Source organism: Halorhodospira sp. 9621, assembly GCF_022228055.1.
GTDB lineage: Bacteria > Pseudomonadota > Gammaproteobacteria > Nitrococcales > Halorhodospiraceae > Halorhodospira > Halorhodospira halophila_A.
In genome coordinates this window covers 168522-226192 of sequence record NZ_JAJNRD010000002.1, presented here as the reverse complement: position 1 = coordinate 226192, position 57671 = coordinate 168522, and the positions used below count along the sequence as shown (strand labels likewise).

The window sequence follows — 57671 nt, the reverse complement described above, 5'->3', positions numbered from 1 at the left end:
AGAGCGCATGGGGGGGCGCTTTGTGGACAGTGACTTCTTCTTCGAGGATCTGCGTGATCGTAAGGTTCATCAGGACGAGCATGAATACATGGGACGCGAGGAGTTCGAGGGGCTTCCGGTGTTTCGCCTGGAGAGCCGCCCCGTGGAGGGCGACAACTCCGTCTATACGTTGCGGGATCAGTGGATCCATGAAGATTCGCACGTGCCCCTGCGCATCGACTACTACCAGGGTGACGAGGAGCCGACCAAGCGTTTGACGGTGCAGGCCCTAGAGCAGCATCAGGGCTATTGGACGGTGGTCGAGAGCACCATGGAGGATCTTCAAAGCGGTCATCAGACACGGTTCCTGGTTGCGGAGGTGGTCTACGACCAGGGCCTGCCCCAAGACCTCTTCTCACGCTCGGCGCTGTCGGGTCCGGGGCGCGAACGTGCTTATCGTCCGTAAGCCGGGGGTCGAGTTCAATTCGGTCTTGTTAGGAGCCCTTCTTGGTGTTGCGGCATTGATCGCTGGGGTGCCGATTCCGGCAGCTGGGGCAGCGGGCGAAGGCATGCTTGACGCGGCAGAAGTGCAAGGGCTGGCCGAGGCCGGGGGCGGTGACGGGGGGGGCGGCATTCGCATTGGTGAGCCCTCGCCGGCGGATGCCGAGGAGGAGGAGCCCGACGCGGAGGCTTGGCTGCCGGAAGACTGGTCGTTTGGGCTTGAGCGTGCCCGCCTCGATGCGGGGTGGATGCCCCGGAACGCGTCCTACGCGGATCTTGTGTATCACGGTCATCTGCTGATGCGTGCGGCCTGGCAGCCCCTTGGGCCCTGGAGTGTCCGGGCCGAGGGTCGATTGAATGGTCACTACCAGCGTGGTGGGCCTCGTGTCGAAGAAATCGACGTGGATTACGGCGAGATCTACCTCCGCTACCGTGGTAATGGTTGGCGTGTCACCGGCGGGGCTCAACGGGTCAACTGGGGACGCATCGATGAGTTTCCGCCCACCGATCGACTGGGCGTCGAGGACCTATCGCGCTTTGTCCTGGATGATCTCAGCGAGCGCCGACGCGCTGCTCCGGCACTCCGCGGGCAGTTCTTTGCCGCCGAGTGGGCGTTCGACGCGCTGATTGTGCCGTGGTTCCGGGAGGCTGAAATGCCGGATCGTGACAGTGTCTGGCATCCTGTGGACCGTCAGCGGGGGCGCTTCCTGGGGCTGCCGGCGGCGCCTGAATTCGCGGGCCTGGTTCGCGACGGCCGGTTTATCGAAGAGAATGACGGTGAAGGCGGAGCCGGCTTACGCATAACGCGCACTGGGCGCGGCTGGGATGCAGGCGCAACGTTCCAGCGGTTTCGGCACTCGACGCCCTATTACGAGCTCAGTGACGAGGCGCGGGAGAACCTCGATAATCCGGAGGTGGCCGTAGAGGCGGGGGAGTACACGTTCCGTGCGGTTCATCCGCGGAGCTATCTTGTGGGCATCGACGGTGAGATCGATCATCGCGGAGTCACCTACCGCGCAGAGGCTGTGTGGCTTAGCGATAGGCCCGGCACCCGAGAGGAGGACTTCGCACGGGAAGACCTCGAATCGCTCGAGTGGGGCGTGGGCGCTGAAGTGTTTCCTGGCGATGGCGACCTGCGCGTCAACATCCAGGTGGTTGGTAGCCACTACCTCGATGCCCCTTCGCTTCTGGAGCGATCGAATGAGATGGCCCTCAATGGCGAGATCGAGGGGCGTCCCCTACAACGTCGTCTGAGGGCGCGAATGCGTTACGCGATCGGGCTGGATGAGCGGGATATCTATCTGAACCCGGAGGTCGCATGGGTGGATTGGGAGCCCCATGAACTCTATCTCGCGGCACACTATTTCGAGGGGGCAGAAAACACGGCCGGGGGGTTCCACCAGAAGAATGACGTCGTGATCGCTGGCTGGAGGGGGCGGTTTTGAAACCTTTCACCTTGCCACAATGGTTGGCAGGAGGCCTGTTCGCGCTGCTGCTTCTTGCGCCGGGCCCTTTTGTTCTCAATCTGACCTTCGATAACGCCCCGGAGTCCTACTTCCCGAAGCAGGCGCCCGCCGTTGTCTTTGACGCTTCTGTGCGTGAGGACTTCCCTGAGGAGCAGGTCCTCGTCGGTCTGTTCGGTGGTGAAGACATCCACAAACCAGAGAACCTCGCGGCGCTTCACGAGCTCGTGCAGCGGTTGGAGCAGGAGCGACACGTCGAGCGTGTCCTCGGGGTGACCTCCTTCGATCAGATTCGAGCCGTGGACGACGGTTTCACGGTTGAGAAGATTGTCCCCCCGGATGCCATTGACGAGCGCAGTGCAGCGCAGTGGCAGGAGCACGTTCTAGAGGACCGTTTCGCGCCGGGGTTGTTGGCGGCACGGGATGGTTCGGCGCTGGCGGTCGTCGTGCGTCCAACAGAACTCGAGGACAGCCTCCAGCGTCTGGAACTGGAACGGGCGTTCCGCGATGCAGTCAGCCATTCCGGTCTGGATGACCGGCTGGAGGCAGTCGCCGGGCATATCGCCCTCGACGTCTGGCAGTTGCGCTCGATGCTGCGCGACAGCGCGATCTTTATTCCGGCAACCACGGCCGTGGGGCTCGGGTTGCTGTTCGTGATGTTTCGTCGCTGGCTGGTGGTGGTTGCCGGGGGAGCGGCGATTGGGGCGGTGGTCTCGCCGGCATTGGCGCTGATGGTCCTGCTCGGCCATCCCTATACCCTGGTGACCTCCATCCTGCCGCCTCTGCTTGCTGCCTTGACGGTGGCGATGCTGATGCATCTGTTCAACGCGCTGAGCCATGCGCGCCGGCGGGGTCATACCGGCGAGAGGGCCTTGGCTTATGCGCTTGAGCGGGTGTCCAGGCCGGCTTTTTTCACCGCCTTGACCACGGCTGCCGGGCTTCTGTCGCTCACGCTGAGTCCGATCCGTCCCATTGAAAGCCTCGGTTACACCGCCGCGTTCGGTGTGCTGCTGGCGTACGTCGTGGTGATGTTGCTATTGCCGCCGCTGCTTTTGCGTTTCGACCGCGGCGAGTGGGTGGCGCCGCGCCGGGGCCTTGGGGGGTTGGACGCGATCCTAAAGGCAGCGCGTGGGTTCGCGCTGCGTCGGGCCGGTTGGATTGTTGCCGGCAGTGCGTTGGCGATCGCGGTGACAGCGCCGCTGATTACGAAGATCGAGGTGGAGAGTGATCTCTACGAGTTTTTCCCCTCCGATCACCCCATTACCGTGGATACACAACGGGTTGAGGAGGCGCTATCCGGCGTGATGGTCGTGGAGGCGGTGTTCGAAGCGGACGTCCTCGATGGGCTGCAGGATCCGGCCGCGTTGCGAGAGATTCGGGATTTCCAGCGCTGGGCTGAGGGGCGCGCAGAGGTGGACTATGCGCTGTCCATGGTGGATATGCTCGAGGAGATGCACTGGGCATTCCACGATGAGGACCCGGAATATCGGACGTTGCCTGACCGACAGGATTTGATCGCTCAGTACCTTTTCGTATACGACGGGCGTGATCTCTACGACTTGGTCAACCGTGACTTCACGCGTGCGGTGGTCCTGATGAACCTCAATGTCACCGGCGCCCGTGAAATCAACCGGACACTGGACAGCTTCCGGGAGCAACTCGACGCGAAAACCGAGACCCTCGACTGGGAACTCTCCGGCATGGGGCGTCTCTTTGCTGAGCAGGAGCAGCTGCTCATTGACGGGCAACTGCGAAGCCTGATCGCCGTGGCGGTCATGATCTCTGCGCTGATGCTGATCCTATGGCGCTCGGCCGTAGCGGCCTCGGTGACGATTCTGACCAATCTCTCGCCGCTTCTGGTCATCTTTATTGTCATGGGGGCATTCGGCGTCTGGCTGGACATGGCAACGGCCATGGTGGCCAGCGTGGCGATTGGAATCGCGGTGGACGACACCATTCATACGTACCACGGGTTTCTATACTACCGGCGCCGGGGGAGTCGTCTCGTTGCCGCCCTGGCCAGGGCTTTGCACCATACCGGCCGGGCCGTGACAGCCACCACGATCGTGCTTTGTGCGCAGTTCCTGGTGTTGGCGGCCTCTGACTTTCAGCCCACCGCGGCCTTTGGATTGCTTACGGCGATCGGATTGGTAGCGGCGTTGGTGTTCGATCTGTTGCTGATGCCGGCCATCGTTACGGTCTTGGCCCGATGGCTGCCGGAGCGACGTTTTGGACGGGTCCCAGCTTCAGCCGCTTAACATACGGCGTCTGGCAAGCCAAAGGGCAAGACGTTGAACCGGGTGGGAGTTCCCGCCCGGGCGCCAGGTGCGTCGCAGTTTCATGCGGTAGGCGTCAAACTGCACTGCCCACGGGGCCCAGTCGGTTTTCCCCCGCTGCAGGAGCCACTTGAGCACTTGAGTTCCGATAACCCCCGCGCATAGCTCACAGCCCATGGGGGTGGAGGGGCCGGATTGCTCCTTGAGGTTGATCGTCGAGGGATCCACCAGTGAAGGCCCGTGCAGTCCCGACGGGGCGAGGCCCAGCATGAATCGAAGGGCCTTTTCCGATTCGCTCAGATCCGGGTGGATTTGAAAATACTGATCGAAGGAAAGACCGTCGGGGTGGAAGGCCAAAAGCGCAGTGCTCATGCCGAGAGGGGCGGCAGTAAAGGCTGGTATGCCCGAAGCTGCTGCTTCCCGGAAAACAAGCTGTCGGGCGTCATACACAAAGAAGTCGAGGCCGTCGACGTAGACATCGGCCCCATCGAGGAACTGCGCAACGTTGCCTGCGCTTATCCCTTCCGGATAGGTTTGGATCTGGAGTTCTGGGTTGATGTCAAGCGCCATTTCTAGAAGGACATCGACCTTCGGCCGTCCCAATTGGCTCATCGATGCACCGGCCTGTCTGTTCATGTTGTGCAGCTCAAAGAGGTCGTAATCCGCTATAGAAAAACGCCCCACGCCAAGCCGCGCCAAAGTTAGCAGGTGGCTGCCGCCAACCCCTCCCAGTCCCGCAATCGCGACAGTGGCATTACGGAGTATTTCTTGCTCGTCTTCGGTGATCCATCCGATCGTCCTCTTGAAAGCGGTCTTATAGTTGAATATGGCCATGTTAAGGATCCTTTGTGCTCTGGCTCCCGCCGCCTGAATGGGGGGAGGGGGTGTTCGGTAGCTGCTTAAGCCAAGCCCCTAGACCCGGGGCAAGCTGGTCCTGGGCCATTTGATAGAGGGGGCGCAGCAGGGGCGAGGCAATCGTTTCAACCACGAACTTTTCTAAGGAGTTATAGTAGACTGCACGCTCCTCGCCATGGTAATCCATCACTGCGCCGATCTGTTCAAAGCGAATCCCTTCGCGGGTCAGCAAACGAGCGAGTCTCGGTTCCATGACCGCGTAGATATGGTCTCGGCCCAGTTGACTGCACGTGTAAGCGACGGCCGAAAAGAGACTGGAGCCAAGGAGTGGAAAGGTGCGCAGGTGCGCGTCGCGTTCTTGATCGGAAAGGTCTAGCCATTCGAGGGCACCCAGGCGGGTCTGGTGCTCCCCGAGGCGGCGCCGGAAATCCGAGTGGATGGCAAGTCGTGAGACCTCACAGATAGAGAGGCGACTGAGCCTGCGCGGATCGCGGTTCTGCGTTTTCTGATCGTGCGCGTAGAGGGTTTCGGCGCAGTCCTCTTCCAGTTGTAATACCCTGGGGGCAGAATCGGTTATCCTAGGTAAGATAATCCGAAAACATCCAGCCAAGCGGTTCGTGTGTGTGTGTCGCAGGGTGCATATGAGGGCGCCCTCGTCGAAAGCATCCCGCTCTTGGTGATTCGGATGGTCGGATGGATCCTCATATCCAAATTCTGTGCAATATACATCATAGCGGAGCCTGTAGCTCTCGGCTCGAGCCTCGGCGTTATGGGCGACGGAGTATTCGAAGTAGCCAGCGAAGGCTTTTGATAATTGGTTGCGGTCCATTGTGTTGTGCTCGCGTTACAGTCGGGTTGTACATAATTTTTTACGCTGTGCGTCCTAGCAGAAAAATGGCATACCGGTATGATAGACGGGATCGTGAGAGTCCGAGCCCAATCAGACCCAATGCGTAACCCCTAGCCTTGATAGGGTTACTACTCATGAGCGAGGATCCGGCGCGGTGGTGTTAGATATGGGTCCTAGTACCTCGCGTGGCGAAGGGCTGACGCCCTATAGATTATGCTTAGATTATTAATCAGACGCTAATTTTTTTGGTTTCGATCGTTTCACAGCATTTTTTTAGGGGGTTATTTGTGCTTGCCGAACCTCGTGCGCTTAGCCATTGGTTATCAAGTTTGTGTCTCCATTGATTTAGTCCCTTCGCAAAATCATAGACATCTAGGGAGTATGGTATGCGTTTACCTCGGTGATAACAGGGAGGGCCAGCTTGTTGCAGCGGGAGATGGTTTCGGGTCAGATGGCGCGCCAGCGCAGGGCGAGCGAGGAAGTAAAGCCGCGACATGCCACAGGCAGCAGCATGACGCTGTGCCGCGTGGCAAAGCACGAAAAGAGGCAGGCTATCGTGGCCTGCTGGGGCTCCATGAATAGCAAGTCGTGAGAGTTCACCGGTTGCGTCGGTTATCGATTCCTTGTGGTTTAAATCGGCCAAGTGTTCGATCGGAAGCGGTCTGTTTCCTCCTGGTATAAGGCGCAGTGCACCTACGTTGCGATGATTTTGGGAACCGGGCGGTTGGTATTTTAACAGCATGTGAAGTGAATGGGCGTCGTGCGCATCACGCTCATAACCGTCTGGGAAAAGGTTTGAGGGTTCGTATTTTTTCTTTTCGCAATAAACCATGTATCGGATCTGGAAATGAGCGCACCGCGTCTGATCTTCGCTAGCAATAACCACTTTATATGAAGGGTAGGGGGTCTGCATTGGTAGCTCCGGGATTTGACATGGTGCGGTGGGGTTTTTTCAGAAAACGCCGCATAAGTTGCGGTTAAATTAACGGGCAATTATAACAAAGCGCCGAGTGATATGTGTGCGTCACGAGGAGTGCATAAACCGCTTTGGTTATGTTGAATAAGGCTGCTCGCTCTGCGCGCAAAATCCCGTCTCGGATGCAGACCGATGGACTCCAAGGATCGGGACAGTCCGGCGACCCTGGGCCACGTGTCGGCTAGGGGGGTGATCTCTACTCTGTAGTGGGTGAGTTCTTCGCTGAGAGGGGGGCATACGAGTGGGGTCATGCCCGTTGCTTCATCTGCCTGCGGCCCGTTGGCCAGCACGGACCGACAGTAGGCGGCGGGTTCTTCTGCTACCTTGATCTGCAGCATCCCTTGAGTCCCCGACGGGAAAGGCGATGTCCGGAGACCCTCAGGGCACGGTTGCGGCTGATCAAAAGCGCTACGCAGACAGGCGGCTGCGCGCGTGGTCAGGCTGGGCAGGGCTTCTGCGGAAGGCTGTGCCCGAGGCAACCTGAAGATCACCGACACCGGAGTAGGGTGCGGTTCAGCAGGATGCGCATCCGGAACGGTAGTGAGCGCCAGCTGAGGCTGGCTGGAGCGGACGAACATGGAGCAGATCGTCCGGGAGATCCTGCATCAGCTGCGAGCGACTTGGCGTCGACGCTGGTGGATCCTCCCGATCGCATGGTTGGTCTGTGTACCGGGATGGGCCTACATACACACCATCCCGGATACCTATCAGGCCTCGAGCGAGGTCTACGTCGATACGGATTCGGCACTGGATCCGCTCCTCAGCGGCATGGCGGTGCGGCCGGATGCCGAGCAGCGGATGAGCATGATGACCAGCACCCTGCTCAGCCGGGATAACCTCCGCGAGATCGCCCGTGCGGCCGACCTCGACGTCTTGCTGGGCCGTGACGACCTGGATGCCGTGGTCGAGGGTCTGCAGGGGATCGATCTGCACGGCCGGGATGAGAATATCTACACCATCTCTTTCTCGCATCGGGATCCGGAGGTGGCCTACCGGGTGGTGCGCGCGACCGGCAACCTCTTCATGGAGCGGGGGCTGGGCGATCCGCGGGGGGATCTGGTCAGTTCTCGGGAGTTCATCGAGAACCAGCTCGGGCGGTACGCCGAGGAGTTGCGTGCCAAGGAGGCGGAGATCGAGCAGTTCCGGCGTCGGCACTCGGAGGTGCTGGTCGCCGGTGGGGACTTCTACAGCCGCCTGGAGGCGGAGCGGGAGAGCCTGGAAGAGGCGGAGATCGAGCTCGAGCAGGCACGGAGCCAGTACGAGCACCTTGTGGCGCAGCTCGAGGGGGATGGCGACCAGCCCGGGTTGATGCAGCCGCGCCAATACGAGAATCCGGAGCTGGATCGGCGGATTGCCGATCTGGAATCCGAGCTCGATGAGATGCGCCGGCAGTACACCGACGCCCACCCCGACGTCCGCCACACCCAGCGGATCCTGGACGATCTGCGCGAAGAGCGTGAGGAACAGGTCGCGGAATTGAGTGAGGAATTGCTGGCTTCACCGGTGGATCGGGTGGGCCTAGGGGATCCGAATCACCCCATGCAGATGGACCTGGCTGAGGCGGAGAGCCGGGTGGCCTCACTGGAGACCCGGGTCGAGGAACGCCGGGCGCGGCTTGACGAGCTGGAGGCGATGTCCGACGACGTCCCCCGGATTCAGTCCGATTACAGCCGGCTTCAGCGCGACTATGAGGCGCTGCAGAGCAGCTACGATCAACTCCGGGATCGCCTGGAGCAGGCGGTGCTAGCCGGCGAGGTGGAGACTGGCACCGACTCGGTGGACTTCCGGGTGCTGGAGCCTCCGCAGCAGCCGGGTAGCCCGGCGGCGCCCAATCGCCCGCTGCTCGCCAGTGCAGTGCTCTTCCTCGGGCTGGCGGCGGGGACCGGTTTTGCCTTCCTGCTGGCACAGGTCCGCGGGACTGTGGCCTCGCCGACCAAACTGGGTGAGCTTGCCAGCCGGCCGGTGGTCGGGCAGGTCAGGCGGGTGCGGACTCCGGCGCACCGGCGGCGCCGGCGGATGGAGATGGTGGTCTTCTCCTCGGCAACCAGCGCGCTCTTGGTGGCCTATGGTGTAGTGGTCGGGGTCGTTTTTACCTAGGAGGGGGGAACAGGCCGATGAGTATAATCGAGCGGGCGCTGGAGAAGCGGCGGGGCAAGCAGGCCCGGCGCGCGATGGGCGGGGAAGGGGCCGAGGGTCAGGAGCTGGAGGGGGTTGCGGAGCAGGTCTCGGATGTCCCCGGGCAGGAAGAGGCCGGTGCGGTTCCTGAGCGGCCGGCTGCATCGCGCCGCAGGGGCGCTTGTGAGTCGACGATTGAGCGGCCTGCGGATCGCACCATCGATTACGGCTGGCTGCGCCATCAGGGCATCCACGTCCCTGGCGATGGCCGCAGCGGGCTCGAGGAGGAGTTCCGGCTGATCAAGCGCCCGTTGCTGGATAACGCCTTCGGCCGGCACGGTACGCCGATGGTCGACGGCGGGCGGCTGATGATGGTCACCAGTGCCGTCCCCGGCGAGGGGAAGACCTTCACCACCATCAACCTGGCCTTGAGCATGGCGTTGGAGGTGGATCGGACAGTGTTGCTGGTTGACGCCGATGTGGCACGGCCCAGCATCCCGAAGGCGCTGGGGATCGAGGCCGACCGCGGCCTGATGGACGTGCTGACGGACCCCGATGTCAGCCTGCCCGACGTGCTCCTGCGCACGGATATCCCCGATCTGACCGTCCTCGGCGCCGGTCGGCCCCACGGCCGGTCCACGGAGTTGCTGGCCAGTCAAGCCATGTCCGACCTGCTAGCAGAGATCCACGCCCGCTACCCCGATCGGATCATCCTGTTCGATTCCCCGCCGCTGCTCTCGGCCAGTGAGCCCAGTGTGCTGGCCCGCCAGATGGGACAGGTGCTGCTGGTGGTCGAGGCCGAGAGCACGGCGCAGACGGCGGTGACCCGGGCTGCTGAACTGCTGGAAGGCTGTGACGTGGTGCTGACCATGCTCAACAAGGCGACGGGCTTCGGTGGGCTGGGTTACGGCGGCTACAGCTACGGCGGCTATGGCGGGTACGGCGCCTACGCCAGCGAGGTCCAACGGGGCGCTGCAACTGGATCCGGCGGCCGTGTCGCTGAGGGGGGCTAGGCCGCGGGCCTGGGCGGTCTCCGGGGTGGCCGCTGCCGGGTTCCTGCTGCTCCCCGGGGGCGCCGCGGCGAGCACGGAGTGGACGTTCACGCCGCGGGTGACCGTCGGCCAGGAGTGGACCGACAACGCCGATTTCGCGCCGCGCGGAGGGGAGGAGTCGGATTTCATCACCCTGGTGCGGCCGAGCTTTACGCTCACCGGCGAAGGTGCCCGGGCGCAGCTTAATCTCAACTACAGCTGGAACAATCGCTTCTACTGGGACGATAGCGACCGCGACAGCAGCACCCACAATCTGTCCGGCAGCGGCAACGCCGAACTGGTGCGGGAGTCGATCTTCGTGGACGGGTCGATCCGCCGCAGCGTTCGCGCCGAGTCCGCTTTTGACCCGGTGACCCCGCGGGATCAAGAGGAGACCACTCGTTATCGCATCAGCCCCTACTGGCTCTGGCGGATCGGCCGCTTCGCGGATCAGGAGGTGCGGTACGTCTTTGACGAGGCTCGCTATCACCGCTCGGAACGCGAGCCGCAGCAGGTCCACCGCGCGCGCTACCGCCTGGACAGCGGCCCCATGTTCGGCCGGACCTTCTGGCAGCTCAGCTCGGAGCGTACCTGGGACCGCTTCGATGACCCGGCGCGGGCCAAGGTGGATCGCTTCTTCAATGAAGCCACCCTGGGCTACCAGGTGACGCCCTCACTGCGCATGAGTGTCTCCGGCGGCGATGGCTGGAATCGGGTGGAGGATCAGCCGCGGGTGGACACCCAGAGCTGGCGGGTCAACGCCGATTGGGGGATCACCCGCAATACGCAGCTGCAGGGGAGTTACGGGCAGTTCAAGGATGAAATCGACTTCGAGGATGAGGTTAATCTCGAGTTGATCGAGCGGACCGATCGGCGGGAACAACGCTCGCTTAGTTTGGTTCATCAAGCGCCCCGCTCAACGTGGCGGCTTTCCTATGAGGAGGCACGCACCGACGGGCTGGATCGTTCTCTCGGCGCGGTCGGTGCAGAAGACTTCCCTTTTGATGTGTTGGAGTATGATTTTCGTGAAAACGAGCGCACCACATTTTCAGAGACTTGGCGCGGTAGTTGGGATTACGAAACTGGGCCCAATACGTTCCGTTTACAGATCTCTCGGCGCAAGACGGATCAGGACTTCGATTTAGAGAGTGAAGCACTTAGCACAAGGATTACCGAGGTCGGTGGGGGGGTGTCGGAGATTCAACAAGAATTCCTTGAAATTGAAGAGGCGGCAGATGTCGTTGATCGTGACTGGAGAGTGACGGGCAGTTGGGGTTGGGCCTTTGGTGCGCGGACGCAAGCCAATCTGCGTGCGACCCTGCGGCGGGTGGAGGGCAGTACGCGCCGGGTGCGGGTCGAGACTGAGGACGGCGAGGAGTCGCTTGAAGTGGATGAAGTCGAGGAGCAAACGGACGAGTGGCGGGTCTCGCTGGGACTCTCGCGCTCTATCGGGCGCCGGACCAGTGGTGATCTCGACTTCAGCCACCGACAAAGCCGCGAGCAGGAAGATGATGACAGCGATCGCCGCCGCGAGAACCGGATCAGCGCCCGTTTGACCATGGAGTTTTGAGCCCCTTATGTACGAGGACTTCTACGGCCTCAGAGATAAGCCCTTCGCCCTGAGCCCCGACCCGCGGTTCTTCTATGCCAGCAAGGGGCACCGCCGTGCCATGGCCTACCTTGAGTACGGGGTTCAGCAGGGCGAGGGCTTTATCGTCATCACCGGCGAGGTGGGGGCCGGCAAGACCACCCTGGCGCGCAGCCTGCTCGGCGGCATCGTGGACCGCCCCCTGGTTGCCGCCCATCTGGTGAGCACGCGCCTCAGCGCCGACAACCTGCTGCGCCTGGTCTGCCTGGCCTTCGGCATCGAGGACCCGCCGGAGAACAAGGCCGATCAGCTGCGCGCCCTGGAGGCGTACCTGGTCCGCATCCGCGGCCGCGGTCAGCGCGCGTTGCTGGTGGTTGATGAGGCGCAGAACCTGGGCGATGCGGCGGTGGAGGAGCTGCGCATGCTCTCCAACTTCCAGGGCGAGGAGGGCGGACCGCTGCTGCAGAGCTTCCTGCTCGGCCAGCCGGAGTTCCGCCGCCTGATGCGCAGCGAGAACATGCAGCAGCTGCGCCAGCGGGTCATCGCCACCTACCACCTGGGCCCCATGGACGAGGAGGATACCCGGGCCTACATTGAGCACCGCTTGGCTCAGGTGGGGTGGACCGATGACCCGAGCTTCTCGGAGGGCGCCTGGCAACGGATCTACGACTACACTCGAGGTATCCCCCGGCGGATTAATACGCTGTGCGACCGGCTTTTGCTGATGGGGTATCTCGAGGAGTGCCACGAGTTCTCGGTGCGCGAGGTCCAGTCGGTCATCGATGAAGTGGAGGCTGATCTTGGCGAAGCCCAGGCGGACGACACCGCCGCCGCGGACACGCCGGGTCAGGGCGAGGGCAACGGCGCCGCTGTCGAGTCGGCGACCCTGGATCAGCGGCTGCAGCGCCTGGAGCGCTACCTGGGCTTTACCTATCGACAAGTTCAGCAGGTCCTGACCGTTCACCGAGAGGATTACCAGCGGCTCGATCAGCGTCTGGAGCGCATGGAGCGCTATCTGGTCTCGAACTATCGGCTGGCCCGGCAGATCGGTAGCACCGTCAAGCGCATGCTGGGGGTCCGCAACGAGGCGGAGTGACGGGGTTCGCCGGGATGAAGCCCGGTGTGTCGGGCGAGGGAGCGAAGGAGAAGGGGGCAAAGCCCCCGGGGGGATCGTCGATGCAAGCCCGCGGACAAGTCCGGGCCAACGCCCTGACCGTGGATGTCGAGGACTATTTCCAGGTTCTGGCCATGGCGCCCTACGTCCGCCGCGACCAGTGGGACCGCTGGCCGTGCCGGGTCGAGGCGAGCATGGATCGGCTGCTGCAGCTCTGCGCCGATCACCGGGTCTATGGCACGTTCTTCACCCTCGGCTGGGTGGCGGAACGTTACCCCCACATCGTCCGACGCATCGTGGCCGCCGGGCACGAGCTGGCCAGCCATGGCCACGGCCATGAGCGCGTTTGGGAGATAGGTCCCCGGGCCTTTCGCGAGGACCTGCTGCGGGCCCGGCAGCTGCTTGAGGATATCGGCGGGGTGGCCGTGACCGGGTATCGGGCGCCGGCGTTCTCCATCGGGCCGCGGACCCCCTGGGCCCGGGAGATCCTGCTGGAGACCGGACACACTTACAGCTCCAGTGTCTACCCGATCCGCCACGATCACTACGGGGAGCCCGATGCGCCGCGCCAGGCCCACTGGCCGGATGGCCCCGGCGGGCTGATGGAGATCCCGCCGGCCACGCTGCGGGTTTTCGGTCGGCACCTGCCGGCGGGCGGTGGCGGCTATTTCCGCCTGCTCCCGTACCGCGCATCTCGCGGTGCGCTGCGCTGGATCAGCCAGGTGGAGGGCCAGCCGGCGGTCTTCTACATCCACCCCTGGGAGCTGGATGCCGAGCAGCCGCGCATCCCCGGGATCGATCTGCGCACCCGGTTCCGCCACTACCTGAACCTGGGGCGTACCGAGGAGCGGCTGCGTTGTCTCTTCAAGGATCTGCCCTGGGATCGCATCGATCGCGTGTTTGCCGCGGAGCTCGCCGGAGCTCGAGACTGGCCGGCGGGCCAGGAAGTCGCCGCGCAGGCGGTATGACCCTGCTGAGCATGGAGGAGCGTGTCGAATGGCAGTGCGCGTAGCAGCGCTGGAGGACGGGGACGAGGCCCGCTGGGATGCCTTCGTACTGCGCTCGTCCGAGGCCACCTTCTTCCATCGCAGCGGCTGGGCGCGGGTGCTCCGGGAGGTCTTTGGTCATGCCACGCAGTACCTCTTGGCCGAGCGCGACGGCGAGGTGGTAGGGGTCCTGCCGCTGGCCCGGGTGCGCAGCTGGCTGTTTGGGGACGCCCTGGTCTCCACCCCCTTCTGTGTTTACGGGGGCCTGGCCGCGGCCGACGAGGAGGCCCGCGCCGCGCTGGATGAGGAGGCGCAGCGGTGTGCGGAATCCCTCGGCGTCGAGCACTTGGAGTACCGCCACCGGACCCCGGTCCATACCGACTGGCCGCGCCGGGATGACCTCTACGCCACCTTCCGCAAGGCGATGGAGCCGGACGAGGACGCGAACTTTCAGGCCATCCCGCGCAAGCAGCGGCGTATGGTCCGCCAAGGCATCAAGGCTGGGCTGCAGGCAGAGTGGGAGACGGACCTGGATCGCTTCCATGCGATCTACGCGCGCAGCGTCCACCGCTTGGGGACCCCGGTCTTCCCGCGCCGCTACTTCCACGCCCTCGCCGAGGTTTTCGGCGACGACTGCCGGGTGCTAACCGTCAGCCGCGAGGGCCGCCCGGTGACCAGTGTGCTCAACTTCTACTTCCGCGACGAGGTGCTCCCCTACTACGGCGGCGGGCTTGCCGAGGCGCGGGAGGTGGCCGGCTACGACTTCCTTTACTGGGAGGTCATGCGGCGGGCCTGCGCCGAGGGGTATCAGCTTTTCGATTTTGGGCGCAGCAAACGCGATACCGGCGCCTATCATTTCAAGCGCAACTGGGGGTTCGAGCCCCAGGCGCTGAGCTACGAGTATCGGCTCTACAAACGACCGGATGTGCCGGATCACAATCCGCTCAACCCCCGCTATCAGCGGGCCATCCGGATCTGGCAGCGGCTGCCCCTGGCGGTGGCCAATCGACTCGGACCGCTGGTGGTCCGCAATCTCGGTTGAGGAGGGGGCGTGGGGGATATCCTCTTTCTGGTGCATCGGCTGCCGTGGCCGCCGAACAAGGGCGACAAGATCCGCTCTTACCATGTCCTGCACCACCTGGCCCGCCACCACCGGGTGCACCTGGGGACCTTCGTGGACGATCCGGCGGACTGGCCGTACCTGGAGCAGGTGCAGGCGTGTTGCGCGGATGTCTGCGCCCGCCCTTTGCCCCGCCGCTGGGCCCAGTTGCGGGCGCTGAGCGGTCTGCTCAGCGGCGAGCCGCTGACGCTGCCCTGGTACCGGGACCGGGGGCTGGCCCGCTGGGTTCGCCGGGTCCACGACGAGGTCCCGCTCACCGCGGTGGTGGTGTTTTCCTCGTCCATGGGGCAGTACTTGCCTGCGGGAGACGACGGGCCGGTGCGGGTGGTCGATTTTGTTGATATCGACTCGGACAAGTGGCGGCAGTACGCCCAGCGGCGGGCGTGGCCGATGGCTTCGGTCTTCGCGCGGGAGGCGAGGCGGTTGCTGGACTATGAGCGGCGTCTGGCCGCGGTCAGCGATGCCAGCGTCTTCGTCTCGCCGTCGGAGGCGGAGGCGTTTCGCGGCCTGGCCCCGGAGGCGGCAGCTGCCGTCGTGCCCATGGGCAACGGGGTGGATACGGGGTATTTCGATCCGGCGGCGGTCGGTCCGAGTCCATACCCCGAGGGCCAGCGGCCGCTGGTGCTCACCGGGGCCATGGACTACTGGCCCAACGTCGACGCCGCCTGCTGGTTTGCCCGGGAGGTCCTGCCGCGGGTGCGGGCGCAGGAGCCGGCGGCCCACTTCTATGTCGTTGGCAGCCGTCCGGCCCCCGCGCTGGCTGCCCTCAACGGGCAGCCCGGCGTCACGGTGACGGGCTTTGTCGATGACGTGCGGCCGTGGATCGGGCATGCGGCCGTGGCCGTGGCGCCGCTGCGGGTGGCGCGGGGTATCCAGAACAAGGTGCTCGAGGCCATGGCGCTGGCACGGCCGGTGATCGCTTCGCCGGAGGCGCTGGAGGGGCTGCAGGTGGATCTGGACGCCGAGGTGGTCCGCGCGGCCGCCGAGCCCGGGACGATGGCTGAGGCCGTCTGCCGCCAGTTGGCTGAAGCCGGTGAGGGGATCGGCGCGGCAGCGCGCCAGCGCATCCTGCATGACTATACCTGGGAGCGGCAGCTGACGCGCCTGGATCAGCTGCTGGCCGGCGGGAAGCGCGCCGGCGTGCCCATGGAGGAAGCGTCCGCCGTGGGGGTGAGCCATGGACGGTGAGACGGTCTCCACAGTCGTGGCGGGCCAGCGCTCGGCCTGGAAGGGGCACCTGGCGGCGCTGGCGGTGGCCGGGCTGGTCCTGGCGGTGGCGTTCTTCCCTACGTACCAGTCCATCGTCGGGATCTGGTCGCGCTCGGAGACGTTCGCCCACGGCTTTCTGATCGTGCCCATTGTGCTGTTCCTGGTCTTCCGGCTCCGTCACGAGCTGGCCCGGGTGGTGCCCCAGGTTCAGCCCGTGGCGCTGCTGCCGGTCCTGGGGCTGGTGCTCGGTTGGGTCCTCGGCGCCCTGGTGGATGTGGATACGGTCCGGCACTTCGCCGCCGTCCTGCTGGTCCCGGCACTGGTCTGGCTGTTTTTGGGCAATGGGGTGGCCTGGATCCTGGTCTTCCCTTTGGCCTACCTGTTCTTCGCGGTGCCCTTTGGGGACTTTCTGGTGCCGCCGCTGATGGATGTCACCGCCGATTTCACGGTCTGGGCGGTGCAGATGACTGGTATCCCCGTCTACCGGGAAGGGCTCAACTTCGAACTGCCCACCGGTCGCTGGTCAGTGGTTGAGGCGTGCAGTGGCGTGCGCTACCTGATCGCCACCCTGGCCCTGGGTACGCTCTACGCCTACCTGGTCTACCGCAGCTGGATGCGTCGCTTGCTGTTTGTCCTTGCCTCGGCGCTGGTGCCGATCATCGCCAACGGCCTGCGCGCCTACCTGATCGTGATGATTGGCCATCTCAGTGATATGGAGTTGGCTGCCGGGGTCGACCACCTTGTCTATGGCTGGATTTTCTTTGGCTTCGTCATCGCGCTGCTCTTCTGGATCGGTACCTTCTGGCGGGAGGACGGTCCGGGAGCCGCACAACGGCGGCGGAGTGCTCCGGCCGCCGACGATGTGGTGGCCGTTGAAGGCCCGGTGCCAGCCCGCGCCGGTGGCCGGCTGTGGCTGGTGGCCCTGACCGGCGTCGCCCTGGTGGGCGCCGGGCCCTTGTATGCGCACTGGATGCATGAGCGTGATCTGGGCGCTGTGAGCGGGCTGCAGGCCGACGGCTGGGCCGCCCCCGGTTGGGAACCGGTCGAGGTGAATGCCTGGGTACCAGGCTATCGCCACGCGCGGGAGACGGTGTCGGGGGGCTTCGTCGATGAGGAGGGGATCCCGGTGGGCATCCACGTGGGTTACTACCGAGAGCAGCACCGCCACGGCAGCATGGTCGGCTGGGAGAACACGCTGGATGGGCGCGATCGCGACGGCTGGAGCCGTCGGGCCAGCGGCCGCGGTGACGTGGACGGCTGGCCCCGGCCCGCTCGGTATGAGCTCTCCGGCCCGGGCGAGCGGCTGCTGGTCTGGCGCTGGTACTGGGTGGACGGGCATCTGACGCGCAGCGCCCACGAGGTCAAGTTCCGCGAGTCCCTGTCGAGGCTGTTCGGCGGTCGGGATGACGCCGCGCTGCTCATCCTCTACGCGCGGTATGACTCCGATCCCGCGGAGGTGGAGCCAGCCCTGCGGCGGTACGCCGAGCAGGCGCTGCCCCAGGTGCTGGATACCCTTGAGCAGGTGCAGCAGCATTGAGTGTTGAGGGCCAACACTTGGCGAGGGATGGGCGGGATCCGCGGCCGCTGGTGCTGCATATCCTCTATCGCCTGGATGTCGGAGGGCTGGAGAACATCCTCGTGGAACTGGTGCGCAACAGCGCCCCAGACTCATACCGGCACGCCCTGGTCTGTCTGGCCGACTACGATGAGGACTTCCGCCGCCGCCTGCCGCCGGAGGTCCCGGTGTACGCCCTGCACCGATCGCCGGGGTGGGGGCTCGGCACCCTGGCCCGGCTCTACCGCCTGCTGCGTCAGCTCCGCCCGGATGTCGTACACACCTCCAATCTCGCCGCCCTTGAGTGTCAGCCCGTTGCCGCGCTCAGCGGGGTCCCCGCCCGGGTGCACGCCGAACACGGCTGGAATATCACCGATCTCGACGGCACCCGTCGTCGCTACCGGTGGCTGCGCCGGGGTTTGAGCCCCTGGGTTCACCGACACGTGACGGTGTCCCACCATCTGGCGGAGTACCTGATCGAGCGGGTGGGTGTGCCTCGGCAGCGGGTCCGCCACATCTACAACGGGGTGGACACCCGTCGTTACCGGGTGAGCGATGCGCAAGCGGCTTCGGGATCGGAAGATGCGGCGCCTCTGGTTATTGGCACGGTGGGGCGTCTGTGCGCGGTCAAGGATCAGGCCACGTTGATCCGCGCTTTTGCGCGCTTACTGGAGCGTGCCCCGGCATCCCCGGCTACGTGCCTGGTGCTGATCGGCGCTGGCCCGGAGGCAGACGCCCTGCGGGCCCTGGCCGGCGAGCTCGGCATCGCCGCGCAGGTCGAGTTCGCCGGCAACTCTGCGGCAGTCGCCGAGCGCCTGGCGGGATTCGACGTCTTCGTGCTCCCGTCGCTGGCGGAAGGCATCCCGGTAACCGTCCTCGAGGCCATGGCCAGCGGCCTGCCGGTGGTTGCCTCGCGGGTGGGCGGGGTGCCGGAACTGGTTCGGGACGGCGTCACCGGTACCCTCATCCCCCCTCAGGATCCGGAGCGGCTCAGTGAGGTGCTCGAAGGGTATCTGATCGATGCGCAGCGCCGCCGCAACGAAGGGCGCGCTGGCCGGGAGCGGGCCGTGGCGCACTTCTCGCTGGAGACGATGGTGGCCGCCTACGAGGGACTCTACCGTGAGCTGCTGCCCGCCGCGCCGGAACGTCTCCCGTTGGCTGGAAAGGACTGATCTGCGGTGTGTGGGATTGCCGGCATTCTGGATCGTGGTCGCGACGGGGGAGATCCGGGGCAGGAGGCCCTGATCCGGCGCATGACCGATACCCTCAGCCACCGGGGGCCTGACGCCGCCGGGGTGCACTGTGAGCCCGGTATCGCCCTGGGGCACCGGCGGCTGTCGATCATCGACCGGGCCGACGGTCAGCAGCCGCTGACCAACGAGGACGGCCGGGTCTGGACCGTCTTTAACGGCGAGATCTACAACCACGCCTACCTGCGGGAGCGACTGCAGGGGCTGGGGCACCACTTCCGCACGCGCTGTGACACCGAGGTCATCGTCCACGCCTGGGAGGCTTGGGGGGAGGCGTGTGTCGAGCACTTCCGGGGCATGTTCAGCCTGGCGGTCTGGGATGGTCGGGAGCAGACGCTCTTCCTCGCGCGTGACCGACTGGGCAAGAAGCCGCTTTGCTACGCCGAACTGGCCGATGGGCGGGTGCTCTTCGGCTCGGAGATCAAGGCGCTGCTCGCCTGTCCCGATCTGCCGCGGGATCTCGACGCCTCTGCCGTAGAGGCGTACTTCGCCTACGGCTACGTGCCGGATCCGCAGAGTATCTTCGCGGCGGTGCGCAAGCTCCCGCCGGGGCACACGCTCACGTTCCGGCGTGGTGCTGGGTTTGCGCAGCCGCGCTGCTACTGGTCGCCGCGGTTTACAGGCGACTCCGAGCTGAGTCCCGATTCGGCCGTCGAGGAGATGCGTGATCGGCTGCGCGAGGCGGTGTCCGTGCGCCTCGAATCCGAGGTCCCCCTGGGCGCCTTCCTGTCGGGGGGGGTGGATTCATCCGCCGTGGTCGCCTCGATGAGTGAACTCGGCGGGCAGCCCGTGGATGCCTGCTCCATCGCCTTCGGGGACCCCCGCTACAACGAGGCGGATCACGCCCGCAGCGTGGCCACGCACCTGGGGCTGAACCACCACCTCTACGAGTTGAGCCCGGAACGTTTTGAACTCCTTGATGAACTGGCGCTGCTCTTCGATGAGCCTTTTGCTGACCCCTCGGCGCTGCCGACCTACGAGGTCAGCCGGGTGGCCCGGCAGCACGTCACGGTTGCGCTCTCCGGGGATGGCGGCGACGAGGTGCTGGCCGGATACCGACGTTACCGGGGGTACGCCCGCGAGGCGCGGGTCCGTGATCGGCTGCCGGGGCCACTGCGCCGCCGGCTCTTCGCGCCATTGGCGCGCTGGTATCCGAAGGCCGACTGGGCGCCTCAGGTCGTTCGGGCCAAGGCCACCTTCGAGGCCCTGGCTGCGGACCCGGTGGCAGGCTATCTGCGCAGCGTGGCAGTGGTGGACGATGCGCAGCGTCAACAGCTGTTCTCCGATCAACTGCACACCGAGCTGCAGGGGTACCACGCCGTGGAGGTGCTGCGCCGGCACGCCGCGGATGCCCCTGGCCACGATCCGGTGGCCTTCGTCCAGTACCTGGATCTAAAGACCTGGCTGCCCGGGGACATCCTGACCAAGGTGGATCGCGCGAGCATGGCCCATGGCCTGGAGGTCCGCGCGCCATTGCTCGATCACACCCTAGTGGAGTGGGCCGGTGGGCTGCCAACGGACTGGAAAATCCGCGAGGGGCAGGGGAAGTGGCTGCTCAAGCGGGCGGTGGAGGATCGCTTACCCAGAGAGATCCTCTACCGGCGTAAGCAGGGGTTCGATTTGCCGGTGGCGGAGTGGTTCCGCGGACCGCTGCGGGCCCCGCTGCGCCAGGCACTCCTTGGCGAGCGGCTGGCCGATAGCGGCTTCTTTGACGTTACCCGCCTCCAGGTGCTGCTCGATGAGCATCAATCGGGGCGGCGCAACCACGCCCGCCCCCTGTGGGCGCTGCTGATGTTCGAGTCGTTCCTGCGCAGGTCTCTGGAGCGCTGAGGTACGCAGGCATTCGGGCACATCGGGCTGCAGCCAACAAGGAATGTCGAGTGTGAGGATCCTCTACCACCACCGCACCCGGGCCGAGGATGCCCAGGGCGTCCACATCCAAGCCCTGATCGAGGCCTTCCGAACCCTTGGGCACCGGGTGGATGTGGTCGAGCCCGGTCCCGCCCGGCGCCGGCGAGCCCGGGATAGCCGGCCGGCGTCGGCGGCGAAGGGGCAGGCGACCGACGGTGCGAAGTCGGGTGTCGAGGACGCCGATGCCACCCCGACCCTGGCCGGCCGGCGGATCCCCCATTGGCTCTATGAGGTGCTCGCCCTGGCCTACAACGTGCCGGCAGCGCTCATGCTGCTCCTGCGCTGCCTGCCCCGACGTCCGGATCTGATCTATGAGCGTTACGCGCTCTTCTCTTGCGCCGGTTTGCTGGTGGCCCGGTGGATCCGGCGCCCGCTGGTGCTTGAGGTCAATGCCCCGCTGAGCCTGGAGTTGCAGGAGCACGGTGATCTTGTGCTGCGCGGCCCGGCGCAGCGGATGGAGGACTGGCTCTGTCGCGAAGCGACCCGAACCGTGGTGGTGAGCCATTCCATGGCGGAGATCTTCGCCAGCCGCGGGGTCCCGCGGGGGAAACTGCTGGTTATGCCCAACGGGGTCGACAGCCGGCGGTTCCATCCAGCGGTGGACGGTTCGTCCGTGCGCAGGCGGTATGGCTTGGAGGGGTGCCGGGTGGTGGGGTTCGTTGGCTGGGTGCGGCCCTGGCACGGGGTCGATGGCCTGCTCACGGCCATGGCCGATCGCCTGCGGGGTGGGGCCACCGAGCGCGTGCTGATCGTCGGCGACGGGCCGGCGGTCCCCGCCCTGCGGCGTCAGGCCCGGGCCCTGGGGATCGAAGAGGCGGTGATCTTTACCGGGGCGGTGGCTCAGGAGGAGGTCCCGGCGCACCTGGCGGCGCTGGACATCGCCGTGCAGCCGGATGTGACCAGCTACGCTTCCCCCATCAAGCTCTTCGAGTACCTGGCCATCGGACGGGCCGTCGTGGCGCCTGATCGGCCCAATATCCGCGAGGTGATCGAGGAGGGCGTCAGTGGTCGACTGTTCCCGCCGCAAGACTGGGAGGCGTTAGGGTCGGTCCTGGCGCAACTGCTTGACGATGCAGAGGCGCGGCACTCGCTGGGCGAGGGGGCTGCGGCGCGCATCGAGCAAGGGGGATATCGCTGGGTCGATAACGCGCGCCGGGTCCTGGAGGCGGTGGACGAAAGGAATCAGCGACATGTCGTGGCGGGGGCCTAGGTCTGTGCAGGAGCCTTCCGGCCCGGATGCGGTTGCGGGCCCGCGGATTGTCGTGCTCACCCGGGTCTACCCCAACGCGGCGCAGCCGACCTTCGGCGTATTCGTCCAGGAGCGGATGGCCCGCGTTGCCCGGCACCTGCCCCTGGTGGTGGTGGCGCCGGTGCCCTGGTTCCCCGGGGAGGGACTGATCCGCTACTGGCGGCCCTGGTTCCGGCCCCGGGTGCCGCGCCACGAGCAGCGCGAGGGGATCGACGTCCATCACCCCCGCTTTCTCTGCATCCCCGGGGTGTTCAAGAGCCTGGACGGGCTGTTTCAGGCGCTCGGGGTCTTGCCGACCCTGCGGCGGCTGCGTCGCGCCGGGCAGCTGGATCTGATCGATGCGCATTTTATCTACCCCGATGGCGTAGCGGCGTGGCTGGTTGCCCGGTGGCTCGGTTGCCCCTACACCATCACGCTGCGTGGGACCATCCTGCGTATCTCGCGCACCCGGCTGGCGCGGTATCAGGCCCGCCGAGCGCTGCGTGGGGCGGCTCGGGTCTTCTCGGTCTGCGACTCGCTGCGCCAGGTTGCGCTAAGCATGGAGCCTGATCGCATCTCGGTGGAAGTCGTGCCCAACGGGATCAACCTCGACCTCTTTTATCCGGAGGACCGGTGGGCTTCCCGTCAGGCGCTGGGTATCCCGCCCGATGCCCGGGTGCTGATCACGGTGGGGACGCTCAACGAGCGCAAGGGCTTCCACCGGGTCATCGAGCAGCTACCGCAGATGCTCCAGGAGCAGCCGGATCTCTACTACCTGGCGGTGGGCGGGGGCAGCCCGGATGGCAACGACGAGGGCCGTCTGCGGGCGCTGGCGGAGCAAAAAGGGGTGGCCGACCGGGTGGTGTTCACGGGCCCTGTTCCGCCCAAGCGGCTGCGCCACTGCTATTCCGCGGCCGATCTGTTCGTCCTGCCGACCCGTTTCGAGGGGTGGGCGAACGTCTTTCTGGAGGCCTTCGCCTGCGGCCTGCCGGTGGTCGCCACTGATGTCGGCGGGAATCGCGAGGTCGTCTCCAGCGACACCCTGGGCCAGCTGGTACCGTTTGGAGATGGTCCAGCCCTGCGCCGGGCCATCCTCGATGCGCTGAGCCGGGAGTGGGATCATGCGGCGATCCTGGCATATGCCCGGCGGAACAGCTGGGCCGAGCGCATCCCGGTGCTGGTGGCGCGGCTGCAGCAGGCCGCGACTAGCCGATCAGCCCGCCCAACCCCCCCCCGCTGTAGAGGCTGAGGGCACCGAAGAACGCGATCATCAGTCCGATAAGTGCCAGGGTGAAGACGGTGATCTCCCGGCGCTGACGGCGGTATCGGGTGGGGGTGCGGACGCGACTGACCACCCCGAGCACCGGGCGCCCGGTCAGCGCAGCTAGCTGTGCCGGTGAGGCCAACGTCCCGCGGATCTGCGAGATCAGGAAAGCGACGCCGGACCCTGCACCGAGGCCGAGCAGGAGAACTCCGCTGGCGAGCAGGGGGCGGTCCGGGGCCGCGGGGCTGCTGGGTCGTTGCGGGGGCTCCAGGACCCGGAAGTCCACCGCCGCGGTCTCGGTCTCCACGGTGCCGGTGAGCACCGCCCGTTCCCGGGTGCTGAGCAGTTGCCGGTAGCTCTGCTGCAGGACCTCGTGGTCCCGCGTCAGGGCGTTGTATCGGGACTCGATGGCGGGTACCTGGTCCACCAGCTCTTTCAGGTTGGCCACACGGCGCTCGTGCTCACGCACACGGGTGTCCATGGCGGCCGCCTGGCTCTCGGCCTCGGCCAGGGCCAGGCGCACCGGGGTGTCGATGCCGGAGAGCTCCAGGCCGCCCTCGCTCATGGCGAGCTCGACGCTATTGCGCCGCTCCTCCTCCAGGTCTTCGAGGATGCGCCGGGTCTGCACGACGTCCGGATGCGAGTCGGTAAAGTGCCGGCGCATCTCATCCAGTTGCGAATGCAGGCGGCTGATCCTTTCATCCAGGCGGGGGTCGCTCAAACTGCTGTCGGATGGCAGCGAGCTGCGCCCCTCGTCCAGGCGCGCCTGCAGGGTCTCCACCCGGCGCAGGTGCTCCTCGCGCTCCAGGCGGGTCTGCGCCAGCACCTCGCGGGCCCGTTCCAGCCGTGCGTAGTAGTTCCCGCCGGCGCTGAGCAGGGCGACATGCTCCCGCTTGAAGGCTTCGATCTCCTCCTCCTTGTCACGCAGTAGTTGGGCGTAGCGCCCTAGCTGCCGCTCGATGAAGCTCTGGGAGCTGAGCAAGTCGGTACGCGAGTCTCCCAGGCCCCGTTCCATGAAGAGGTTGGAGGTTTCGCGCACCACGCGGTAGGCGACCTCCGGGTCCCGGTGCGAGAAGGAGATGGTGTAGATGTTGTCACGCCCCTGGCTGCGCAGCTGGATCCCACCACGCAGTGTGTTGATCAGGGCCTGCTCGTTGTCCTGGCCGAGGAGGACGTCCAGATCCGATTGCCGGGCGATGTCACGAAGGTTGTCGTTGCTCAGCAGGGTTGCGGACATCATCCGCATGCGCTGATCGGTGTCCGGGCGGACGGTCATGCCGCGCAGCAGCGGGTCGAGCACGGATTGGGTGTTGACGTAGACGCGGCTGGAGGACTGGTAGACGTCGGGGAGGGTGTGGATGTAGGTCCAGCCGCTTAGGCAGATGACCCAGGCGAACGGAACGATCCACCAGCGGCGATGCCAGATCGCACGCAGGTACTGAATAAGGTCCTTATAAAGCTGCTCCAGCCCCACGGCCTGCTCCCCCACGTCAGTCCTCGGCCTGCGGGCCGAGTCGCGGCGGTCCCCGCAACCGCCTCAACGAAGGAGTATAGCCGCTCTTTAAGAAACGAGAGGGTCTAAAAACCTTCCGCCGGCCTGAGGCCGGCGGAAGGCGACCGGATGCCTTAAGACAGATGAGAGCGTTTTACTTGCCCTCGTCGTCCGGCGACACCTTGTCGGAGAGCTTCTGCGAGTACTCACCGAGCACTGGCACCTCCCAATCCTTGCTCTGGAAGGCGTTGAAGGCCATGAACAGCAGGCCGATCAGACCCACCCAGAACACCAGGGGCATGCCGGCGAAGGCGGCGTTGAGGATCGCCACGCAGATCCAGACCACGGCGATGACCGCGGAGATCGCCAGGGACTGTGCGGCATGGAAGCGCACGAACGGGTCCGCGCGATCGAGCAGCAGGAAGATCGCCCCCGTAACGGGACCGCCGACGTAGGAGAGGCCGGCAGCGAAGTGGCGCGGCAGCCCGGAGTTGCCGAGGAAGGCCTCGGCGCTATCGCTGCTGCTCTTGCCGGAATCGGAAGCCGCCGAGCTCGCCGTTGTGGAGCTGCTGGTGGTCGAGGCGGAGCTGCTCGCCTTGCTGCTGGCAGTGCTGCTCGTGCCCTTGCCGGCACTGCCCTGCTCGGCAGCGGTCTCCACCGTGCCGGACTTGGCAGCTTCGGACTTGGCGCTCTCGGACTTGGTGGTGCCGGCCTTGGCCGTGCTACCCGTGGATTTGGTGGTGCTGCTCTTGGTGCTCGTTTCCGAGGTTTTCTTGGTCGATTTGTCGTTCATGTCCTCGCTCATTCTGGACACCTCCATGAAAAAGCCCGATCAGGGCGAATCATACCCCCGGCCCGTCGTTACAATACCGAGGAGCGATAACCTCCGCAAACCGCAGTTCCGGGCCGCCCCCTGTTGATTCCCGCGGGTAACCACCATTGCGCGCGGCCCATCGGTTGCCTTTGTGCAACAGGATGTTAGGCGAAACCCGGGGGGTTCCACTGATCCATCATGCGCTCTCTTGCCACATCCAATCGTTTCGACATCAGCGCCGAAAAGCGTTTCAGAATCTGATATCCGAAAGCCGGATCCGCCTCGCAGCGCGCGATGATTGCAGCGCCGTCGAACTCCAGCAATTCGGTTTTATCCTCGGCGCGGGCGTTGAAATTCCAGCGGTACGGGGGAATCAGCCAGGACCAGCCAAGGATCTGATCGGCCCCCAGGTGCTGGACCTCCAGCGTGGGCCCGCTGATCGCCGGGACCTCGAGCACGACATCACCGGAGCGGATCAGGTAGAAGGCGCGCGCGGCGTCGCCGTGGCGGAACAGCACCTCATCCCGCTCCAGGGTGCGAGGGCTGGCGCATTCGGCCAGGAACTCCACGTGGGCGCGCTCCAGCCCCTCGAAGAACTCCTGATCGGACAGGATGTTGGCAATCGTTGCGGGCATGGTGCGTGCCTCCTGGGGCGGATGGTCCGCCGCCGCCGGCCCCGCGCCCGGCCGATCGACGGGAACGGCTCAGCTTGCAATCCGCGATGGCTCCGGCCATCGGCGCTCTTCGCGCTCCCCACTGTAAAGGTAATCGCGTGTCAAAGGCACTGCGTCTTGCTGCCGCGCCAGCTGCAGCTGCAGGACCATCATGCCGCGCCAGCGGAAGGCGGCTTCGCTGACCGCCAGGTAGAATTCCCACATGCGGCAGAACGACTCACTCTTGGCGGCGGCCACGCGTCCGCGGATGCGCTGGAAGCGTGCCTGCCAGTTGGCCAGGGTGTAGGCGTAGTGCAGCCGGAGGACCTCGATGTCCGTGGTGCGAATGCCCACGCGCTCCACCGAACTCATGACCTCGGAGGTGGCCGGGATATAGCCGCCGGGGAAGATGTAACGCCGGATCCATGGGTTGGTCACGCCGGGCGGATTGAAGCGCCCGATGCTGTGGACCAGTGCCACACCGTCTTCGGTGAGCAGTCGGCGGATGGTGTCGAAGTAGGTGTCGTAGAAGGGCGCCCCCACGTGCTCGAACATGCCGACACTGACGATGCGCTCGAACGGTCCGGTCACGTCGCGGTAGTCCTGCAGCCGGATCTCGACGCGGTCGGCCACGCCCGCCTGCCGGACGCGTTCCTGCGCCAGGCGCTGCTGCTCGCTCGACAGGGTCAGGCCCACCACTTCGACCTGTTCATGGCGGGCCAGGTGGATCGCCATCGAACCCCAGCCACAGCCGATATCGAGCACGCGGTCGCCGGGCCGCAGGCACAGCTTGCGGCGGATGTGGGCGGCCTTGGCGCGCTGCGCCGACTCGAGGTCCATGTCCGGATCCTCGAAGTAGGCGCAGGAGTAGTGCATATCGGCGTCCAGGAAGTTCTGGAACAGCCAGTCGTCCAGGTCGTAATGGGAGGCGATGTTCCGCCGCGCCGCGGCCGCTCGGTTCCACTGCTGCAGCGGGCGCGCGGCCCACAGCAGCCAGGCCTTGACGCCGCGGGCGCGTGGTGGCGGGAAGTTGTTCAGCAGCACCTCGAGGACGCCGAGCAGCCCGCCTTCACCGGGGCTCCAGTCGCCGTCCATGTAGGTCTGGCCGAGCATGAACTCCGGATCGAGGGCGATGCGCCGCAGGGTGCGCCGGCGATGGATGTGCATCACCCCGTGCGGCGGGCCGCCGTCCCCGTAGGCGCACTGCTCTCCGTCGTCATAGCGCAGCTCCAGGGTCCCGCGACGGATTCGTCGACCAAGTCGTTGTTCTACCCATTTCATCGACACGACTCCATGATGTCTGTCTGGGCGACCCGGTTCCGGAGGCCGGACACACGGCACTCCTCCCAGTTTGGCTCAGGAATTCAATGGTGTTGCAGGGGGTGGCCGGGACGCAGGCGCGCACCCCCGTGCGCCGTATCGCCGCGCCTAGCGGCGCAGTGCGCGTCGGGCGCGGACGAGGCTGCGGTACCAGTCGCGCCGGGGCAGCGGCACCGGCGTCGGGCGGCGGCTGAGCAGGCTCACCTGGCTGGCCTGCTCGCTGAGCTGCTGCCCGCGGGAGATGGTCGCCAGAACCCGCTCGCGGGCGCCGTAGGTCTCGGTCAGGAACCGCCTCCCGTCCTCGGTGAGTTCCACGTGGTAGTGGCGGACCAGGGCAAGTGCCAGCTGCTCAGCGGAGCGGCTCAGGTCCTCTTCGACGCTGGCGGCCATCGCCTCGCCGAGGTCGCGTTTCTCCCGGGCGCTCATGCCCGGCTCGAGGCCGCCAAGGTAGCTCGCGTTGGTGGCCCCCAGGCCGCGTTGGACCTCGGGCCGGGAGAGCTGGATGTGCGGTTCCAGGGCCAGCGCGGTCTCAACGGCCAGGTGCCGGGCTCGGTGGGGGGTCAGATCGCGCACCTGCTCGCGGGGGCGGCGGGGCTGCGCGTCGCTGCGCAACCACTCCAGCCCTTCGTCGCGCAGGTGACGCATGATCTGCTGGCAGACGGTCTGCCGGGCGTCCTCGTCCAGGGCGACCGTCCGCTCGACGATGCGCAGGCCCCGGCCGCCCCGGCTGGTGCGCAGTCGCTGCGGATCCCCGGGCAGGGTTCCGGCAAGGTCGTTCCAGCGCTCGGTGGCCTTAAGCAGTTCCGCGTGGGCAGTGCCTAGGGTGACCAGGGCCTCTCGGGCCGAGCGGTACAGCGACAGCGCCGTGCCCAGGGTGTCCGCGGTGCGTGCCAGGCGCTCGCGGCTGGCCCGGTCCAGGGCCCGGCGTTGCTCCAGGGCCTGCAGACGGTCGATGCGCATCTGCAGGTCGTCCATGGCGGCCATGACGCGTTCCAGCAGTTTATTGGAAGGCAACTCTTCGGGGACCAGCTCGTAGGGCAGGGCGTCGGCCTCGATCAGCCAGGCGGCGAGTGCGCGGATGCGGTTGTCGCTGGCGGCCTGGGCCAGGCGATAGCGGCTGCGTGCGGTCTCCAGGGTCTCCAGGGCGCGGGCAAGCTGCCATCGCCCGCGGTAGGTGAACGTGAGGATGGGGATCTCGCGGCCGTTGATCAGCTCGAAGGCCAACCCGAGCATGTCCTCCACGTCGCCCATGGTGATCAGCAGCGGGTTATCCTCCTCGAAACCCGCCAGTACGCGTTCGATAAAGGCCTCGTTGCGCGCGATGCCGGCTCGCAGCTGGGGCACTTCACCGAGGAAGCGCTCGCGCAGGGCGCTGGCGGCCAGTGGGGCCTCCGGCCGGATCTGCTGGTACGCGGTATCGAAGAGTTCCTCGTGCTGGGCGTTGAGGTCCCGGATGCGGGTGAACAGGCCCGAGCGGCGGTAGCTCTCAATACGCGCGAGGACCTCGCCGAGCTGGCGATCGCCGGTGAGGTCCTGGCAGGCCAGGCCGATCCCGGCCGGTGAGAGGTCAACCCGGCGCAGGAGCTGGCGGGCTGCTTCGCTGCGCCGCGCCTGGCCGCTGAGGCCGGCCACATGAAGATCCCGGCTGGCCAGGATCAGGTCGCCGAGGTGATCGATGGTGCTGGATACATCGGCCTGGGCGCGTTCCTGGGCCGGCCCCCAGGTGCTGTCGTATACGATCTTGGCCAGCAGGCCGATCAGGCCGGAGAGGATGGTGAAGGTCGTGAAGTAGATCAGCAGCTGGGTGTGGGGGGGATGACCGTAGGCCACCCAGTAGCCGCCGGTCAGCCCCAGGCCGGTGACCGGGCCGGCGGTCCAGGCCAGGCTGAGCAGCGAGCGGGAGATGCGCACCCGGCGCACGGCGCGGGACCATTGCTCCAGGCGCTCATTGGCCTCCCGATCCAGTGAAACGCCACGAGGCTGCTCGTCAGCTGACGAACCGTCGGGCGGCTTTTTCTTCCAGCGCAGCAGCGACACCGGGGCGACTTAGCGGAATTTCCGCTCGTACTCTTCGAGCAGGGGCGCGGCCAGATCCAGCGGGATGGCGTAGCTGATGCCGCTGGGCTCGCGTACGGCCGCCTCGCGCCCGCCCTGGACAAAGACCTTGTTGAGCACCGCATAGACCTGCCCGGTGGCCGTATCGTAGACCGGGCTGCCGCTGTTGCCCGGGTAGGCGGTGCCGTCGAGCTGAAAGACCATCGGCGGTTGCTCGCGGCGCAGACGGGCGACCTGGCCGGGATCGAGCTGGTCATCGCGCTGCGCGGGCAGGGCCAGCGGGGTGCGGGCCGAGATGATCGCGGTGTGCGTGACGGGGTAGAAGCCGATGACCATGCCGATGGGGAACCCGGTGTAGGCCACCTGGTTGCCGGGGCGCAGATCGTCGGGGTTGCCCAGGCTCAGTGCCGGCAACGGATCGCCGTCGATGCGCACAATGGCGAGGTCGTGGGCCCGGGAGTGGGCCACCGTCTCCGCGGCACGGACCTCCGGCGAGCCCGGTTCACCAACCAGCACGATCAGTTGTTCGCGCCGTTCCTCATCCAGGCGCTCGGGCAGTACATGCTGGTTGGTCAGCACTGCCTTGCCATCCGCGATCACGAAGCCGGTGCCGCGGAAATCGACCCGCGGGTTGCGGGTCGGCGCATGGGTGCCCACGCCAACCACGGACGGGGCGATGGTCTCGATCGTATCCGCGAGTTGATCCGCGGCTTGGCTGGCGGGTGTTACGGCATAGGCGAGGAGCAGCATGGCAGAGAGGCTGAACAGCCAAGTGCGGTCAGCGCGGCGGGGGCTTCGCGTCATCCTTGCTGGCTCCCAAGAGGGTTTTATAAACGTTTGAGCGGACGCTTCGTCTACCGTCGAGCAAAGCCGCCGCGGGTAGCATAACACCTGGCTCGAACGAGGCGAGGCACGACTAGACTCAGGATAGCGCATACACGCGATTGCTGACCCAACTGCTGAGGTCGCCCGCCGTGAACAAACTGACTGGACTGCGTCTCGGCCTCCTCTTCGGGGACCCGCGTCTGCCCTACGCCTACGGCCCCTACGGACGGATCGGCCCCGAGGAGCTGGCGGCGGCGGAGGAGGCCAAGCGAGTGCTGGCGGCCCTGCCCGGAGTGAGCCTGCGCGTTTTCGATGACCACGAGCGGCTGATCGATGATCTGCGTGACCATCCGCCGGACCTGGCGGTGAACTTCTGCGACAACGGTTACCGCAACCGCCTGGAACTCGAGGCCAGCATCCCGGCACTGCTGGAGATGCTCGCCATCCCCTACACCGGGACCACGGCTACGGCCATGGGGCTGGGGCGGGACAAGGGGGCGGTGCGCGCCCTAGCCGCCGGACTGGGGGTGGCGGTGCCCGAGGAGTGGCTCATCGATCTGCGCGACCCGCGCCCGGTGGTGCCGAAGCGCTACCCGGTGCTGATCAAGCCGAACGACAGCTGCGGCAGCATCGGCATGGAGCCCGATTGCGTGGTGCGGGACGCCCGTCAGGCGCGGGCCTATCTGCGCCGTCTGGCTGGATCCGGGGTGGTCTGGGCGCTGGCCCAGGAGTTCCTCCCCGGGGCGGAGTACACGGTGGGGCTGGTCGGCAACCCGGCCACCAGGCTGTCGGTCCTGCCGCCGCTGGTCGTCGACTATTCGGCGCTGCCCCCGGAACTGCCGCCGATCCTCTCCTACGGCTCCAAGACCGACCCCGAATCCGCCTACTACCGGTCGCTGCGCTTCGCCCCGGCGCGACTCGACGAGGCCAAACGGGTCGGGCTCGAGCAGGCCGCGCGGCAGCTGTTCGCGCGGCTGGGGGCGCGGGACTATGCGCGGGTGGATTTCCGTGAGGATGCCGAGGGGAAGCCGCGGCTGCTCGATTTCAACAACCACCCCGCCTGGGGGCCGGAGGGGAAACTGGCGATGATGGCCGGATATGCCGGCTTCAGCTACGCCGAACTCCTCGGGCAGATCGTCCAGGCCGCCGTGGAGCGCTACGGCGCCGCAGGGCGGCCGCTCGGGGGGCAGATCTAGAGCAGCTGTCTTGGGATCCACTCGTCGTAGTCGCGGTGGAAGATGCGTGCCCCGTTCTCGAAGACCTCTAGCTCGGCGCTGACCCGGAAGTGTTCGGCGGTAGCGCTCATGCGGGTCTGGCAGGTCACCCGCACGTCCCAGTCCTCGCGGTGTAGGCGGGCATCGAGGTCGATCAGGGCCTGGGCCGACAGGGGATCGGTCTCGTTGATGCGGAAGGTGCGCCGGATGGTGTGGCCGACGGTGAGATCGATCTCCTCGAGCCGCGCCAGGGCAGCACCCTCCAGATCGGCGGCGTCGCCGAAGGTGCTGTAGATCGTCTCGTTGGTGGTTAGATCGTGTTCCACCGTCCGGTGCGGATCGACCCACTCGAGTGCCGTGGGTTCGGCGCCGGGGCCGCGCTCAGGCGGTGCGAAGGGGGCCAGGGATCGATCCAGGGCGCTGGGCGGGCGTTCCGGGAGCTCGAGGGTGCTGACCCCGGTATGGACCGTCAGGGCCACGGGCTCGGGCGAAGGCCAGATCAAGGGCCAATAGGTGGTGGAGATGCTGAGCCGCAGGGTGTGGCCGGCCGGGAAGGCGTAGGCGATGTCGTTCAGGGTGATCCGCACCCGGTACCGCTCGCCGGGCTCGAGCGGTCGCGGCTGCTCGTGGCCGTCGCGATGGCAGAGGTTCAGCGCCCCGTAGCTTACCCGGGATGAGGTGCCGTCCGGGGCGACGTCATTGAGGCGAATCACCGCCATCGCCACCGGGCGGTCCACGGACAAGACCAGGTCCACCCGGGGTGCACCAAGGATCTCCAGCCGCCGGGGGAGCGGGTCCGAGTCGAAGACCAGGGACTTGCCGTCATCCTCGCGCTGGTCCAGGGGGCCCTCGCCCTCGGCCCCGTAGCCGTAGAACTCGCCGCCCTTGAGCCCGGTGGTTTGCGGCGAGCGCACGCGCACCGCGTCCTCGGGATCGTCCGGCGTCTCACCCAGGGCGCCGACGTTCAGGTGCCATCGGCGGGCCTGGATGCGCGGCGAGGGCCATTCGGTCTCGGCCACCCAGCGTCCCGGCCGGTACTCCAGGTAGGGCGAGGGCGGCACCCACTCCTCCAGCCAGACCCGCAGCATGGGCTCGTCCATGATCCCCGTCTCGATGCCCTTGAGCCAGTGATCCCACCAGCGCACGGCCTCCTGGAACATGCCGATCCGCGGCCCGGGCACCGCGGCATGGGGGAAAGCGTGGGGCCAGGGGCCGATCAACCCTTTGCGCGGTGCGCTCAGGCCGGCCATCAGCCGAGGGATGGCGTTGACATAGCCATCCGACCAGCCGCCCACCGCGTAGACGGCGCATTCGATGGCTGCGTAGTCCTCGCAGACCGAGCCGTGGCGCCAGTAGCCGTCACGATGGGGGTGCTGGAGCCAGACCGCCGGGAACAGGCGCAGGCTGTCGAGTCGCTGCTGCCACTGTTCGCGCCAGTTGGCGCCGGCGATGGCCGGGTCCGGTGGCCAGGCCGCCAGGCTGAAGAAACTCGAGCCCCAGGTCAGGTTCTCATTGAGCAGGCAGCCGCCCTTGTAGTGGGCGTCATCGGCGTAGCGGTCGTCGGTGGAGCACATGGTGAGGATGGCGCGCAGTCCGGGTGGACGCCGGGCGGCGACCTGCAGGGCGTTGAACCCTCCCCAAGAGAGGCCCATCATGCCGACGTTGCCGTCGCACCACGCCTGTTCGCGGATCCAGGCGATGGCGTCCACCGCATCGTCCTGTTCCTGCTCCAGGTATTCGTCGAGCAGCACCCCCTCGGAGTCGCCGGTCCCGCGCAGATCCAGGCGGATGGAGGCGTAGCCGTGGCCGGCGAAGTAGTGGTGCAACGGCTCGTCGCGCAGACGGGTGAAGTCGCGCTTGCGGTAGGGCATGTACTCGAGCACCGCGGGGACCGGGGAGCGCTCCGCGTCCTCGGGCAACCACACCCGCGCCGCCAGGCGGACCCCGTCGCGCATCGGGATCCACAGGTTCTCGATGACCCGGATGTTCTGCGGGAACGCCTCGACGATGCGCATGGTTCAGTCGTGGCCCCGGTTGTGCCCGGCGAAAGCCGGTTCCATCCGCCCCGCTGCCGGACGCAGGCCATCCAGGCCTGCCTCAAGCAACCGTTCGGTGGTGCGCACCAGGGTTCGCGCCACCCGGCAGGTGGTCTCGAGGGAGACGGATTCATTGGGTGCGTGGGCCTGGTCGATGTCCCCGGGGCCGTAGATGACGGTCGGCACCCCGGCCAGGCGAACCCAGCCGGACATGTCGCAGCCGTAGGGGGCTGCGGCGATGCGCGGCTCCTGGCGGAACTCTTCCTCGGCGCACTCGGCCAGGGTGCGCACCAGCGGGTGGTCGGCGTCGGTCTCGGCCGAGCCGAAGCCCGAGGCCAGACGCCGAATCTCCGGCGGGTTGCGGGATAGCCAGGGGTCGTCGTGGATCGCCTCGGCGATGGCGTGGCGAAACCGGGCCTCGGCCTCGTCGATGGTCATGCCCAGGGGGACCCCGACGCGGACCTGGGCCTCCAGCGAGTCCATCACCGAGGACGACCAAAGCCCGCCGCGGATGACCCCGACACTGGTGGCGTAGGGCAGCGGGTGGACGGTCATCAGCGGGTGCTGCTCGGCGGCGTTCAGGGCCTGCTCGTCGGCCCGCATGGCCTGGTAAAGGGTGATGAAGTGATCCAGGGCGCTCTCGCCCTGCAGGCGCTTGCTGGCGTGGGCCGATTTGCCGGGTACGCGGATGCGCAGGGACATGGCCCCGGCGTGGGCGATGACCAACTCCGGGATGCCGTGCTGCACCGTCGGTTCGGGGATGATGCAGGCATCGGCGCGCCAATTGCCGCGGATGGCCGCCAACGTGCCGAGCCCGCTGTCCTCTTCAGCCGGGACCGCGGCGAAGATCACCCGCCCCGGGAAGTTGCGCCCCCCTTCGGCGAAGGCCTCGAAGGCGGCCAGTGCGGCCACGAGGCCGGCTTTCATGTCCGACGCGCCGCAGCCGAAGACCCGGTCGCCCCGGGTGACCCCGGAGAAGGGCTCGTCCTGCCAAAGGCCGTAGTCGCCTGGCGGTACCACATCCACATGCCCGGTGAGCAGCACGCTGGGACCGGGCTGATCGCCTCGGACCACGCCTACCACCACCGGCGCCCAGGCCCGCTCGACCTCGTGGCCGGGGTAGCGGGGATCGCGCTGCAGTGAGGCGATGCCATCGTTCCAGTAGTCGATCTCAGCGTCGTACTGTTGCAGCCAGTTGGCGATGCGAGCGACCGCCCCATCCTCCTCGCCAGTGATCGAGGGGATGCGGATCAGGGAGACCAGTCGCTCGTGGATGCGCGCTTCGTCGAGGTAGGCGGTACGGCGGACCATGCGTGCTCCGCGGTTTCGGGGGCTACCATGGAGTATATGCACCTGAGACCGACTTCACCCGACGATCTTGCTTTCGTGCGCGCCGTGGAGGGCGCCACGGAGAACGCCGCATTCGTCGAGCAGTGGACCGTGGCCGAGCACCAGGCCTGCATCCACGCCCCGGGCTGCGCGCACTGGATCCTGGAGGCCGGGCGGCCGCGGCGGGCGGTTGGGTATGCCATCCTGCAAGACGTGGATCACCCCGACGGCGTAGTGATGCTGCGCCGGATTGCCATTGCTGGCAAGGGCCGCGGTTACGGCCGCCGGGCGGTGCGGGCCTTGATTACGCACGTCTTCGCCGAGCTGGGGGCGCAGCGCCTGTGGCTCAGTGTGCTACGCAGCAATCGCCGGGCGCTGCGCCTGTACCGCGACCTGGGGTTCGTCGATGACCCACGAGGCTTGCCGGCTCCCGGCTCGCGCATCCTGATCCTGGAGCGCCCGGCGGCCCGTCAGTAGTTGGTTTCTAAAGGCTCCGAGAAGCGAAAATCGAGCTGCTCCATGATGGACCGGAACTTGTCGTGGAGGTGCTGTTCGTCCTCGCCACCGATGAACAGCTCGGCGATCTCGTAGCTGTAGCTGTCCTGCCCGCGCAGCTCGGAGAGCTGCGTCCCCTCGGCGACCTGGATGTGGATGGACAACTCCGGGTGGGTGCGTTGCAGGGCGTGGATCTGCTCGGCATCGGGGACCCGCAGCACGCGGGCGTCCCCGTAGACGCGGGGCATGAACTTGGCCGCCATGGGGAAGCGGCCCTCTGGCCGCGGAAAACGCGGGCGCCGGCCCAGGCTGATGTCGATGGCGACCTCATGGTGGGAGGCGCCGGTGGCGATCTCGAAGATCGGGCAGTGGGACTTGGAGATCCGTGGATTGACCTCAAGCAGCCAGATCTTGTCCACGTCCTCGTCCCAGAAGAACTCCATGTTGAACGGCGTCTGGTCTAGCCCGATGTGCTTCAGCAGTCGTCGGGCGTAGTCCTTCATCCGCTCCTGGACGGGGATCGGGAGGCTGGAGGGGTACTGGTAGCTAACGAAGCTGATCTGGTTGGCTCCGCGCAGGGAGTCCAGGATGGCGTAGACGACGACCTCGCCGTTGAAGACGTACCCTTCCAGGGTGCAGAGCCGGCCCTGAATAATGCCCTCGGCCAGGGCCGTCGCGCCGCTGCCGGACCCCGGCAGCCGCTCCGGGTGCTCAACGCGTTCGGTGAACGCCTGGAACGGTTCGGCGAAGACCGGGATGCCCCGGGCGATGGCATCGATGGCCGCCCGGAACTGGGTGTCGCTCTCCACCCGGAAGCCGAGCAGGGACGAGAAGGCCACCGCCGGTTTCAGCCAGAACGGGTAGGGCAGCTTGAGCGTGGCCAAGGGGTCGTCGGCGTACGGATCGATGGCCTGGAACGGCGGGGTGCACTCCGGCACCGCCGCCTCGCAGGCCAGCCGGTTCCAGTATTTGTGCTCGCAGAGCAGCACGCTTTCCAGCGACGGGGTGGGCAGGCCGTATTCACGCCTCAGGACCGGCAGGATGGAGGTCGTCGGAAAGTCCCAGTGGCCGATGATCGCGTCCACCCGCGGTGCCTGGTCCAGAGTGCGGCGGGCCTGATCCAGGATGGCGGGGATGTCGTAGCGCTTGGGGAGGACGATGGCGCTGTAGTCGGCCAGCGGGTGGAAGGCGTAGTTCGCACTGCCTCGTACGCTGTTCAGGTGCTGGAGATGGAAGTCGTCGAGCCCGACGACGAAGATCTGCTTGCGATCGTCCATGGCGACCCTCAAACGGACGTGCCCCATTGCACGGTTCCCTAGGAGGGAGCGTAGCCGAGAATCGCTGTGTTGCAGCGGTCAGCTGTCGTCGGCCGCCTCGATGCGTTCGAGCCGGGTGCGCTGGGCGTGGTGCTCGCTGCGACGGTCGACGGTGCGCACGGGCAGGCCGGCCCAGCCCTCCGCCATGTACCAGCGCACCGCCCGTTGCTGGCCCGGCTGCTGGCGGGTGAGACGCACCGTGCGAAAGGTGCCCGGGTGTGCGCGCACGGTCTGCCGGCCCTCCACCCGGAAAACGACCTCTTCCACCTCACCCTGCTCATCGACCACCTGGTGGCTGATCTGCGTATGGCGCGTCCCCTCCAGGGCCTCTTCCATGACCTGCCAGCGGTGGGTCAGCGGGTCGAGTGCATCCGGGGGCACGGCGATCTCGCCCGCCTCGACAGCGGCCTCGTCATCGGTGAAGCGCGCCGCCAGGGTGACCTCCTCCTCCGCGTCCTCGAAGGCGGTCTCGGGGTCATACGCCTCGTCGGTCTGGAAGACGGTCGCGGTGCGGACCTCGTAGGTCTCTGGGCGGGCGACATCGCCCTCGAGGGTGCCCTCGCTGATCTCCCGGGTGCGGCGGATGCGCCGATCCCCCGGGTGGTCGGCCTGGGCCGGGTGCTGGCGGTGTTCGCGGATGCGCTCCAGGCGGAAGGTGTCGTCCGCTTCGAAGTCCCAGGTCAGGGTTTCGTAGCCGCGCCACTGCCCCCCGTCCTGGATCCAGTAGCGCGCGCTCCCGCTCTCGGGCAGTTCACCGGCGGCGGCGATGGTGGAGCCGAAGCCGACTAGTACGGCGGCTGTAACACCGAGGCGGTGGCGTAACCGGGCGGGCTTGATAGCAAGCATGGGCTGCGTCGTGTCGGTTTGCCTGTCCCTGTTGTCGGCAGGTGGAGGGTGGGGATGAGGGTGCGAGTTGACGCCGGGATCAGGAGTGCGCACAGTCAGTCGGGATGTTGCACCGCGGCGCGCGGGTGCGCGCGACGCCAATAGAGGGGTAGGCATGAAGATCCTGGTCACAGCCAAGCGGGTGATCGATTCCACCGTCCGGGTGCGTGTGCGCCCAGACGGCTCCGGCGTGGACACGGCCAACGCCAAGATGGCTATGAATCCGTTCGACGAGACGGCGGTCGAGCAGGCGGTCCGGTTCCGGGAAGCGGGTGCGGCCAGCGAGGTGCTGGCGGTCACGCTGGGGGATGCGGGCAGCGAGGAGGTGTTGCGCACTGCCCTGGCCTTCGGCGTCGACCGCGCGCTGCGGGTGGAGAGCGACAACCCCTTGGAGCCCCTGGCGGTCAGCCGGGCGCTGGCGGCGCTGGTCGAGCGTGAGCAGCCCGACCTGGTGCTCATGGGCAAGCAGGCCATCGACGACGACAGCAACCAGGTGGGGCAGATGCTGGCGCAGCACCTGGGCTGGGGGCAGGCCACCTTCGCTTGCGCCATCCACCCCGAGGGTGAGGAGTTGCAGGTGACCCGCGAAGTCGACGGCGGGCGGCGCACCGTCGCGGTGCGGCTGCCGGCGGTGGTGACCACCGAGCTGGATCTCAATCAGCCGCGCTACATCAAGCTGCCGAACATCATGAAGGCCAAGAAGAAGCCGATTGACCGGATATCGCTCGACGACCTGGGAGTGGACGGGGCCTCGCGCTTGGAGTTGCTCGGGGTCGAGGAGCCGCCGCCGCGGGCAGCGGGTGAGCGCGTGGCGAGTGTGGCCGAGCTGGTCGACCGCCTCAAGAACGACGCACAGGTGATCTGAGATGAGTGTGCTGGTCTTTGCGGAGCACGACGGTGCCGGTGTCACCGAGGCGACACGGCGGGCGATCACTGCCGCTGCCAACCTGGGGGCGCCGGTGGATGTGGTGGTGACCGGCGGCGAGGATGCGGCCGGGGTCGCCGACTCGCTGGCTATCCAGGGGGTCGGCCGGGTCTGGCTGTGCCTCGGGGCGGCCTGTGCCGATCAGCTCGCCGAGCCGGTTTCGGGGCAGCTCGCGAACCTGGTGCGTGACGAGGGCTACCAGGCGCTGGTGGCGGCTACCAGTACCCAGTCCCGGGATCTGTTGCCCCGTGTGGCGGCGGCGCTGGATGTGCAGATGCTTTCGGACGTCGTCGCTATCGAGGACGCCGAGACGTTCGTCCGGCCGATCCACGGGGGCAGTGTGCTGGCGCGGATGCGCTGCCGGGAGCCGGTCCGTGTGCTCACGGTGCGGGCCACCCGGTTCGATCGGCCGGAGGCCGGTGATCCGCCGGCCGTAGAGCGTCTCGAAGCGCCCACGGAGCCAGGACCGACGCGCCTGCTCGAGGAACACGGCTCGGCCTCGGATCGTCCCGAGCTAACCTCCGCTCGCGTGGTGGTGGCCGGCGGCCGTGGCGTGGCCGATGTCGGCATCGAGGCGCTGGAGGCACTGGCCGATCAGCTCGGTGCCGCCATCGGGGCCTCACGGGGGGCTGTGGAGGCCGGCCTGCTGCCCAATGAGGCGCAGGTCGGGTTGACCGCCAAGGTGGTGGCGCCGCAGCTGTACATCGCCGCTGGGATCTCCGGGGCGATCTACCACGTCTCCGGGATGAAGGATAGCGGTGTGATCGTGGCGATCAATCACGACCCGGAGGCCCCCATCTTCGAGGTGGCCGACTACGGGCTGGTCGCCGATCTGCGGGAAGCGTTACCCGCGCTGCGCGAGGCGCTGGAGCAGTCATGAGCATCTACCGTGCACCGACGCGCGATCTGCGCTTTGTCATCGAGGAACTGATCGGCCTGGAGCGCCTGTCCGGCCTGGAGGATCTGGAGGAGGTGACCCCGGATCTGCTCGAGGCGGTCCTCGAGGAGGCCGATCGGCTGGCCAGCGAGGTGTGGGCCCCGCTGAACCGTGTCGGCGACCGTCAGGGGTGCCGGATGGATGGGGGGAGCGTGCAGCTGCCCGAGGGCTTCACCGAGGCCTACCAGGCCTTCGTAGAGGGCGGCTGGAACGGTATCAACGCTCATCCAGACCACGGGGGTCAGGGGCTGCCGGAGCTGGTGGCCACGGCGACCCAGGAGATGTGGCATGGCGCCAACATGGCCTTGGCCCTGGCGCCGATGCTCTCGGCGGGGGCGACCGAGTTGCTCCACCGCCATGGCGACGAGACCCTGCGCGGGCTTTACCTCGACAAGCTGGTCAGTGGTGAGTGGAGCGGCACCATGGATCTCAGCGAGCCCCGGGCCGGGTCCGACCTGGGGCAGGTCCAGTGCCGTGCCGTGCCGGATGGGGAGGCCTACCGCCTCTACGGTCAGAAGATCTACATCACCTGGGGGGAGCACGAAGCCGCCGAGAACATCATCCACCTGGTGCTGGCCCGTACGCCGGACGCGCCCGAGGGCCATCGGGGGATCTCGCTGTTCCTGGTGCCCAAGTACCGGGTGGAGGCCGACGGCTCGCTCGGGGCGCGCAACGATGTGCACTGCACGGCGCTGGAGCACAAGCTCGGCATCCACGGCTCGCCGACCTGCACCATCAGCTACGGGGACGGCGAGGGGGCCGTCGGCTACCTAGTCGGCGAGCCGTGTCGCGGCCTCAACCACATGTTTACGATGATGAACGAGGCCCGCCACAAGGTCGGGGTGCAGAGCGTCGGGGTCTCGGAGCGCGCCTACCAGCAGGCGCTGGCGTTTGCCCGGGAGCGGATCCAGGGGCGCCGGCCCGGGGGCAAGGCGTCGGTGCCCATCCTTCACCACCCGGATGTGCGCCGCAGCCTCATGGCCATGCGGGCGCAGACCGAGGCCATGCGTGCTTTGGCCCTGCTGACCGCGGCGGAGATGGATGTCGCCGGTCACGGGGCGGACGAAACGAGCCGTCAGAGCGCTCAGCGCCGGGTGGATCTGTTCACTCCTGTGGTCAAGGCCGTGGCCAGCGAGCAAGCCGTGGAGATCACCTCTCTGGGCATCCAGGTCCACGGTGGCATGGGCTATGTGGAGGAGGTCGAGGCCCCGCAGTTGCTCCGGGACGTGCGGGTGGCGGCGATCTACGAGGGCACCAATGGGATCCAGGCCCAGGATTTCACCCTGCGCAAAGTGCTCAAGGACGGCGGCGAGACCCTGGAGTCGGTGCTCCGCGAGGCGGATGAGATCGTCGAGGCGCTGCGCCGTGAGGCCGAGCTCGAGGCCTTGGCCGGCCCGCTGGACGATGCGCTGGCCACGCTACGCGAGAGCACGGCGCGGTTGCTGCGGGACGGACAAGACGATCCGTTGGTGCCCCTGACTGCGGCCACCCCCTACCTGATGCAGGCCGGTCTGGTGCTGGGCGGCTGGCTGATGGCGCGGGCGGCCTTGGTTGCGCAGGCCCGTATCCGGGAGGGAAGCGGTGACACCGGCTTCTATACCGGCAAGGTGCATACCGCGCGTTTCTATATGCGTCACATCCTGCCACGGCTCCACGGCTACACCCCGGCGATTCGGGGTGGCAGCGACGAGCTCGAGGCGATCGGCGACGGCGACTGGTGAGGAGGAAGCGGCTTGGAGCAGGAGGAACTCGAGCGCGAGACGCTGGCCTACGATGTTGTTGTCGTGGGCGCCGGTCCGGCCGGGTTGGCGGCGGCCCTGGAGCTGGCCCGCGGTACCGGTAACGGCCCGGCGCCTTCGGTCTGTGTTCTGGAGAAGGGGTCTGCGGTTGGCGCGCACCTCCTATCCGGTGCAGCCATCGATCCGCGCGGCCTGGATGAGCTGCTGCCCGACTGGGCGGAGCGCGGCGCGCCGCTGCGCCTGCGCGCCGCTGAGGACACCTTCCACTGCCTGACACCACGGTACGCGCTGAGACTGCCCACGCCACCGCAGATGGACAACCGCGGGAGCTACGTCGGCAGCCTCGGTGAGCTCGGGCAATGGCTGGCGGACCAGGCCGAAGCGGCCGGGGTGGAGATCTACCCCGGGTTTCCGGCCGCCGAGGTGCTCTACGACGCGCAAGGTGCGGTCTGCGGCGTGGCCACCCCGGATATGGGGCGCCAGCCGGACGGTACGCCGGGCCCGGGTTTCGAGCCGGGCGTGGAGGTGTGCGCGCGGCAGACGGTGTTTGCCGAGGGAGGGCACGGGTCACTGACCCAGCAGGTGATCGGGCGTTTCGACTTGCGCCGGGATGCGCAGCCGCAGACCTACGGCCTCGGTTTCAAAGAGATCTGGGAAGTTAGCCCCGAGCGGCATGTGCCGGGGCGGGTCGCGCACACCATCGGCTGGCCCCTGGATCAGTTCACTTACGGCGGCAGTTTTCTCTACCACCTGGACGATCGGCGTGTGGCGATCGGGCTGGTGGTGGGGTTGGACTTCGAGAACCCTTATCTGTCGCCCTTCGGGGAGTTCCAGCGCTTCAAGACTCACCCGTCGATCCGGCCGCTGCTCGAAGGCGGTCGGCGCATCGGTTACGGGGCACGGGTGTTACCGGAGGGGGGCTGGCAGAGTCTGCCGCGGTTGAGCTTCCCCGGTGGGGTCCTGGCCGGTGATGCGGCAGGGTTCGTCAATGTACCGCGCATCAAGGGCATCCACACCGCGATCAAGTCTGGCATGCTCGCTGCCGAGGCGGTGCGCGCCGCCCTGGAGGCGGATCGGGTGCAGGCCGATGATCTCGATCGCCGGGTCGGCGACAGCTGGGTGAGCGACGAGCTCCGCGCCGTGCGCAATATCCGTCCGGCATTCCGCTGGGGGCTGCTGCCCGGGTTGGCTTATTCAGCCCTGGATACCTACCTCCTGCGGGGACGGGCGCCCTGGACGCTGGGGCACGAGCCGGATCACCAGGCCCTGCAGCCCGCCGCGCGGTCGAGGCGCAAGGAGTATCCCCGGCCCGACGGGCGGCTGACCTTCGATCGGACCGCCTCGGTGTTCCTCTCCGGTACCCATCACGAGGAGGGGCAGCCCTGCCACCTGGTGCTGCGTGACCCTGCGCTGGCGCTGCGCGTCAACTGGGCGGTCTACGCCGGGCCGGAGGTCCGCTACTGTCCGGCGGCCGTCTACGACTACGACACGGATGCGGCCGGCCAGCCGCGACTGCGTATCGATGCCATCAACTGCCTGCACTGCAAGGCGTGCGATATCAAGGACCCGCCCCAGAACATCCGCTGGGTGGTCCCGCAGGGCGGGGACGGACCGAACTACCAGGGGATGTGACACGGGGCGAGGGTCCTGGGTGCGCGACAGTCCGTGTGGATGGCGCCGGGGCCCTCTATACTCCTGAGGCTGAGGTTATCCGCGGGCGCCGGCCGGCGCCTGATCTCTCCCGCTCAGGATGCCCTCCATGACCAAAGACCCCAGTCCGTCGCGCCAGGATGAAGCGGCCCGGCTGTTGCGAGAGCGGGCTAGGAAGCGCATGGAGACCACCCCCGGAGCAGTCGACATCGATCGGACGCTGCCGGCCACCCCGGAGGCGTGGCGTGAGGAGTTGCTGCTGCTGCAGATTGAGCGCGATATCCAGGCCGAGGAGCTCCACCGCACCAGGGGCGAACTGGCGCGGGTCCGTGCCGGCTACCGCGATCTCTTCGAGCACGCCCCGGTGGCTTATCTGTTGCTGGATGAGGACGGAGTGATCCGTGATGCCAACCCCCCGGCCGCGGAACTGCTGGGAGCCGCCTCGGCACCGGAACTCGAGGGGCAGGCGTTTGCCGAGTTTCTGGCCCCTTCGGCGCTCGAGCAGTGGGCGCGGTGCCGAGCGGCGCAGAGTGCGGGCGGGGCGGCGCGGGCGGCGACCGAGCTGGGGCTTCATTGCGATCAGTGTCCCCTGCGCCGGCTTGTGCGTATGGAGTGCGTCACGGAGGTAGCGTGCACCGAAGGGGGTGGCGTCCACGGCCTGTTCGCTCTGATCGATTTGACCGAGCAACGTCAGGCTGAGGAGGATCGCGAGGCCCTGATCGATCTGGTCGAGGCGTCCCCGCAACTCCTCGCGGGGCGTCTGGGCGTCAAGCCGGTGGATGATGCGGAGGGCGAGCCGACGCCCTGAGCGGCCGCCGAGCCCCGGCTTGCTCGATTGCTACAAAAATCATCTGCGCACGGCGCGGCGGTGCTATTCCGGCCGCGTCCGAGCAGATAGACTGCGGGGTAGCTCGCCCGGGCGGTCCCACGAAGGCATGACGTCTGCCGGCCGCTCCGCAAGGCGGGCTGACCCATGATCCGCAACCGGAGCATCCCGCCGCATGAGTACTGAGAAGGACCCGACCAAGGGCTACGTCGCCATTCTGGGCTGGAGCATCAACTGCATCGATGCCCTCGACCGGTTCGACCGCCGTTACGTCATTGTCGCCCCGGAGTGGGCCGAGGAGTATGCCCGGGAGCACGGGATCCCCTTCATCGCCTGGGATTTCGAGCGACTCAATGATCGGTCCATGGAGATCGCCGAACGGCTGCATGAAGAAGGCGTGGATGTCGCCATCCCGCTGTTCGAGGAGACCGTCGAGTGGGCCGGTGCCATCAACGCCGTGCTCATGGGGGACCCGCGGCTGCACGGTCAGGCGGTGCTGTTCCGGGACAAGGCGCTGATGAAGCGCCGTGCTCAGCTCGGCGGGATCCGCGTCGGCATCTTCGAGGAGGCCCACGATCGCGACGACGTGATCCGCTTCCTCAAGCGCGTGAACCAGACCTTGCTCAAGCTCGACGGCGACCCCAACGACCCGATCCACCTCAAGGCCTTCGACAAGGCGGGTTGCCTCGGGCACCGCGTCATCCGCACGCCGGACGAGGTCGACCTGATCCCCGAGGAGGAGTTCCCGGTGCTCATGGAGAGCCACCTGGACGGCTGGGAGTTCGCCGTCGAGGCCTGGATCCACGACGGCAAGATCCGCTTCCTGAACATCTCCGAGTACGTCACCCTCGGCTACTCGGTCTTTGTTCCGGCCACCCCGGAGCTGGAGAGCTGGCGGGATCTGATCACCCGCGAGATCGAGAAGCTGATCAAGACCTTCGACATCCGCTTCGGCTTTATCCATCCGGAGTACTTCGTGACCAGCGATGGGACGATGTACTTCGGCGAGGTGGCCTACCGCCCACCGGGGTTCAAGGTCTTCGAGCTGCTCGAGCGCGCTTACGGGTTCAATGCCTACCAGGGGATGGTGCTGGCCTTCGATCCGAAGACCACGGAGGAGGAGATCACCGACTTCTTCCCCCGCGAGGTGGTGGATGCCAAGGGCTATGCGGGCTGCTTCGGCGTCTATCCGCGCCGTCGGGTGGTTAGCCGACTGGAGATCCCGGAAGAGACCGAGCAGCATGAGTACTTCGAGTACCACGAGCTGACGCCGCCACAGCAGGAGGTGGTCACCAAGCGCACCGCCTTCGGGACTCACTGGGGGTTGGTCTACTTCTTCGGGGACAATCCCCACCGGCTCCGGGATCTGCTCAAGCACCAGGAGGAGCTGGACTTCTACGTCTGACGTCGCATCGGACCGGGGCGCCCCGCCGCTCGGGCGGGAGCGCCCCGGGCGGCTCGTGGGCGACGGTGCCGGGTTCCGGGGTCAGTGGATCGCTCGCCCGGCGGCCCAGCTGTTGCGTGCGAGCGCGATGACCTCGCTGATCTCTGCTTCCGGCACTGGCGGGTCCAGGGCCTCCTCCCGCGGGTCGTAGTGGAAGATGTAGAGCCGGGACAGGAACTGCTCGAAGGGCAGGGACGATTCCCCGTGGCGTTCGCCGTTACCCTCGGTGGAGACCATCACCCCGTTGCCCCAGTCCTGGGTGCTGTCGTTGTTCGGGTTGAAGAAGTAGACGCGGACCACGCCGTCCGGGTCCGTGGAGACGCGCTCGATGGTGATGGCGTGCCAGCCGACGAAGGCACCGCTGCTGTCGGTGACCGCCACCCCGGCGGGCTGGGGGTGGATCACCGGGTTGTTGCCGTTGTAGCCGGGGTGGTAGCAGCCGTAGAAACGGCTTGCGAAGCCGCGCAGATCGGGGAGGGCGCCGGTGGCGACATCGACGGCGATCGAGAACCCCCGCCCGACCCACCAGCCGTGGAATTCGGGGTTCACCCAGCGGTGGGGGTCCTCGCCGCGTCCGGCGCAGCGCCGCCCCATCTCGTGGTAGATGGCGTCCAAGTGAGGTACGGCCACCGCCGAGACCGGGTCGATATCCTCCAGGGGCGCCTCCGGGTAGCGGGCGAGCAGCTCCGCGGAGGAGAGGGCCTGGCCCTCGAAGTGGGCCACGACATCGTCGTCGCGGGCGGCCCAGGCGACAATCTGCAGCAGATAGTCGGGGTCGTTGCTCGACCACATGGACAGCGCCCGTGCCGATTGACACGTGGGGCTGTTGCCCTGACCCAGGCCGCGCGGCTGGCCGAGGACGCTGATCGCCCCGGCGAGCAGGAAGGCCTCCGGCGCGGCCGAGGCGCCGGGGATGCGATCGACCAGCCGCTGCCGGGCGGCGGCGCAGAGCGGTAGATGGATCTGGCGCCAGAGGGCCGGCGCTACTGGGCCGCTGTAGAGGATGCCGCGCTCGAGCAGGCCCGCCAGGCCGTAGACCGCCTGCGCGGTCTCGGACCAGATGGCACGGCGGATGAGCGTGTGCACCAGTTCCGGGTAGCATCCGAGCGCATCGATCCCGGTGCTGCTCAGGCCCAGCGCGCTGGGGAGGAGTTCGGGCGACTGCTCCAGCGCAAAGTGCAGGAAGACCGGGTGGTAGGGTGAAACCAGGCCGGTGTCGTGCATGGCGCGCCCCAGGCCGAGTGCCTCGTTGCGCAGGGAGGTCTCGTCCATGCTGGCCAGCCGCTCCTGGTAGACGGCCAGACCCGGGTCCTCCTGGCAGCCACGTGTCGGCCCGTAGAGCGCGCTGATCAGGCGCTCCGCGCCTCGGGCGCGGGCTGCTGGCACCCCGGGTTCATCGCTGTCCAGGTACACCGCCACGCTGGTGATCATCTCCTTGACGTGCCCGACGACCACCGGCCGCTGGGCGAGGATGCGCCAGATCTCGCCGATCAGCTCCTCGATGACCTCGCCGAAGCCGACCTGCTCGGCGATGAAGCGCTGGTGGCGCTGCACCATGGGCAGATTGCGGCCCAGATGCACCCGCTCGGACTCGCCGACCGGCCCGAAGATCAGCCGCAGATTCAGCGCCAGGACCCGTGCCAGGAACCGTCGGGCCGTGTCGGCGTCGAGCGTTGGATGACTGGCGGTGCCCTCGGCGATGGCCACCAGGCGCAGTTCGCTAAGGCACTCCAGGATCAGCGTCTGGTCCCGGGCGAGCTTCAGGGTGTTGGCGGCCAGGGTTGGCTGGAGTTGCTCGGGGTGTTCCCAGTCGCTGCCGGCGAAGACGCCGGCCTCGGTCAGCGCCCCGATCCGCTGGTAGAGCGCCGGGACGCCGTCGGGGTGGGTGAGCAGGCGGCGGGTCGCCTCGAGAACCTGCGCAGCGTGAGTGAACTTGGCGAAGCTCGCGGTCCGGGCCAGGCGCTCGCAGGCGTCATCCACCCGTTGAGTCAGGCGCTCCAGCGCCTGCCCGGTGTCGTCGGGGGTATCATCCATGCGGGAATAGTGGACCGGCCGCCACGGTTTGTCCAACACCGTTTGGCCCGGGGTGAGGTCTCGGGCTAGCCCGGCCATGCGCGCCAGGCGTGGGCCGGGCCTAGGGCTGGCCTGCGATCAGTGCGCGATGCGCAGCTCCTCGCGGCTGCCGCCGTCCTGTTCCCACTCCTGGATCCAGCGCGGGGTGCGTCCACGGCCGGACCAGGTCTTGGCCGGGTCCCGCGGGTGGCGGTATTTGGCAGGGACACGGCGGCGAGGTTTTTTGTTGTGCCCATTGAGGTCGCCGAGCGCCTCTTCGAGTTTGACGCCGTATTTCGCCGCTACCAGGCGGATCTCTTTTTCGGCCTCTACAACGCGGTTGCGATCCCGCTGCTCGCGTTCCCTGGCAATGCGTTTTTCGAGGGTGTCGAGTTCTTCGTCCGTGAACCCCTCCAGGTTGATGGCTTCAAGCTGTTTGCTGGTCATCGGGTATCGGCTCCTTACAAATGAGTGCCCGGGGGCTTTTCGGGTCCGTCCCTTGACCGGGTGCTTGAGTCCTGAGGCGTCGTTTCGTTGAGAGCGATTCAAGCCTGTAAACAAGATACCAGATCCTTTTCAGGAATCAATTCGTCGCTCTTCTTCGGATGGCATCCCTACCTTTTCCGTGTAAACCCGATGAGTCAAAATCGGATAAGCGCTGGCATCTGCCCCGTTGGTTTCGGGTTGGATCGCGCCGTTAAGAGGCGTAGGGTGGAATCGCCGATCCATACCGAAAATAATGAGGTGGCTGGCATGAGTGGAATCGACAAGAGTCGTCGCACGTTCCTCAAGGGTAGTGCCGTGGCGCTGGCGGCGCTGCCGCTATCAACCCTGCTGCATCAGCGCAGCGCCCGAGCGGAACCGAGGGCCGAGGATGGCCACGCCCACGACTACGTCAACGAGGCCGCGGACGCCTCGGGCCATCCGCGCTACGAGGAAGGGCAGCTTTGCGAGAACTGCGCCTTCTGGGGCGAGGCCGTCGAGGATGGTTGGGGGCGGTGCACCCACCCGGACTTTGACGAGGTGCTCGTCAAGGCGGAAGGCTGGTGCTCCGTCTACGCACCAGCCTCCTGATCCGGGGTCGCCGTCACGTGGGGGTAAGCCCGGCCACCGGCGGCTGCCACGCGCCCGCCCGGGAGGGTGTGGCAGCCGCGCCGGGCGCCCCTGCGGCGATACGCAGGGGGCGGCGATGTGGCGAGGCGTGCTGACAACTGCGGCATAAAAAATGCCCGCGGTGCGGGCATTCAGGGAAGCGGGGGTATCGGGAATCTAGAGATTGGTGGAGGCGGCGGGAATCGAACCCGCGTCCGCAGGAGCTACACCGTCGGTCCTACATGCTTAGCCGATCTATTCTTTTTAACGGTTGAACGCCCGACCGGCAGGGCGGCTCAACCGCGAGCCCGTTGGGTTTCACGATGCCGGACCGGACCTATCCGGGCATCGCTATCCTGCGTCTATGACTGCTCGTCAGCCGGCACAGGCACCGACTGGGAGCAGCTGGCGGGTGTTACGCCGCCAGGGCGTAGTTGTCGTCGTTGGCAACTATCTTTAAGTACAGCCTGTTTTACGAGGTTGACTGTCACCTCGGCATGCACCTCGGGTTTCGCGACCTGCGTCGAAGCCATGTCGCCCCCGTTGCAACTGAGTAGACAGTGTACGGCTCGTGGAGTTCCCTCGGCAAGCGCGATTATCGCGCCGGCAGAGACCGGTCGACGGGCCGGCCCCCGCGCTAGCTGACCTTGTGCTTGAGCAGGCGCTCCCGCTGGCGCTGCCAGTCCTGCTCCTTCTTATCCGCCCGCTTGTCCTGCTTCTTCTTGCCCTTGGCTACACCGATCTCGATCTTGGCGCGCCCCTTCTTCCAGTAGAGCTTGAGCGGCACCACGGTGTAGCCTTCGCGGTCCACGGCGCCGATCAGACGGCTGATCTCGCGACGGTGGAGCAGCAGCTTGCGCGTGCGCGTCGGATCCGGCCGGACGTGGGTGGAGGCAGTGCTCAGCGGCGTGATGTTGCAGCCGATCAGCCAAGCCTCGCCGCGACGGACGAGGACGTGGCTTTCGGTGAGGTTCACGCGCTTGGCACGCAGCGATTTGACCTCCCAGCCCTCCAGCGCCAGCCCGGCCTCAAGGCGCTCCTCGATGAAGAAATCGAAGCCCGCCTTGCGGTTGACGGCGATGACGTTGCCTTCGGTCTTTTTGCTTTTTCCGGCTTTCTTGCTCACGGGGCGCATTGTATAGACGCCGGACCGCTGCGCAAAGCGCTGCGGCCGCCTGGTGGTTGGTGGTTGTCGGGGAGGACGCGGATCGTGACAATGGCCGGTCAAGGTCCGGAACGCTGGAGAACGGGAAGCCCCATGCCGAGCATCAGCCGCAGTGAGCTGGTCCCCTACACTGCCATCGAGATCTACGACCTGGTCAACGATGTCGCCCGCTACCCGGAGTTCATTCCGTGGTGCAAGGAGTGCGAGATCCTCGAGACCAGCGAGGACACCACCCGTGCCCGCATGACCTTTGCCAAGGGCGGCATGGAGAAGTCGTTCGTGACCGCGAATCGACACCAGCGCGGCAAGATGATCGATATCCGGCTCGTGGAGGGACCGTTCCAGCGCCTGGAGGGTTACTGGCGCTTTCGAGACCTGGGCGAGAGCGCCTCGAAGGTGACCCTGGACATGGAGTTCGAGTTCTCCAATCGGATCGTGGCCTACGCCTTCGGCAAGGTCTTTACCCAGGTGGCCAATACGCTGGTAGACAGTTTCGCCCGGCGGGCCCGCGAGGTCTACGGAGAGCGCGATGTCCTCTGACGGGGGATTGCAGATCGAGGTCGCCTACGCCCTACCGGAGCAGCAGACCGTGCTTCGGCTGGAACTGCCGGCTGGCAGTACGGTGGGGGACGCCCTGAACGCCTCGGGGCTCCTCGAGCGCCATCCGGAGATCAACCTGACGCAGCAGTCGGTGGGCGTGTTCGGGCAGATCGTCGGCCTCGATACCCCGCTGCACGATGGTGACCGGGTGGAGGTCTACCGGCCGCTGCAGGTCGATCCGAAGGAGGCCCGCAAGCGGCGGGCCGCTCGCAAGGCCTCCTGAATGGACGCAGGCTAGCGGGACGTCCAGTGATCCTCGATCTCGACGAGGGTGTCGTCGTCGAAGTGGAGCGTCAGCCGCTTGCGCGCCTGCTCGCTGCCGCTGCGCTCGTACAGGTAGTCCCAGCGATCATCCTCGAAGGCGTGCTCGAGCACCGGCGTGCCGAGCCGCTGCCGGACTTCGGCACGGCTCATGCCGACGGCGATCCGCTCGATGTCCTCTTCCTCAAGCAGGTTCCCCTGCTCGATCTCCAGCGGCTGGGCCAGCGGGAACTGACCGCCGCACCCGCTGGCGAATGAGGCGCCGAGAACGCATAATAAGAATAACTTGCATTTGGATGGTGTCGTCATAGAGGAAATGGTAGCCTAATGACCGAATCGACGAACAGTAGGCGAGGGGAAGCTGTGGACGCTGGTGGCTTGCGCAAGGCAGGGCTGAAGGTCACGCTGCCGCGGATGAAGATCCTGGAGGTGCTGCAGCAGAGTCAGCAGCGCCACGTCTCCGCGGAGGAGGTCTACCGGGCCCTGCTGGATGCTGGGGAAGACATCGGACTGGCCACGGTCTACCGGGTCCTGACCCAGTTCGAGACGGCGGATATTCTGGTCCGGCACAACTTCCAGGGCAGTCATTCCGTCTTCGAACTCAACGATACGGCGCATCACGATCACATCGTCTGCGTGGAGTGCGGTCGCGTGGAGGAGTTCGTGGACGACACCATCGAGCAGCGCCAGCGCGAGACGGCTCGGGACCACGCCTTCCGCATGACCGGGCACTCACTGGTACTCTACGGCGTCTGCGCCGATTGCGCCGGGGCCAGCGAAGAGGGCAGTTGACCCCTCCGCGCCTGTCATGCCCTTAGCTAGCGCCGCGGGCCAGCATACGCTGCGCCGCGGCACGCTCGTGATCGGTGATCTCCAGCCCTCCGAGCATGCGCGCGATCTCCTCGATTCGCTCGGCCTCCGCGAGGGGATCCACCTCGGTGCGTGTGCGTCCGTCGCCCTCGGATTTGCTGACACGAAAGTGGGCGCCGCCCTGGGCAGCCACCTGCGGGAGATGCGTCACGCACAGGACCTGGTAGCGCTGCCCGAGGGTGCGCAGCAGGCGCCCGACCACCTCGGCCACCGCGCCGCCGATGCCGGTGTCGGCCTCGTCGAACACCAGCGTCGGCACCCCGCTGGCGCGTTCGACCGTGGCCACCTGGATCGCCAGACCGATTCGGGAGAGCTCGCCGCCCGAGGCGACCTTGGCCAGGGGGCCGGCAGACTGGCCGGCGTTCGTGCGCACCAGCAGCTCGATACGGTCGAGGCCGTGACTGCTCGGAGTGGCCTCCGCCTCAAACTCGATCGCCGGGATGAGTTCAGCGCCGGCCATGCCCAGTTCCCCAAGCAATTGATGGACCTCGGTGGCCAGCTGGTCGGCGGCGTTCTGGCGCAGCCGGGACAGCCGCCGGGCGGCGTCCTGGTAGCGCTCCACGGCCGCCGCCCGGTTCTGACGTAGTGTCTCCAGGCGCTGCCCGGCGTTCTCCAGACGTTCGAGCTGGGCCTGCAGCGTCTCGAGGGTTTCCGGTAACTGCTCGACCTCGACACGATGCTTGCGGGCGAGATCCCGCAATTCGCTGATGCGCTGGTCGAGTTCGGCCAGGCGCTGCGGATCGATCTCGAGCCCGTCGGCAAAGTTGCGTAGGGTCTGGCAGCCCTCTTCCAGGTGTGCCAGGGCGTTCTGGAGCAGGTCGGCTGACTCGCCCAGGGCGGGGTCGATCTCCCGTCGCTCTTCCAGCTCACGGACCGCGCGGCCGATGAGCGCCTGAGCGGCGAGGTCATCGTCCGACAGGGCCTGGAGCTGGGTCTGGGCCAGCGCGATGAGGGATTCGGCGTGGGCCAGCCGCTGGTGCTCCGTCTCCAGCTCGTTCAGTCCGTCCCGGGAGGGGGCTGCGCTTTCAAGCTCTTCGACCTGATGCCGCAGCAGGGCGAGGCGATCCTCGTAGTCGTGGTCCCGGTCCTCGAGTTCGGCCAGCTCGCGGTCGATCTCGCGCAATTCGCGGAAGCGCTCGGTGACCGCACGACGTAGCTCGCCGGCCTCGGCGTAGGCGTCAAGGAGTTCGCGCTGAATGGCCGGGCGCAGCAGCGATTGGTGGGCGTGCTGGCCGTGGATGTCGACCAGCTGCTCGCCGAGTTCGCGGAGCACCTGCAGGGCCACCGGCGTGCCGTTGACGAACCCCCGCGAGCGCCCGTTGCTCTGGATAACCCGGCGGACGATGATCTCGTCATCCCCGTGGAGTTCGCGATCAGCCAGCCACTGAGTCACCTCGGGGCCGGGCGGGTCGAACACGGCGCTGACCTCCGCGCGCTCCGCCCCGGGGCGGATGATCTCGGACCGGGCGCGGTCGCCGAGGCAGAGGCCAAGGGCGTCGAGGAGGATGGACTTGCCGGCACCGGTTTCGCCGGTCAGCACATGCATGCCCGCGCCGAACTCCAGATCGAGCTGATCGACGATGGCGAAGTCGCGGATGTGGATCTCCCTGAGCACAGCGCTTCTCCCTATGCGCCGAAGGGTTCGATGTTGCACAGCGGCCCGCCCCAGCCGAGCTTGGCGCGGAGCAGGTTGAAGTAGCTGTAGCCCGGCGGATGGACCAGGCGGATCGGACTCGGGTGGGCCCGCACCACCAGCCGGCTGTCCTCCTGGAGGGTCAGGTCCCTCTGGCTGTCGCAGCTGACCCGGACGTGCTCGATGAACCGCGGGTGGACATCGATCTCGATCCGGCTGTCGCCATCGACCACGAGTGGCCGATTACTCAGCGTGTGCGGACAGACCGGCACTAGAACCATGGCGTGCAGGTTAGGGTGGGCGATGGGCCCGCCTCCGGCCATGGCGTAGGCCGTCGAGCCGGTCGGTGTGGCAATGATCAGTCCGTCGGAGCGGTGATCGCTCAGCGGCTCGCCGTCGATCCGCGTGACCAGTTCGATCATCCGCGCGGTGTTCCAGCGGTGCAGGACCACCTCGTTGATGGCCACGTCCTCGCGGAGCAGCGTATCATCCTGGTTGGAGCGGATCTCGGCGCGCAGGATCAGCCGCTCGTCGACGACGTGCTGCCCGTCCAGGATCTGCGCGACCTCGTCCAGATGCTCGGGTGCGATGTCGACCAGGAACCCCAGCCGGCCGCGGTTGATGCCCATCAGGGCGACATCCCGCCGGCCGGCCACGGCCCGGGCGATGTGGATCAGGGTGCCGTCGCCCCCGATGGCGATGATCAGATCGCAGGCATCGAGCAGGGCTTCACGGGGCACGCGCTGCAGGTGGTGATCACCGGTCTCCGGCATGGACTGCTCATCGAGCAACGCCGTACAGCCGCGCGCTTCCAGCATGGGCAGCAAGCGCTCGACCAGCCCGGTGATGGCCGGATCGCCGGGTTTGCCGGTGATGCCGACGGTGGGGAAGGGCGGTGGTGGATGTACGTCCATGGTCGGGAACGGTATCACGTCGCCCAGGGGGCGCCAATTGGCCGGCGACTGGCGCGTTGACGGTCGTTCGCGCGGCTTGCTAGCCTCACCTCGCACTCGAGCGCCCTAAGTGCAACCCCCGCGAAATCGCGCAACCCGTGGTACATGAGCCATGAGCCCGCCGCACGACCTGGAGCTGGGCGACCGCGCGCGCACCCTGCTCCGCACGCTGGTGCGTCGCTACATCGACAGCGGCAGGCCGGTCGGGTCGCGCAGCCTGGCCCGTGAAGCCGGGCTGTCCGTCAGCCCAGCCACGGTGCGCAACGTCATGGCCGACCTCGAGGAATTGGGCTATCTGGTCTCGCCGCACACCTCGGCCGGTCGGGTGCCGACCGATCGGGGCCTGCGCTTCTACGTCGACTGCCTGCTCCAGGTCCAGCCCATCGAGGGCGACACCGTCGAACAGCTCCGCCGGCGTCTGGTTCGCGACCGGGAGGAGGGGGCGGAGGAGTTGGCCGACTCCGCCTCGGACCTGCTCTCGCAGTTGACCCGGCTGGCCGGTGTGGTGACCCTCCCGCGCTGCGACTGGGCGGTGCTGCGCCACGTGGAGTTCCTGCCGCTGTCCGACCGTCGCGTGCTAGCGATCCTGGTGATCAATGAGCGGGATGTGCAGAACCGCGTCATCCGCACCGAGCGCGACTTCTCCGAGGCTGAGCTTCAGCGCATCGCCAACTACCTCAATGCGGAGTTCGCCGGCGTGGAGCTGCCGCGCGTGCGCCAGCGCCTGCTCGCCGCCATGCAGGCCGATCAGCAGCGGCTCGACGAACTCATGCGCTCGGCGGTGGAGGTCGGCGAGAAGGCCCTGGCGGAGGAGCAGGACGACGAGGGGTACGTGGTCGCGGGTCAGACCAATCTGATGGAGTTCGAGGAACTCTCCGATGTGGACCGGCTGCGCCAGCTGTTCGAGGCCTTCACGCAGAAGCGTGACATCCTCCACCTGCTCGATCGCTGCGCGCGGGCCGATGGCGTCCAGATCTACATCGGCCAGGAGGCCGGTTACGAGGTCTTCGACGGTCTCTCGCTGGTGACGGCCCGTTACGGGGTCGCCGGTGAGGCGGCCGGGGTGCTCGGGGTGATCGGGCCGACCCGCATGGCCTACGACCGGATCATTCCGATCGTCGACATCACCGCCCGATTGGTCGGCTCGGCCTTGAATCCGCCGCGCTAGATCCCCACACCTGTGCCCAGGCAGGAGGCAGTGCACCCGGTGGCCGCGCTTGGGGCGCCCGGTGGTGGGCTGCCAGTAACCGTTTTCCGGCTCAATCCAGCGGAGCAGCCATATGACTGATAACCAGCGACAGAGCACGACCGAGGAGCAGCCCGAGGTGCGCGGCGACGCGCAGGCAACCGCCGAGGCGTCGGAGCAGAAGCACACCCGTCAGGCCTCGGAGGCGCTCGAGGGCGAGCTCCAGAGCGGCGAGTCGGCGAGCGAGGGCGCCGCGGCGGACGAGGCCGGTACCAGCGCCGAGGACCTGGAGCAGCGTATCGAGGAACTCGAGAACGCCCTTGCTGACGCCGAGCGGAAGGCCCAAGAGAACTGGGATCAGGTGCTGCGCATGCGCGCCGAGCTGGAGAACGCGCAGCGCCGCGCGGAAAAGGATGTCGACCAGGCCCGGCGGCAGGGGCTCGAGAAGGTCTGCGGCGATCTCCTGCAGGTCAAGGACAGCCTGGAGATGGGCGTTCAGGCGGCCGAAGACGCCGAGGCCGATCGCGAGAAGCTCCTCGAGGGCTCGCAGTTGACCCTCAAGATGCTCAATCAGGTCTTCGAGCGCTTCGAGATCGAGGAGATCAACCCGCTGGGCGAGCGTTTCAACCCCGACTACCACGAAGCTATGGCGACGCAGCCCAGCGAAGAGCAGGAGCCGAACACCGTGCTCCACGTGGTGCAGAAGGGCTACCGCCTGCAGGATCGCCTGCTGCGCCCGGCACTGGTGGTGGTGGCCAAGAAGGCCGACGGCAGTGCGGGCAGCGGTGGCTCGGTGGACGAGACCGCCTAAAGGCACGCGATTCGGCGCGATTCAAACCGGGCCCTTGAAAAAGCCGATGGGGCACCGCACTTAAGGGGCAGAAGGCAATCAGGCCCGGACAGATTCAACGGTTAGCAGGAGCGAATTATGGGTAAGATCATCGGCATCGACCTGGGCACGACCAACTCGTGCGTGGCGGTCATGGAGGGCAATAAGACCCGCGTGATCGAGAACGCGGAGGGCGATCGGACCACCCCGTCGGTGGTGGCTTTCGCCGAGGATGGCGAGGTGCTCACCGGCGCCCCGGCCAAGCGGCAGTCGGTCACCAACCCGGAGAACACCATCCATGCGGTCAAGCGCCTGATCGGCCGGCGCTTCGACGAGGATGTCGTCCAGCGCGACATCAAGGAGATGCCGTACAAGATCGTCAAGGCGGACAATGGCGACGCCTGGGTCGAGGCGCAGGGTAAGAAGATGGCGCCGCCGGAGGTCTCGGCGCGCACCCTGCAGAAGATGAAGAGCACCGCCGAGGACTACCTGGGTGAGGAAGTCACCGAGGCAGTGATCACCGTCCCGGCGTACTTCAACGACTCCCAGCGCCAGGCTACCAAGGATGCCGGCAAGATCGCCGGACTCGAGGTCAAGCGCATCATCAACGAGCCGACGGCGGCGGCGCTGGCCTACGGCCTGGACAAGGAGGGCGGCGACAAGAAGGTCGCGGTCTACGACCTGGGCGGCGGCACCTTCGACGTGTCGATCATCGAGATCGCCGAGGTCGACGGCGAGAAGCAGTTCGAGGTCCTCTCCACCTCCGGCGATACCTTCCTGGGGGGCGAGGATTTCGACAAGCGGATCATCGACTACCTGATCCAGGAGTTCAAGAAAGACCAGGGCATTGACCTCGGCCAGGATCACCTGGCGCTGCAGCGCCTGCGCGAGGCGGCCGAGAAGGCCAAGGTGGAGCTCTCCTCGAGCCAGCAGACCGAGATCAATCTGCCCTACATCACCGCGGATCAGAGTGGTCCGAAGCACATGGCCATCAAGCTCACCCGGGCCAAGCTCGAGTCGCTGGTCGAGGACCTGGTCGAGCGCACCATCGAGCCGTGCAAGACCGCGCTCAAGGACGCAGGCCTGGCGGCCAGCGACATCCAGGACGTGATCCTGGTCGGTGGCCAGACGCGGATGCCGAAGGTCCAGGAGAAGGTCAAGGATTACTTCGGCAAGGATCCGCGCAAGGACGTCAACCCGGACGAGGCCGTGGCCGTGGGTGCAGCGATCCAGGCCGGTGTGCTCGGCGGTGACGTCAAGGACGTTCTGCTGCTCGACGTCACGCCGCTGTCGCTGGGCATCGAGACCCTCGGTGGCGTGATGACCAAGATCATCGAGAAGAACACCACCATCCCCACCAAGGGGACGCAGACCTTCTCGACCGCCGAGGACAACCAGACCGCCGTGACCGTCCACGTCCTGCAGGGCGAGCGGGAGATGGCCAAGGACAACAAGTCCCTCGGTCGTTTCGATCTGACCGACATCCCCCCGTCGCCGCGCGGTGTGCCGCAGATCGAGGTCGCCTTCGACATCGACGCCAACGGCATCCTCAACGTCTCGGCCAAGGACAAGGCCACCGGCAAGGAGACCGGCATCGAGATCAAGGCCTCCTCCGGGCTGACCGAGGACGAGATCGAGCGTATGGTCAAGGAGGCCGAGGAGCACGCCGAAGAGGACCGCAAGCAGCGCGAGCTGGTCGAGGCGCGCAATCAGGCCGAGAACATGATCCACTCGACCCGCAAGACGCTGTCGGATCTCGGCGAGCAGGTCGGCGATGCCGAGAAGCAGGAGATCGAGAGCGCCA

49 protein-coding genes and 1 other RNA gene (2 of these 50 cut by a window edge) are annotated in these 57671 nt (G+C 66.8%); 30 read left to right on the top strand and 20 right to left on the bottom strand.

All coding sequences use genetic code 11. The features are described 5' to 3' along the window. The 3 genes in view from LRF89_RS02285 to LRF89_RS02275 are tightly spaced (each overlapping or abutting the next) and all read left to right on the top strand, a layout consistent with a single transcriptional unit that may run on beyond the window. On the top strand, nt 1-445 hold the 3' portion of the coding sequence (locus LRF89_RS02285) for an outer membrane lipoprotein-sorting protein (RefSeq protein WP_238636533.1). It extends 347 nt beyond the left edge of the window; 445 of the gene's 792 nt are visible here — the last part of the coding sequence; its start codon lies off the left edge, out of view; the stop codon is at nt 443-445. Continuing rightward, complete coding sequence (locus tag LRF89_RS02280; protein ID WP_238636532.1) at nt 429-1925, top strand: hypothetical protein; 1497 nt, start codon at nt 429-431, stop codon at nt 1923-1925. The genes LRF89_RS02285 and LRF89_RS02280 overlap by 17 nt, the downstream gene beginning before the upstream one ends. Further along, nucleotides 1922-4201 (top strand): efflux RND transporter permease subunit, encoded by a 2280-nt coding sequence (locus LRF89_RS02275; protein ID WP_238636531.1) that lies wholly within the window; start codon nt 1922-1924, stop codon nt 4199-4201. Before LRF89_RS02280 ends, LRF89_RS02275 begins: the two co-directional genes overlap by 4 nt. Here LRF89_RS02275 and LRF89_RS02270 read toward each other — a convergent pair. From LRF89_RS02270 to LRF89_RS02260, 3 genes are all read right to left on the bottom strand, one after another. Continuing rightward, on the bottom strand, nt 4190-5053 hold the full coding sequence (locus LRF89_RS02270) for a ThiF family adenylyltransferase (protein ID WP_238636530.1): 864 nt from the start codon (nt 5051-5053) through the stop codon (nt 4190-4192). The two genes, LRF89_RS02275 and LRF89_RS02270, sit on opposite strands and share 12 nt — an antisense overlap. A gap of 1 nt (nt 5054) precedes the next feature. Further along, a complete protein-coding gene (locus LRF89_RS02265) occupies nt 5055-5903 on the bottom strand; it encodes a PEP-CTERM/exosortase system-associated acyltransferase (RefSeq protein WP_238636529.1) in 849 nt (282 codons plus the stop codon). A gap of 250 nt (nt 5904-6153) precedes the next feature. Next, nucleotides 6154-6837 (bottom strand): GNAT family N-acyltransferase, encoded by a 684-nt coding sequence (locus tag LRF89_RS02260; RefSeq protein WP_238636528.1) that lies wholly within the window; start codon nt 6835-6837, stop codon nt 6154-6156. Between the two features lie 639 nt (nt 6838-7476). Here LRF89_RS02260 and LRF89_RS02255 point away from each other — a divergent pair. The 12 genes from LRF89_RS02255 to LRF89_RS02200 all read left to right on the top strand — a co-directional run bounded on the left by LRF89_RS02255 (nt 7477) and on the right by LRF89_RS02200 (nt 23256). Then, on the top strand, nt 7477-8997 hold the full coding sequence (locus LRF89_RS02255) for an XrtA system polysaccharide chain length determinant (protein ID WP_238636527.1): 1521 nt from the start codon (nt 7477-7479) through the stop codon (nt 8995-8997). A 17-nt stretch (nt 8998-9014) separates the two neighbouring features. After that, a complete protein-coding gene (locus tag LRF89_RS02250) occupies nt 9015-10028 on the top strand; it encodes an XrtA-associated tyrosine autokinase (protein ID WP_238636526.1) in 1014 nt (337 codons plus the stop codon). Beyond that, nucleotides 9946-11616, top strand: a complete 1671-nt coding sequence (locus LRF89_RS02245) for a TIGR03016 family PEP-CTERM system-associated outer membrane protein (RefSeq protein WP_274522062.1) — start codon at nt 9946-9948, stop codon at nt 11614-11616. Before LRF89_RS02250 ends, LRF89_RS02245 begins: the two co-directional genes overlap by 83 nt. Before the next feature lie 7 nt (nt 11617-11623). Next, nucleotides 11624-12730 carry an XrtA/PEP-CTERM system-associated ATPase gene (locus tag LRF89_RS02240; protein ID WP_238636524.1) on the top strand — a complete coding sequence of 369 codons (1107 nt, stop codon included), beginning with the start codon at nt 11624-11626 and terminating at the stop codon, nt 12728-12730. 80 nt (nt 12731-12810) lie between these two features. Beyond that, a complete protein-coding gene (locus tag LRF89_RS02235; protein WP_238636522.1) occupies nt 12811-13716 on the top strand; it encodes an XrtA system polysaccharide deacetylase in 906 nt (301 codons plus the stop codon). A 28-nt stretch (nt 13717-13744) separates the two neighbouring features. Beyond that, complete coding sequence (locus LRF89_RS02230; protein WP_238636521.1) at nt 13745-14776, top strand: FemAB family XrtA/PEP-CTERM system-associated protein; 1032 nt, start codon at nt 13745-13747, stop codon at nt 14774-14776. 9 nt (nt 14777-14785) lie between these two features. Then, nucleotides 14786-16042: a TIGR03087 family PEP-CTERM/XrtA system glycosyltransferase gene (locus LRF89_RS02225; protein ID WP_238636520.1), complete on the top strand. Its 1257-nt coding sequence runs from the start codon at nt 14786-14788 to the stop codon at nt 16040-16042. Further along, nucleotides 16032-17600 carry an exosortase A gene (gene xrtA / locus LRF89_RS02220; protein WP_238635691.1) on the top strand — a complete coding sequence of 523 codons (1569 nt, stop codon included), beginning with the start codon at nt 16032-16034 and terminating at the stop codon, nt 17598-17600. Before LRF89_RS02225 ends, xrtA begins: the two co-directional genes overlap by 11 nt. Before the next feature lie 17 nt (nt 17601-17617). Then, complete coding sequence (locus LRF89_RS02215; protein ID WP_238636519.1) at nt 17618-18790, top strand: TIGR03088 family PEP-CTERM/XrtA system glycosyltransferase; 1173 nt, start codon at nt 17618-17620, stop codon at nt 18788-18790. Between the two features lie 6 nt (nt 18791-18796). Further along, nucleotides 18797-20698: an XrtA/PEP-CTERM system amidotransferase gene (locus tag LRF89_RS02210; RefSeq protein ID WP_238635693.1), complete on the top strand. Its 1902-nt coding sequence runs from the start codon at nt 18797-18799 to the stop codon at nt 20696-20698. A 52-nt stretch (nt 20699-20750) separates the two neighbouring features. Further along, nucleotides 20751-21989, top strand: a complete 1239-nt coding sequence (locus LRF89_RS02205; RefSeq protein WP_238635694.1) for a glycosyltransferase family 4 protein — start codon at nt 20751-20753, stop codon at nt 21987-21989. A 4-nt stretch (nt 21990-21993) separates the two neighbouring features. Continuing rightward, nucleotides 21994-23256, top strand: coding sequence for a glycosyltransferase (locus LRF89_RS02200; RefSeq protein ID WP_238635695.1), 1263 nt, complete (start codon nt 21994-21996; stop codon nt 23254-23256). Here LRF89_RS02200 and LRF89_RS02195 read toward each other — a convergent pair. From LRF89_RS02195 to LRF89_RS02170, 6 genes are all read right to left on the bottom strand, one after another. Next, nucleotides 23213-24739, bottom strand: a complete 1527-nt coding sequence (locus tag LRF89_RS02195; protein ID WP_238635711.1) for an XrtA system polysaccharide chain length determinant — start codon at nt 24737-24739, stop codon at nt 23213-23215. The genes LRF89_RS02200 and LRF89_RS02195 overlap by 44 nt on opposite strands. Before the next feature lie 178 nt (nt 24740-24917). Next, nucleotides 24918-25568: a DUF4870 domain-containing protein gene (locus LRF89_RS02190; RefSeq protein ID WP_238635696.1), complete on the bottom strand. Its 651-nt coding sequence runs from the start codon at nt 25566-25568 to the stop codon at nt 24918-24920. 173 nt (nt 25569-25741) lie between these two features. Then, the gene (locus LRF89_RS02185) at nt 25742-26212 is read right to left on the bottom strand and encodes a Crp/Fnr family transcriptional regulator (protein WP_201170711.1); all 471 of its coding nucleotides are present in this window, start codon (nt 26210-26212) and stop codon (nt 25742-25744) included. A 69-nt stretch (nt 26213-26281) separates the two neighbouring features. Continuing rightward, nucleotides 26282-27511 (bottom strand): SAM-dependent methyltransferase, encoded by a 1230-nt coding sequence (locus LRF89_RS02180; protein WP_238635697.1) that lies wholly within the window; start codon nt 27509-27511, stop codon nt 26282-26284. Between the two features lie 147 nt (nt 27512-27658). Next, a complete protein-coding gene (locus LRF89_RS02175; protein WP_238635698.1) occupies nt 27659-29587 on the bottom strand; it encodes a hypothetical protein in 1929 nt (642 codons plus the stop codon). A 9-nt stretch (nt 29588-29596) separates the two neighbouring features. Then, nucleotides 29597-30409 (bottom strand): S1 family peptidase, encoded by an 813-nt coding sequence (locus LRF89_RS02170; RefSeq protein ID WP_238635699.1) that lies wholly within the window; start codon nt 30407-30409, stop codon nt 29597-29599. A 170-nt stretch (nt 30410-30579) separates the two neighbouring features. Between LRF89_RS02170 and LRF89_RS02165 the strand changes: the two genes are divergently transcribed. Next, the gene (locus tag LRF89_RS02165; protein ID WP_238635700.1) at nt 30580-31626 is read left to right on the top strand and encodes a D-alanine--D-alanine ligase family protein; all 1047 of its coding nucleotides are present in this window, start codon (nt 30580-30582) and stop codon (nt 31624-31626) included. Here LRF89_RS02165 and LRF89_RS02160 read toward each other — a convergent pair. Both LRF89_RS02160 and LRF89_RS02155 read right to left on the bottom strand, forming a co-directional pair. Continuing rightward, entirely contained in the window at nt 31623-33659 is a 2037-nt protein-coding gene (locus LRF89_RS02160) for a CocE/NonD family hydrolase (RefSeq protein ID WP_238635701.1), read from the bottom strand. The genes LRF89_RS02165 and LRF89_RS02160 overlap by 4 nt on opposite strands. Before the next feature lie 3 nt (nt 33660-33662). Further along, on the bottom strand, nt 33663-34991 hold the full coding sequence (locus LRF89_RS02155; RefSeq protein ID WP_201170693.1) for a M20 family metallopeptidase: 1329 nt from the start codon (nt 34989-34991) through the stop codon (nt 33663-33665). Nucleotides 34992-35027: 36 nt separating this feature from the next. Between LRF89_RS02155 and LRF89_RS02150 the strand changes: the two genes are divergently transcribed. Then, the gene (locus tag LRF89_RS02150) at nt 35028-35486 is read left to right on the top strand and encodes a GNAT family N-acetyltransferase (protein ID WP_201170691.1); all 459 of its coding nucleotides are present in this window, start codon (nt 35028-35030) and stop codon (nt 35484-35486) included. Here the strand turns inward: LRF89_RS02150 and LRF89_RS02145 are convergent. Both LRF89_RS02145 and LRF89_RS02140 read right to left on the bottom strand, forming a co-directional pair. Then, complete coding sequence (locus LRF89_RS02145; protein WP_238636518.1) at nt 35480-36781, bottom strand: ATP-grasp domain-containing protein; 1302 nt, start codon at nt 36779-36781, stop codon at nt 35480-35482. The two genes, LRF89_RS02150 and LRF89_RS02145, sit on opposite strands and share 7 nt — an antisense overlap. Nucleotides 36782-36859: 78 nt before the next feature. Then, complete coding sequence (locus LRF89_RS02140; protein WP_238636516.1) at nt 36860-37666, bottom strand: hypothetical protein; 807 nt, start codon at nt 37664-37666, stop codon at nt 36860-36862. Between the two features lie 154 nt (nt 37667-37820). Here LRF89_RS02140 and LRF89_RS02135 point away from each other — a divergent pair, with 154 nt between their 5' ends. From LRF89_RS02135 to LRF89_RS02110, 6 genes are all read left to right on the top strand, one after another. Continuing rightward, nucleotides 37821-38570, top strand: a complete 750-nt coding sequence (locus LRF89_RS02135; RefSeq protein WP_201170683.1) for an electron transfer flavoprotein subunit beta/FixA family protein — start codon at nt 37821-37823, stop codon at nt 38568-38570. A gap of 1 nt (nt 38571) precedes the next feature. Continuing rightward, nucleotides 38572-39510, top strand: coding sequence for an electron transfer flavoprotein subunit alpha/FixB family protein (locus LRF89_RS02130; RefSeq protein ID WP_201170680.1), 939 nt, complete (start codon nt 38572-38574; stop codon nt 39508-39510). Beyond that, the gene (locus tag LRF89_RS02125) at nt 39507-41288 is read left to right on the top strand and encodes an acyl-CoA dehydrogenase C-terminal domain-containing protein (protein WP_238636514.1); all 1782 of its coding nucleotides are present in this window, start codon (nt 39507-39509) and stop codon (nt 41286-41288) included. The genes LRF89_RS02130 and LRF89_RS02125 overlap by 4 nt, the downstream gene beginning before the upstream one ends. A gap of 12 nt (nt 41289-41300) precedes the next feature. Next, complete coding sequence (locus LRF89_RS02120) at nt 41301-42938, top strand: electron transfer flavoprotein-ubiquinone oxidoreductase (protein WP_238636513.1); 1638 nt, start codon at nt 41301-41303, stop codon at nt 42936-42938. 127 nt (nt 42939-43065) lie between these two features. Continuing rightward, on the top strand, nt 43066-43764 hold the full coding sequence (locus tag LRF89_RS02115) for a PAS domain S-box protein (protein ID WP_238635706.1): 699 nt from the start codon (nt 43066-43068) through the stop codon (nt 43762-43764). A 193-nt stretch (nt 43765-43957) separates the two neighbouring features. Then, on the top strand, nt 43958-45187 hold the full coding sequence (locus tag LRF89_RS02110; protein WP_238635707.1) for an ATP-grasp domain-containing protein: 1230 nt from the start codon (nt 43958-43960) through the stop codon (nt 45185-45187). An 81-nt stretch (nt 45188-45268) separates the two neighbouring features. Here LRF89_RS02110 and LRF89_RS02105 read toward each other — a convergent pair whose 3' ends face one another. Then, complete coding sequence (locus LRF89_RS02105) at nt 45269-47260, bottom strand: hypothetical protein (RefSeq protein WP_238636512.1); 1992 nt, start codon at nt 47258-47260, stop codon at nt 45269-45271. Nucleotides 47261-47377: 117 nt separating this feature from the next. Then, the gene (locus LRF89_RS02100) at nt 47378-47725 is read right to left on the bottom strand and encodes an H-NS histone family protein (protein WP_201170668.1); all 348 of its coding nucleotides are present in this window, start codon (nt 47723-47725) and stop codon (nt 47378-47380) included. A 306-nt stretch (nt 47726-48031) separates the two neighbouring features. Between LRF89_RS02100 and LRF89_RS02095 the strand changes: the two genes are divergently transcribed. Then, on the top strand, nt 48032-48352 hold the full coding sequence (locus tag LRF89_RS02095) for a high-potential iron-sulfur protein (protein WP_201170666.1): 321 nt from the start codon (nt 48032-48034) through the stop codon (nt 48350-48352). A gap of 203 nt (nt 48353-48555) precedes the next feature. On the opposite strand, the gene ssrA is transcribed toward LRF89_RS02095, so the two are convergent. Beyond that, nucleotides 48556-48912: a transfer-messenger RNA gene (gene ssrA / locus LRF89_RS02090) on the bottom strand. Nucleotides 48913-49007: 95 nt separating this feature from the next. Continuing rightward, on the bottom strand, nt 49008-49505 hold the full coding sequence (gene smpB, locus LRF89_RS02085) for an SsrA-binding protein SmpB (protein WP_201170634.1): 498 nt from the start codon (nt 49503-49505) through the stop codon (nt 49008-49010). Nucleotides 49506-49628: 123 nt separating this feature from the next. Between smpB and LRF89_RS02080 the strand changes: the two genes are divergently transcribed. Together LRF89_RS02080 and LRF89_RS02075 are read left to right on the top strand one after the other, a co-directional pair. Beyond that, nucleotides 49629-50075, top strand: a complete 447-nt coding sequence (locus LRF89_RS02080) for a type II toxin-antitoxin system RatA family toxin (protein WP_201170631.1) — start codon at nt 49629-49631, stop codon at nt 50073-50075. Then, nucleotides 50065-50358: an RnfH family protein gene (locus LRF89_RS02075; protein ID WP_201170628.1), complete on the top strand. Its 294-nt coding sequence runs from the start codon at nt 50065-50067 to the stop codon at nt 50356-50358. The genes LRF89_RS02080 and LRF89_RS02075 overlap by 11 nt, the downstream gene beginning before the upstream one ends. Nucleotides 50359-50369: 11 nt before the next feature. Here the strand turns inward: LRF89_RS02075 and LRF89_RS02070 are convergent, their stop codons facing one another. Continuing rightward, nucleotides 50370-50705 (bottom strand): outer membrane protein assembly factor BamE, encoded by a 336-nt coding sequence (locus tag LRF89_RS02070; RefSeq protein WP_201170626.1) that lies wholly within the window; start codon nt 50703-50705, stop codon nt 50370-50372. Nucleotides 50706-50759: 54 nt separating this feature from the next. Here LRF89_RS02070 and fur point away from each other — a divergent pair, with 54 nt between their 5' ends. Continuing rightward, the gene (fur, locus tag LRF89_RS02065) at nt 50760-51188 is read left to right on the top strand and encodes a ferric iron uptake transcriptional regulator (protein ID WP_201242672.1); all 429 of its coding nucleotides are present in this window, start codon (nt 50760-50762) and stop codon (nt 51186-51188) included. 22 nt (nt 51189-51210) lie between these two features. Here the strand turns inward: fur and recN are convergent, their stop codons facing one another. After that, nucleotides 51211-52881 carry a DNA repair protein RecN gene (recN, locus tag LRF89_RS02060; RefSeq protein ID WP_238635708.1) on the bottom strand — a complete coding sequence of 557 codons (1671 nt, stop codon included), beginning with the start codon at nt 52879-52881 and terminating at the stop codon, nt 51211-51213. Nucleotides 52882-52892: 11 nt separating this feature from the next. Continuing rightward, on the bottom strand, nt 52893-53813 hold the full coding sequence (locus tag LRF89_RS02055; protein WP_201170618.1) for an NAD(+) kinase: 921 nt from the start codon (nt 53811-53813) through the stop codon (nt 52893-52895). 151 nt (nt 53814-53964) lie between these two features. Between LRF89_RS02055 and hrcA the strand changes: the two genes are divergently transcribed. The 3 genes from hrcA to dnaK form a co-directional block, all read left to right on the top strand. Continuing rightward, nucleotides 53965-55020, top strand: coding sequence for a heat-inducible transcriptional repressor HrcA (gene hrcA / locus LRF89_RS02050; protein WP_201170617.1), 1056 nt, complete (start codon nt 53965-53967; stop codon nt 55018-55020). A 112-nt stretch (nt 55021-55132) separates the two neighbouring features. Then, on the top strand, nt 55133-55849 hold the full coding sequence (gene grpE / locus LRF89_RS02045; protein WP_238635709.1) for a nucleotide exchange factor GrpE: 717 nt from the start codon (nt 55133-55135) through the stop codon (nt 55847-55849). 117 nt (nt 55850-55966) lie between these two features. After that, a protein-coding gene (gene dnaK, locus LRF89_RS02040; protein WP_201170615.1) for a molecular chaperone DnaK crosses the window boundary here: on the top strand, nt 55967-57671 show its 5' portion. Its footprint extends 239 nt past the window's final position; 1705 of the gene's 1944 nt are visible here — the first part of the coding sequence; the start codon lies at nt 55967-55969; its stop codon lies off the right edge, out of view.

Bases quoted from the DNA above. Each gene is read 5' to 3' on its own strand.
- LRF89_RS02260 (WP_238636528.1), bottom strand. From the start codon at position 6,837: ATGCAGACCCCCTACCCTTCATATAAAGTGGTTATTGCTAGCGAAGAT.
- LRF89_RS02160 (WP_238635701.1), bottom strand. From the start codon at position 33,659: ATGCGCATCGTCGAGGCGTTCCCGCAGAACATCCGGGTCATCGAGAAC.
- LRF89_RS02190 (WP_238635696.1), bottom strand. From the start codon at position 25,568: ATGAGCGAGGACATGAACGACAAATCGACCAAGAAAACCTCGGAAACG.
- LRF89_RS02140 (WP_238636516.1), bottom strand. From the start codon at position 37,666: ATGCTTGCTATCAAGCCCGCCCGGTTACGCCACCGCCTCGGTGTTACA.
- LRF89_RS02230 (WP_238636521.1), top strand. From the start codon at position 13,745: ATGGCAGTGCGCGTAGCAGCGCTGGAGGACGGGGACGAGGCCCGCTGG.
- LRF89_RS02155 (WP_201170693.1), bottom strand. From the start codon at position 34,991: ATGGTCCGCCGTACCGCCTACCTCGACGAAGCGCGCATCCACGAGCGA.
- LRF89_RS02150 (WP_201170691.1), top strand. From the start codon at position 35,028: ATGCACCTGAGACCGACTTCACCCGACGATCTTGCTTTCGTGCGCGCC.
- LRF89_RS02255 (WP_238636527.1), top strand. From the start codon at position 7,477: ATGGAGCAGATCGTCCGGGAGATCCTGCATCAGCTGCGAGCGACTTGG.
- LRF89_RS02245 (WP_274522062.1), top strand. From the start codon at position 9,946: ATGGCGGGTACGGCGCCTACGCCAGCGAGGTCCAACGGGGCGCTGCAA.
- LRF89_RS02100 (WP_201170668.1), bottom strand. From the start codon at position 47,725: ATGACCAGCAAACAGCTTGAAGCCATCAACCTGGAGGGGTTCACGGAC.
- LRF89_RS02080 (WP_201170631.1), top strand. From the start codon at position 49,629: ATGCCGAGCATCAGCCGCAGTGAGCTGGTCCCCTACACTGCCATCGAG.
- hrcA (WP_201170617.1), top strand. From the start codon at position 53,965: ATGAGCCCGCCGCACGACCTGGAGCTGGGCGACCGCGCGCGCACCCTG.
- LRF89_RS02125 (WP_238636514.1), top strand. From the start codon at position 39,507: ATGAGCATCTACCGTGCACCGACGCGCGATCTGCGCTTTGTCATCGAG.
- LRF89_RS02270 (WP_238636530.1), bottom strand. From the start codon at position 5,053: ATGGCCATATTCAACTATAAGACCGCTTTCAAGAGGACGATCGGATGG.
- LRF89_RS02145 (WP_238636518.1), bottom strand. From the start codon at position 36,781: ATGGACGATCGCAAGCAGATCTTCGTCGTCGGGCTCGACGACTTCCAT.
- LRF89_RS02115 (WP_238635706.1), top strand. From the start codon at position 43,066: ATGACCAAAGACCCCAGTCCGTCGCGCCAGGATGAAGCGGCCCGGCTG.
- LRF89_RS02055 (WP_201170618.1), bottom strand. From the start codon at position 53,813: ATGGACGTACATCCACCACCGCCCTTCCCCACCGTCGGCATCACCGGC.
- grpE (WP_238635709.1), top strand. From the start codon at position 55,133: ATGACTGATAACCAGCGACAGAGCACGACCGAGGAGCAGCCCGAGGTG.
- LRF89_RS02185 (WP_201170711.1), bottom strand. From the start codon at position 26,212: ATGCCCGCAACGATTGCCAACATCCTGTCCGATCAGGAGTTCTTCGAG.
- LRF89_RS02250 (WP_238636526.1), top strand. From the start codon at position 9,015: ATGAGTATAATCGAGCGGGCGCTGGAGAAGCGGCGGGGCAAGCAGGCC.
- LRF89_RS02110 (WP_238635707.1), top strand. From the start codon at position 43,958: ATGAGTACTGAGAAGGACCCGACCAAGGGCTACGTCGCCATTCTGGGC.
- LRF89_RS02235 (WP_238636522.1), top strand. From the start codon at position 12,811: ATGCAAGCCCGCGGACAAGTCCGGGCCAACGCCCTGACCGTGGATGTC.
- LRF89_RS02070 (WP_201170626.1), bottom strand. From the start codon at position 50,705: ATGACGACACCATCCAAATGCAAGTTATTCTTATTATGCGTTCTCGGC.
- LRF89_RS02135 (WP_201170683.1), top strand. From the start codon at position 37,821: ATGAAGATCCTGGTCACAGCCAAGCGGGTGATCGATTCCACCGTCCGG.
- LRF89_RS02075 (WP_201170628.1), top strand. From the start codon at position 50,065: ATGTCCTCTGACGGGGGATTGCAGATCGAGGTCGCCTACGCCCTACCG.
- LRF89_RS02095 (WP_201170666.1), top strand. From the start codon at position 48,032: ATGAGTGGAATCGACAAGAGTCGTCGCACGTTCCTCAAGGGTAGTGCC.
- LRF89_RS02130 (WP_201170680.1), top strand. From the start codon at position 38,572: ATGAGTGTGCTGGTCTTTGCGGAGCACGACGGTGCCGGTGTCACCGAG.
- LRF89_RS02180 (WP_238635697.1), bottom strand. From the start codon at position 27,511: ATGAAATGGGTAGAACAACGACTTGGTCGACGAATCCGTCGCGGGACC.
- xrtA (WP_238635691.1), top strand. From the start codon at position 16,032: ATGGACGGTGAGACGGTCTCCACAGTCGTGGCGGGCCAGCGCTCGGCC.
- LRF89_RS02105 (WP_238636512.1), bottom strand. From the start codon at position 47,260: ATGGATGATACCCCCGACGACACCGGGCAGGCGCTGGAGCGCCTGACT.
- LRF89_RS02265 (WP_238636529.1), bottom strand. From the start codon at position 5,903: ATGGACCGCAACCAATTATCAAAAGCCTTCGCTGGCTACTTCGAATAC.
- LRF89_RS02240 (WP_238636524.1), top strand. From the start codon at position 11,624: ATGTACGAGGACTTCTACGGCCTCAGAGATAAGCCCTTCGCCCTGAGC.
- smpB (WP_201170634.1), bottom strand. From the start codon at position 49,505: ATGCGCCCCGTGAGCAAGAAAGCCGGAAAAAGCAAAAAGACCGAAGGC.
- LRF89_RS02170 (WP_238635699.1), bottom strand. From the start codon at position 30,409: ATGACGCGAAGCCCCCGCCGCGCTGACCGCACTTGGCTGTTCAGCCTC.